At 73.2% G+C, this 56,702-nt stretch carries 48 protein-coding genes, 1 tRNA gene, 1 pseudogene and 2 riboswitches (2 of these 52 only partly in view); of the genes and pseudogenes, 20 read left to right on the top strand and 30 right to left on the bottom strand.

Going from position 1 to position 56,702, the window contains the following annotated elements; translation table 11 throughout:
• Positions 1-377, bottom strand: partial view of a MarR family winged helix-turn-helix transcriptional regulator gene (locus ACGFZP_RS11580; protein WP_392931124.1) — the start only. The gene continues 520 nt to the left of window position 1, outside the view; the window shows 377 of its 897 coding nt (coding positions 1-377); it begins with the start codon at positions 375-377; its stop codon lies off the left edge, out of view.
• Positions 378-735: 358 nt separating this feature from the next.
• Between ACGFZP_RS11580 and fabG the strand changes: the two genes are divergently transcribed.
• On the top strand, positions 736-1,503 hold the full coding sequence (gene fabG, locus ACGFZP_RS11585) for a 3-oxoacyl-ACP reductase FabG (protein ID WP_392931126.1): 768 nt from the start codon (positions 736-738) through the stop codon (positions 1,501-1,503).
• 263 nt (positions 1,504-1,766) lie between these two features.
• Here fabG and ACGFZP_RS11590 read toward each other — a convergent pair whose 3' ends face one another.
• On the bottom strand, positions 1,767-1,955 hold the full coding sequence (locus ACGFZP_RS11590; RefSeq protein WP_387946169.1) for an I78 family peptidase inhibitor: 189 nt from the start codon (positions 1,953-1,955) through the stop codon (positions 1,767-1,769).
• Positions 1,956-2,028: 73 nt separating this feature from the next.
• Here ACGFZP_RS11590 and ACGFZP_RS11595 point away from each other — a divergent pair, with 73 nt between their 5' ends.
• Entirely contained in the window at positions 2,029-2,301 is a 273-nt protein-coding gene (locus ACGFZP_RS11595) for a DUF6343 family protein (protein ID WP_392931129.1), read from the top strand.
• Between the two features lie 69 nt (positions 2,302-2,370).
• On the opposite strand, the gene ACGFZP_RS11600 is transcribed toward ACGFZP_RS11595, so the two are convergent.
• The 15 genes from ACGFZP_RS11600 to ACGFZP_RS11670 form a co-directional block, all read right to left on the bottom strand.
• Positions 2,371-3,777 carry an aspartate aminotransferase family protein gene (locus ACGFZP_RS11600; RefSeq protein WP_392931131.1) on the bottom strand — a complete coding sequence of 469 codons (1,407 nt, stop codon included), beginning with the start codon at positions 3,775-3,777 and terminating at the stop codon, positions 2,371-2,373.
• Positions 3,767-5,677, bottom strand: coding sequence for a 1-deoxy-D-xylulose-5-phosphate synthase (dxs, locus tag ACGFZP_RS11605; protein ID WP_392931133.1), 1,911 nt, complete (start codon positions 5,675-5,677; stop codon positions 3,767-3,769). The genes ACGFZP_RS11600 and dxs overlap by 11 nt, the downstream gene beginning before the upstream one ends.
• Positions 5,678-5,770: 93 nt before the next feature.
• Positions 5,771-6,796, bottom strand: coding sequence for an adenosyl-hopene transferase HpnH (hpnH, locus tag ACGFZP_RS11610; RefSeq protein WP_392931134.1), 1,026 nt, complete (start codon positions 6,794-6,796; stop codon positions 5,771-5,773).
• A 2-nt stretch (positions 6,797-6,798) separates the two neighbouring features.
• Positions 6,799-7,485, bottom strand: a complete 687-nt coding sequence (locus tag ACGFZP_RS11615) for a 1-hydroxy-2-methyl-2-butenyl 4-diphosphate reductase (protein WP_392931136.1) — start codon at positions 7,483-7,485, stop codon at positions 6,799-6,801.
• Entirely contained in the window at positions 7,482-9,572 is a 2,091-nt protein-coding gene (gene shc, locus ACGFZP_RS11620; RefSeq protein ID WP_392931138.1) for a squalene--hopene cyclase, read from the bottom strand. The genes ACGFZP_RS11615 and shc overlap by 4 nt, the downstream gene beginning before the upstream one ends.
• A 7-nt stretch (positions 9,573-9,579) precedes the next feature.
• Positions 9,580-10,668 carry a polyprenyl synthetase family protein gene (locus tag ACGFZP_RS11625; RefSeq protein ID WP_392931139.1) on the bottom strand — a complete coding sequence of 363 codons (1,089 nt, stop codon included), beginning with the start codon at positions 10,666-10,668 and terminating at the stop codon, positions 9,580-9,582.
• A 128-nt stretch (positions 10,669-10,796) separates the two neighbouring features.
• A complete protein-coding gene (gene hpnE / locus ACGFZP_RS11630) occupies positions 10,797-12,230 on the bottom strand; it encodes a hydroxysqualene dehydroxylase HpnE (protein ID WP_392931141.1) in 1,434 nt (477 codons plus the stop codon).
• Between the two features lie 148 nt (positions 12,231-12,378).
• Positions 12,379-13,236 carry a presqualene diphosphate synthase HpnD gene (gene hpnD, locus ACGFZP_RS11635; protein ID WP_392932212.1) on the bottom strand — a complete coding sequence of 286 codons (858 nt, stop codon included), beginning with the start codon at positions 13,234-13,236 and terminating at the stop codon, positions 12,379-12,381.
• Positions 13,237-13,277: 41 nt separating this feature from the next.
• Positions 13,278-14,267 carry a squalene synthase HpnC gene (gene hpnC / locus ACGFZP_RS11640; RefSeq protein ID WP_392932214.1) on the bottom strand — a complete coding sequence of 330 codons (990 nt, stop codon included), beginning with the start codon at positions 14,265-14,267 and terminating at the stop codon, positions 13,278-13,280.
• A gap of 472 nt (positions 14,268-14,739) precedes the next feature.
• A complete protein-coding gene (locus ACGFZP_RS11645) occupies positions 14,740-15,549 on the bottom strand; it encodes an ABC transporter ATP-binding protein (protein ID WP_392931143.1) in 810 nt (269 codons plus the stop codon).
• Complete coding sequence (locus ACGFZP_RS11650) at positions 15,542-16,483, bottom strand: ABC transporter permease (RefSeq protein WP_392931145.1); 942 nt, start codon at positions 16,481-16,483, stop codon at positions 15,542-15,544. The genes ACGFZP_RS11645 and ACGFZP_RS11650 overlap by 8 nt, the downstream gene beginning before the upstream one ends.
• A gap of 190 nt (positions 16,484-16,673) precedes the next feature.
• Entirely contained in the window at positions 16,674-17,519 is an 846-nt protein-coding gene (locus tag ACGFZP_RS11655; protein ID WP_392932216.1) for a glycosyltransferase family 2 protein, read from the bottom strand.
• Positions 17,520-17,584: 65 nt separating this feature from the next.
• Positions 17,585-18,322, bottom strand: coding sequence for a CDP-alcohol phosphatidyltransferase family protein (locus tag ACGFZP_RS11660; RefSeq protein WP_392932218.1), 738 nt, complete (start codon positions 18,320-18,322; stop codon positions 17,585-17,587).
• 100 nt (positions 18,323-18,422) lie between these two features.
• Entirely contained in the window at positions 18,423-19,484 is a 1,062-nt protein-coding gene (locus ACGFZP_RS11665) for an iron-containing alcohol dehydrogenase family protein (protein WP_392931147.1), read from the bottom strand.
• Complete coding sequence (locus ACGFZP_RS11670; RefSeq protein ID WP_392931149.1) at positions 19,472-20,227, bottom strand: sugar phosphate nucleotidyltransferase; 756 nt, start codon at positions 20,225-20,227, stop codon at positions 19,472-19,474. The genes ACGFZP_RS11665 and ACGFZP_RS11670 overlap by 13 nt, the downstream gene beginning before the upstream one ends.
• A gap of 479 nt (positions 20,228-20,706) precedes the next feature.
• Here ACGFZP_RS11670 and idi point away from each other — a divergent pair, with 479 nt between their 5' ends.
• The gene (idi, locus tag ACGFZP_RS11675) at positions 20,707-21,378 is read left to right on the top strand and encodes an isopentenyl-diphosphate Delta-isomerase (protein ID WP_392931151.1); all 672 of its coding nucleotides are present in this window, start codon (positions 20,707-20,709) and stop codon (positions 21,376-21,378) included.
• Between the two features lie 35 nt (positions 21,379-21,413).
• On the opposite strand, the gene ACGFZP_RS11680 is transcribed toward idi, so the two are convergent.
• Positions 21,414-21,899 (bottom strand): ATP-binding protein, encoded by a 486-nt coding sequence (locus tag ACGFZP_RS11680; RefSeq protein ID WP_392931153.1) that lies wholly within the window; start codon positions 21,897-21,899, stop codon positions 21,414-21,416.
• 348 nt (positions 21,900-22,247) lie between these two features.
• On the opposite strand from ACGFZP_RS11680, the gene ACGFZP_RS11685 reads away from it, so the two are divergent.
• Both ACGFZP_RS11685 and ACGFZP_RS11690 read left to right on the top strand, forming a co-directional pair.
• A tRNA-Leu gene (locus ACGFZP_RS11685) sits at positions 22,248-22,335 on the top strand.
• 189 nt (positions 22,336-22,524) lie between these two features.
• Entirely contained in the window at positions 22,525-24,204 is a 1,680-nt protein-coding gene (locus ACGFZP_RS11690) for an APC family permease (RefSeq protein ID WP_392931155.1), read from the top strand.
• 78 nt (positions 24,205-24,282) lie between these two features.
• On the opposite strand, the gene ACGFZP_RS11695 is transcribed toward ACGFZP_RS11690, so the two are convergent.
• Together ACGFZP_RS11695 and ACGFZP_RS11700 are read right to left on the bottom strand one after the other, a co-directional pair.
• On the bottom strand, positions 24,283-25,272 hold the full coding sequence (locus ACGFZP_RS11695; protein WP_392931157.1) for a class I SAM-dependent methyltransferase: 990 nt from the start codon (positions 25,270-25,272) through the stop codon (positions 24,283-24,285).
• 455 nt (positions 25,273-25,727) lie between these two features.
• Complete coding sequence (locus ACGFZP_RS11700) at positions 25,728-27,203, bottom strand: glycine hydroxymethyltransferase (protein ID WP_392932220.1); 1,476 nt, start codon at positions 27,201-27,203, stop codon at positions 25,728-25,730.
• A 26-nt stretch (positions 27,204-27,229) separates the two neighbouring features.
• A riboswitch (ZMP/ZTP riboswitch) is annotated at positions 27,230-27,325 on the bottom strand.
• Positions 27,326-27,629: 304 nt separating this feature from the next.
• Between ACGFZP_RS11700 and ACGFZP_RS11705 the strand changes: the two genes are divergently transcribed.
• The 4 genes from ACGFZP_RS11705 (at position 27,630) to ACGFZP_RS11720 (ending at position 33,272) form a co-directional block, all read left to right on the top strand.
• On the top strand, positions 27,630-28,610 hold the full coding sequence (locus ACGFZP_RS11705) for an ABC transporter permease (RefSeq protein ID WP_392931158.1): 981 nt from the start codon (positions 27,630-27,632) through the stop codon (positions 28,608-28,610).
• 83 nt (positions 28,611-28,693) lie between these two features.
• Positions 28,694-30,442: an ABC transporter substrate-binding protein gene (locus tag ACGFZP_RS11710; RefSeq protein WP_392931160.1), complete on the top strand. Its 1,749-nt coding sequence runs from the start codon at positions 28,694-28,696 to the stop codon at positions 30,440-30,442.
• Between the two features lie 41 nt (positions 30,443-30,483).
• Complete coding sequence (locus ACGFZP_RS11715) at positions 30,484-31,572, top strand: ABC transporter permease (RefSeq protein WP_392931162.1); 1,089 nt, start codon at positions 30,484-30,486, stop codon at positions 31,570-31,572.
• Positions 31,573-31,601: 29 nt separating this feature from the next.
• Complete coding sequence (locus ACGFZP_RS11720; protein WP_392931164.1) at positions 31,602-33,272, top strand: dipeptide ABC transporter ATP-binding protein; 1,671 nt, start codon at positions 31,602-31,604, stop codon at positions 33,270-33,272.
• A 33-nt stretch (positions 33,273-33,305) separates the two neighbouring features.
• Here the strand turns inward: ACGFZP_RS11720 and ACGFZP_RS11725 are convergent, their stop codons facing one another.
• Complete coding sequence (locus ACGFZP_RS11725) at positions 33,306-34,673, bottom strand: aspartate aminotransferase family protein (RefSeq protein WP_392931166.1); 1,368 nt, start codon at positions 34,671-34,673, stop codon at positions 33,306-33,308.
• A gap of 181 nt (positions 34,674-34,854) precedes the next feature.
• Between ACGFZP_RS11725 and ACGFZP_RS11730 the strand changes: the two genes are divergently transcribed.
• Positions 34,855-35,607, top strand: a complete 753-nt coding sequence (locus tag ACGFZP_RS11730; protein ID WP_392931168.1) for an SDR family oxidoreductase — start codon at positions 34,855-34,857, stop codon at positions 35,605-35,607.
• Here ACGFZP_RS11730 and ACGFZP_RS11735 read toward each other — a convergent pair.
• The 3 genes from ACGFZP_RS11735 to ACGFZP_RS11745 form a co-directional block, all read right to left on the bottom strand.
• On the bottom strand, positions 35,604-36,188 hold the full coding sequence (locus ACGFZP_RS11735) for a DUF6309 family protein (protein WP_392931170.1): 585 nt from the start codon (positions 36,186-36,188) through the stop codon (positions 35,604-35,606). The genes ACGFZP_RS11730 and ACGFZP_RS11735 overlap by 4 nt on opposite strands.
• Before the next feature lie 68 nt (positions 36,189-36,256).
• Positions 36,257-37,048: a phytanoyl-CoA dioxygenase family protein gene (locus ACGFZP_RS11740; protein WP_392931172.1), complete on the bottom strand. Its 792-nt coding sequence runs from the start codon at positions 37,046-37,048 to the stop codon at positions 36,257-36,259.
• 402 nt (positions 37,049-37,450) lie between these two features.
• Complete coding sequence (locus ACGFZP_RS11745; protein WP_392931174.1) at positions 37,451-38,389, bottom strand: EamA family transporter; 939 nt, start codon at positions 38,387-38,389, stop codon at positions 37,451-37,453.
• 137 nt (positions 38,390-38,526) lie between these two features.
• Here ACGFZP_RS11745 and ACGFZP_RS11750 point away from each other — a divergent pair, with 137 nt between their 5' ends.
• On the top strand, positions 38,527-38,991 hold the full coding sequence (locus tag ACGFZP_RS11750; RefSeq protein ID WP_392931176.1) for a gamma-glutamylcyclotransferase: 465 nt from the start codon (positions 38,527-38,529) through the stop codon (positions 38,989-38,991).
• A gap of 41 nt (positions 38,992-39,032) precedes the next feature.
• On the opposite strand, the gene ACGFZP_RS11755 is transcribed toward ACGFZP_RS11750, so the two are convergent.
• Positions 39,033-40,493 carry a catalase gene (locus tag ACGFZP_RS11755; RefSeq protein WP_392931178.1) on the bottom strand — a complete coding sequence of 487 codons (1,461 nt, stop codon included), beginning with the start codon at positions 40,491-40,493 and terminating at the stop codon, positions 39,033-39,035.
• 234 nt (positions 40,494-40,727) lie between these two features.
• Between ACGFZP_RS11755 and cbiE the strand changes: the two genes are divergently transcribed.
• From cbiE to ACGFZP_RS11780, 5 genes are read left to right on the top strand one after another with little or no spacing between them, the layout of a single operon-like run.
• Positions 40,728-41,966: a precorrin-6y C5,15-methyltransferase (decarboxylating) subunit CbiE gene (cbiE, locus tag ACGFZP_RS11760; protein WP_392931180.1), complete on the top strand. Its 1,239-nt coding sequence runs from the start codon at positions 40,728-40,730 to the stop codon at positions 41,964-41,966.
• Complete coding sequence (gene cobM / locus ACGFZP_RS11765; protein ID WP_392931181.1) at positions 41,963-42,724, top strand: precorrin-4 C(11)-methyltransferase; 762 nt, start codon at positions 41,963-41,965, stop codon at positions 42,722-42,724. Before cbiE ends, cobM begins: the two co-directional genes overlap by 4 nt.
• Positions 42,724-43,473 (top strand): cobalt-precorrin-6A reductase, encoded by a 750-nt coding sequence (locus ACGFZP_RS11770; RefSeq protein WP_392932222.1) that lies wholly within the window; start codon positions 42,724-42,726, stop codon positions 43,471-43,473. The genes cobM and ACGFZP_RS11770 overlap by 1 nt, the downstream gene beginning before the upstream one ends.
• 40 nt (positions 43,474-43,513) lie before the next feature.
• Complete coding sequence (locus ACGFZP_RS11775) at positions 43,514-44,017, top strand: DinB family protein (RefSeq protein ID WP_392931183.1); 504 nt, start codon at positions 43,514-43,516, stop codon at positions 44,015-44,017.
• 29 nt (positions 44,018-44,046) lie between these two features.
• Positions 44,047-44,556 carry a protein phosphatase gene (locus ACGFZP_RS11780; RefSeq protein WP_392931185.1) on the top strand — a complete coding sequence of 170 codons (510 nt, stop codon included), beginning with the start codon at positions 44,047-44,049 and terminating at the stop codon, positions 44,554-44,556.
• A gap of 19 nt (positions 44,557-44,575) precedes the next feature.
• Here the strand turns inward: ACGFZP_RS11780 and ACGFZP_RS11785 are convergent, their stop codons facing one another.
• Both ACGFZP_RS11785 and ACGFZP_RS11790 read right to left on the bottom strand, forming a co-directional pair.
• Complete coding sequence (locus tag ACGFZP_RS11785) at positions 44,576-46,105, bottom strand: UDP-N-acetylglucosamine 1-carboxyvinyltransferase (RefSeq protein ID WP_392931187.1); 1,530 nt, start codon at positions 46,103-46,105, stop codon at positions 44,576-44,578.
• 156 nt (positions 46,106-46,261) lie between these two features.
• Positions 46,262-47,380 carry a cobalt-precorrin-5B (C(1))-methyltransferase gene (locus ACGFZP_RS11790; RefSeq protein WP_392931189.1) on the bottom strand — a complete coding sequence of 373 codons (1,119 nt, stop codon included), beginning with the start codon at positions 47,378-47,380 and terminating at the stop codon, positions 46,262-46,264.
• A gap of 119 nt (positions 47,381-47,499) precedes the next feature.
• Here ACGFZP_RS11790 and ACGFZP_RS11795 point away from each other — a divergent pair.
• Positions 47,500-47,721, top strand: a pseudogene (locus tag ACGFZP_RS11795) (type II toxin-antitoxin system prevent-host-death family antitoxin); the annotation flags it as partial.
• Entirely contained in the window at positions 47,718-47,978 is a 261-nt protein-coding gene (locus ACGFZP_RS11800; protein ID WP_392931191.1) for a type II toxin-antitoxin system RelE/ParE family toxin, read from the top strand. The pseudogene ACGFZP_RS11795 and the gene ACGFZP_RS11800, both read left to right, overlap by 4 nt.
• A 92-nt stretch (positions 47,979-48,070) precedes the next feature.
• Here the strand turns inward: ACGFZP_RS11800 and ACGFZP_RS11805 are convergent, their stop codons facing one another.
• The 3 genes from ACGFZP_RS11805 to ACGFZP_RS11815 are packed head-to-tail and all read right to left on the bottom strand — an operon-like array spanning position 48,071 to position 51,422.
• Positions 48,071-49,588, bottom strand: a complete 1,518-nt coding sequence (locus ACGFZP_RS11805) for a precorrin-2 C(20)-methyltransferase (RefSeq protein ID WP_392931193.1) — start codon at positions 49,586-49,588, stop codon at positions 48,071-48,073.
• On the bottom strand, positions 49,585-50,211 hold the full coding sequence (locus ACGFZP_RS11810; protein WP_392931195.1) for a precorrin-8X methylmutase: 627 nt from the start codon (positions 50,209-50,211) through the stop codon (positions 49,585-49,587). Before ACGFZP_RS11810 ends, ACGFZP_RS11805 begins: the two co-directional genes overlap by 4 nt.
• Positions 50,208-51,422, bottom strand: a complete 1,215-nt coding sequence (locus ACGFZP_RS11815) for a cobalamin biosynthesis protein CobG (protein WP_392931197.1) — start codon at positions 51,420-51,422, stop codon at positions 50,208-50,210. Before ACGFZP_RS11815 ends, ACGFZP_RS11810 begins: the two co-directional genes overlap by 4 nt.
• 144 nt (positions 51,423-51,566) lie before the next feature.
• Positions 51,567-51,652, top strand: a riboswitch (cobalamin riboswitch).
• Between the two features lie 185 nt (positions 51,653-51,837).
• Here ACGFZP_RS11815 and cobN point away from each other — a divergent pair.
• Together cobN and lnt are read left to right on the top strand one after the other, a co-directional pair.
• A complete protein-coding gene (cobN, locus tag ACGFZP_RS11820; protein ID WP_392931199.1) occupies positions 51,838-55,458 on the top strand; it encodes a cobaltochelatase subunit CobN in 3,621 nt (1,206 codons plus the stop codon).
• Between the two features lie 214 nt (positions 55,459-55,672).
• On the top strand, positions 55,673-56,702 hold the 5' portion of the coding sequence (gene lnt, locus ACGFZP_RS11825; RefSeq protein WP_392931201.1) for an apolipoprotein N-acyltransferase. Its footprint extends 509 nt past the window's final position; 1,030 of the gene's 1,539 nt are visible here — the first part of the coding sequence; the start codon lies at positions 55,673-55,675; its stop codon lies beyond the right edge, outside the window.

Raw genomic sequence — 56,702 nt, forward strand, 5'->3', positions numbered from 1 at the left:
AGCGTGCGCTGCACGCGGACCACTCCGCCGGTGGCCTCGCGCACCGCCTGGGCGCCGTTCTGCGAAAGCGCGAGCAGCTTGCGCCGGCCGTCGGCCGGATCGCGCCTTCGCAGCACCAGGCCGCGGCGGACCAGCCGCGCGACCATCTCGGCCATCGTGGCCTTGTCCAGCGAGGCACGCTCGCCGACCGTCCGCTGGTCAGCACCCGGTTCCAGGGCGAGGACCAGCAGTACGGCGAACTGCGGAGCCGTGAGATCGGCTCCGACATGTTCGGACCACAGACGGGTGTGAACCTGCTGTGCAACGCGGATGAGGTGTCCGGGCGACTGCTGCAGTCGCGCAGACACGCGGGTCGTCGGGATCTCCCCCAGCACCATGTATCCGTCCCGATGTCACACCCGGTGTGTGTGGGACACCCGGGTGGGGCAGTAACGGCGAGTGGGCGTCCCGCTATGAGGGAGGGCGCTCCAGCCGTGCAGCCGGTGGCTGCTGGCGGACACTATACAAACGGCAGGCCCTCGCTGGCAGGCAGGGGCGGATAGTAGACGCAGGTTCGGCAACATTGGCATATTTACGCGCCGTGCCACACCGGCGGTAACCCGTTCGCAGGAGAAAGCCGACCGGTCGGTCCTTACCCACGGTCACCTGCGACTCTCTGCTCTGGCCGCGAACCCTACTCGCCGGTAGGGTATGGCACCCTCAGCCGTCCACCCTCCGAGAGAGACGAGAGCGAGCATGACCGAGCAGAGCACCGCCCAGAAGGTCGCGGTCGTCACCGGCGCCGCCCGCGGTATCGGCGCCGCCACCGCCCTGCGCCTCGCCGCCGACGGCTACGCCGTCGCCGTGGTCGACCTGGACGAGGCGGCCGGCCGGGACACCGTCGAGCAGATCACCGCGGCCGGCGGCCGGGCCCTCGCGGTCGGCGCCGACGTCTCCGACGCCGGACAGGTCCAGGCGGCCGTGGACCGGATCGCGGCCGAACTCGGCGCCCCGGTCGTCCTGGTCAACAACGCGGGCGTACTGCGCGACAACCTGCTCTTCAAGATGTCCGAGTCCGACTGGGACACGGTCATGAACGTTCACCTGCGCGGCGCCTTCCTGATGACCCGCGCGGTCCAGAAGCACATGGTGGACGCCGGCTTCGGCCGGGTGGTCAACCTGTCGTCCTCCTCCGCCCAGGGCAACCGCGGCCAGGCCAACTACTCCGCCGCCAAGGCCGGTCTGCAGGGCTTCACCAAGACCCTCGCCATCGAGCTGGGCAAGTTCGGCATCACCGCCAACGCCGTCGCACCGGGGTTCATCGCCACCGACATGACGGCCGCCACCGCCGCCCGGGTCGGCATGGACTTCGAGGACTTCAAGCTCGCCGCCGCCTCGCAGATCCCGGTGCAGCGGGTCGGGGTGCCCGAGGACATCGCGAACACCATCTCGTTCCTGGCCGGCGAGGGCGCCGGCTTCGTGTCCGGCCAGGTCATCTACGTCGCCGGCGGCCCGCTCGACTGAGCCCCCGCCCTACCCAGGGTTACCACGGAGTGGGAAGCCGGCCCGGCTGACTTCCCACTCCGTCCGCTTTCCGCACCCCGTCGAATCAGCGTGCGAAAACCACCGGAAAATTCGACCGGTGGATATCGGAAAACCGCCCCTGACCAGCCGACTTCCGACCGCCATGCCATTTCCCCGGCGAATGGGAATACCCCCCGAAACGGCACCGCCATGGCGGGTACCGCCATCACCGCGCAGGCGCCCAGCGGGCCGCCCCGGCGCGCTCACCCCTCCCAGCTGCGCTGCACCACCCCGTCGCGCACCGCGAGGTTGAGCCGCCCCTCCCGGTAGTCCATGGTCATCGCCGCCCCGGGCGGCAGCACCCGCACCGAGGCCCAGCCGTGCCGGCGGGCCAGCTCCTCGGCCCGTTCCACCCGAAGCCCCGCGTAGCCCTCGGCGTCGGCGTCCGTCATCGCCCCTCCAACTGGTCGCCCGGACGTACGCTGGAATCGTAGACCGCACCCCACGGGCGGGAGGTGGACACACGTGCGCACCACCACTCCGAGGCGCTGGCGCAGCGGCACCGAGCCCGCCACCGCCCGCAGCGACCTGAAGCTGCGCTATCTGCTGTCGCTCACCTTCACGCCGCTGTTCGCGATCGCCACCGCGGCCTTTGCGATCTGGGCCGCCGCCGCCCCCGAGAACGGCGCCCCCAGCCGGGGCACCCTCACCGGTTTCGCGGTGGCCTGCGGCATTCTCACCCTGTTCGCCGTGGTCGATCTCGCGGTCGTCATCCGCCGCCGCCGGACCGAGCTCTGACGCGGTGTCTCCCACGGGGTGGGAACCCGGCCCCGCCGGCCTCCCACCCCACCCGCACCACGGCGGGGCTCAGCGGTTGCCGACCGCCTGCTTGACCAGGGTCCGTCCGAAGTCCCACATCAGACCGCTCCCCCGGTGCGCGTCGTCCATGACGTCGACGAAGGCGTCCATGAACCGGTCCACGTCCCGCTCGGTGATGATCAGCGGGGGAATCAGTTTGATCACCTCCAGGTGGTCGCCGGACACCTGGGTGAGGATCCGGTGCCGCTGCAGCAGCGGCACCACCACCATCTGCGCGAACAGCCCCTTGCGGGCCGCCTGGAGCGCCGTCCAGCCGGTCCGCAGCTTCAGCGAGCGCGGCCGGCCGAACTCGATGCCGATCATCAGGCCGCTGCCGCGGACCTCGGCCAGCAGCTCGTACCCGTCGACCAGCGCGGCCAGCCGCTCCCGGAACAGGTCGCCGATCCGGCGGGCGTTCTCCACCACCTTCTCGTCCCGCAGCACCTCCAGGGTCGCCAGCCCGGCCGCCATCGCCTGGGCGTTGGCGCCGAAGCTGGCCGAGTGGACCAGCACCCGGTCCATCGAGGAGTACACCTTCTCGAAGATCCAGCCCTTGCCGAGGGTCGCCCCGACCGGCACGTAGCCGCCGGACAGCGCCTTGGCCACGCAGACCAGGTCGGGCAGCACGCCCTCCTCGTGCTGGTAGGCGAAGAACTCCCCGGTCCGCCCGATGCCGGTCTGCACCTCGTCGCAGATCAACAGCGCCTTGTGGTCGTGCAGCAGCTCCTGCGCCGCGCGCAGCCAGCCGGGCGGGGCGGCCTGCACGCCCTTGCCCTGGATCGGCTCCACGATCAGCGCCGCGACGTCGCCCTTCTTCAACTCCTTGGCCAGCGCACCGAGATCGCCCAGCGGGATGGCGGTGTCCGGCAGCAGCGGGTCGAACCCCTTGCGGAACCCGCTCTCGCCGTTGACCGAGAGCGACCCGGTGGTCAGCCCGTGGAAGGCGTGGTCGGCGTAGAGGATCCGCTTGCGCCCCGTCGCGTACCGGGCGAACTTGAGCGCCGTCTCGACCGCCTCCGTCCCGCTGTTCCCGAAGAACACCCGGTCCAGTCCGGGCGCGTAGGAGAGCAGCCGCTCGGCCAGCAGACCGGGCAGCGGGGAGCAGTCGAAGCGGACGAGGTCGGGCAGGTCGAGGTCCATCACCTGCTGGATCGCCGACCGCACCACCGGGTGGTGGCGGCCGAGCGCGAAGATGCCGAACCCGGCCAGCATGTCGAGGTACTCGTGCCCCTCGGCGTCGTAGAAGTACGGGCCCTCGGCGCGCTCGTAGTACCGGTCGAAGCCGATGGTGTGCAGCATCCGCGGCAGCTGCGGGTTGAGGTAGCGACTGTGCAACTCGTAACGCTCGGAGCCCCGTTCGGCGATCAGGGCGGCGAGGTCGAAGCGGGCTTCGGTGCTGTCGGGTTCAGCCGGCATGGCGCTGGTTCACTCCTCGGGTCGGCAGCAGGTGCTTGGCGAAGACCGCGGTCTGGGCGGCGACCCCCGTCCCGGTGAGGCCGGTCTCCTCCAGGATCTCTCCCCGGGAGCCGTGGCCCAGGAACTCCTGCGGCAGCCCGAGGACCCGCAGCGGGACGTCCACCCCGGCGTCGCGCAGCGCCTGGGCGATCGCCGCGCCGACGCCGCCGGTGCGGCCGTTGTCCTCCACGGTGACGACCAGCCGGTGCCCGGCGGCCAGCACGGGCAGCGCCGCGTCCACCGGCTTGACCCAGCGCGGGTCGACCACGGTCGCGGTGAACCCCTCGGCGAGCAGCAGCGCGGCCGCGTCCAGACAGGCGGCGGCGGTGGTGCCGACGGCGACCAGCAGGACCTCCGGCAGCTCCCCGGTGCGCAGCAGCACGTCCACCCCGCCGATCCGCTCGACGGCCGGGACGGCGGGCCCGATGTCGGCCTTGGGGAAGCGCACCACGGTGGGCGCGTCCGGCACGTCGACGGCCTCGCGCAGCTGGGCGCGGAGCTGGTCGGCGTCGCGCGGCGCGGCCAGCCGCAGGCCCGGGACGACCTGCAGGATCGACATGTCCCACATGCCGTTGTGCGAGGCGCCGTCCGGCCCGGTCACCCCGGAGCGGTCCAGCACGAAGGTGACGCCCAGGCGGTGCAGGGCGACGTCCATCAGGACCTGGTCGAACGCCCGGTTCAGGAAGGTCGCGTAGACCGCGACCACCGGGTGCAGCCCGCCGGTGGCCAGCCCGGCCGCACTGGTCACGGCGTGCTGCTCGGCGATGCCGACGTCGAAGGTCCGCTCCGGGTAGGCCTTGGCGAACTTGGCGAGCCCGACCGGTTGGAGCATGGCGGCGGTGATCGCGACCACGTCCGGCCGGTCGGCGCCGAGCGCCACCATCTCGTCGCCGAACACCGAGGTCCAGGAGACCCCGCCGCTGGGCGAGATGGGCAGGCAGGTGTACGGGTCGATCGGACCGACGGCGTGGAAGCGGTCCGCCTCGTCCTGCTCGGCCGGCCGGTAGCCGCGGCCCTTGACGGTCAGGCAGTGCACGATGACCGGGCCGCCGAAGCCGCGCGCCTGGCGCAGCGCCTGCTCGACGGCGGCGAGGTCGTGGCCGTCGATCGGGCCGAGGTACTTCAGCCCGAGGTCCTCGAACATGCCCTGCGGGGCGAAGGCGTCCTTGAAGCCCTTCTTGGCGCCGTGCAGTGCGTCGAAAATCGGCTGGCCGACCAGCGGGGTGCGCTGCAGGGCCCCCTTGCCGAGGGCGAGGAACCGCTCGTAGCCCTGGGTGGTGCGCAGCGTGGCGAGGTGGTTGGCGAGGCCGCCGACGGTCCTGGCGTAGGAGCGCTCGTTGTCGTTGACGACGATGACCAGGGGGCGTTCGCGGGCCTCGGCGATGTTGTTGAGGGCCTCCCAGGCGAGGCCGCCGGTGAGCGCGCCGTCGCCGATCACCGCGACGGTCTGCCGGTCGTGCTGGCCGAGCAGCTGGGCGGCCTTGGCGAGCCCGTCGGCGTAGGACAGGGCGGTCGAGGCGTGCGAGTTCTCGACCAGGTCGTGTTCGGACTCGGCGCGCGAGGGATAGCCGGAGAGGCCGCCCCTGACCCGCAGTTTCGAGAAGTCCTGGCGACCGGTGAGCAGTTTGTGGACGTAGCTCTGGTGGCCGGTGTCCCAGACGATGCGGTCATAGGGGGAGTCGAACACCCGGTGCAGTGCGATGGTCAGTTCGACCACGCCGAGGTTCGGGCCGAGGTGGCCGCCGGTCCTGGTGACCGCGTCGATCAGGAAGCCGCGGATCTCGTCGGCGAGGAGCGGGAGGTCGGCGGCCGGAATCTTCCGCAGGTCGGCCGGGGACTTGACGCTGGAGAGCAGTGACATGCGTTCACCTCACGACTCGGAGCAGTGCGATGGCCCCCCCTGTGGCGGGGTCGCCCGGCACGGGAGACGCCTCCCGTGCCGGGCGTGGTGCGGTCAGTGGCCGCGGTTGGAGCTGATCGTCTCGGTGACGGCGCGCAGCGACTCCTTGAGCGAGCCCATGGTGGCGAGGACGGCGGTCGGCTCGTAGCCGCAGTGCGCCATGCAGTTGGCGCAGCGCGGGTCCTTGCCGCGGCCGTACTTGTCCCAGTCGGTCTTCTCGATCAGCTCGCGGTAGGTGGGGACGTAGCCGTCGGACATCAGGTAGCAGGGGCGCTGCCAGCCGAACAGCGAGTAGTTGGGGATGCCCCAGGCGGTGCACTCGAAGTCGACCTTGCCCTCCAGGAAGTCCAGGAAGAGCGGGCTGTGGTTGAGCCGCCAGCGCCGCCGGTTGCCGCCGGCGAAGGTCTTGCGGAACAGCTCCCTGGTCTGTTCGACGCCGAGGAAGTGCTCCTGGTCGGGGGCCTTCTCGTAGGCGAACGCCGGGGAGATCATCATCTCCTCGACCTTCAGGTCGTCGTTGAGGTAGTCCAGCACGTCGATGATGGTCTGCGGGGTGTCGGTGTTGAAGAAGGTGCTGTTGGTGGTGACCCGGAAGCCCCGCCGCTGGGCCTCCTTGATCGCCGCCACGGCCTCGTCGAAGGTGCCCTCCTTGGCGACCGACTCGTCGTGCCGCTCGCGCAGCCCGTCGATGTGCACGGTGAAGGTGAAGTACGGCGAGGGCTTGAACCTGTCCAGCTTCTTGCGCAGCAGCAGCGCGTTGGTGCAGAGGAAGACGTACTTGCGGCGCTCGACCAGCTGCCGCACGATCTCGTCGATCTGCGGGTGCATCAGCGGTTCGCCGCCCGCGATCGAGACCATCGGGGCGCCCGACTCCAGTACCGCGCCGACCGCCTGCGCCACCGGCATCCGCTGCTTCAGCACCCCGGCCGGGTGCTGGATCTTGCCGCATCCCTCACAGGCGAGGTTGCAGGCGAACAGCGGTTCCAGCTCGACGATCAGCGGGAACTTGTCCCGCCGCTTGAGCTTCTGCTGCATGAGGTAGGTGCCGACCCGCACGGTTTGGCGCAACGGCATGGCCATGGCTAGCTCGCCTCCTGGGGGAGCGTCGAGGGTGTGGGGTGGTGGATGGTGTCCGGCTGCGGATCCGCCGGGCGGCTCTCCTGGTACCAGGCGACCAGGGCGGGCACGGTCGCCCGCAGGGTCCGCCAGGCGCGGACGCCGGCGGGCAGGGTGCCGGGGCGGAACAGCTCCCGCTCCGGGGTGTCGACGACCACCCGCAGGACGGCCGCGGGCAGCGCCGGGCGCAGCTCCTTCAGGGTCGCCAGCACGGCCGCGGCCTCCATGTCGACGGCCAGCGCGCCCTGCAGGTGCAGTGCGCGCCGCTCCAGGCCGCGCACCACGTGGTCGGCGGTGTGGTGCACTCCGGTGTGGACGGTCAGGCCGCGCACCTTGAGCGCCCGGGTGAGGTCCGGACCGGAGTCGATCGCGAAGAGGTGGCCTTCGGCATCGCGCACCCCGTTGGCGACGATCACGTCGCCGGGGGCCATGCCCGGCGCCACGGCGGCCCCGAAGCCGGCCACCACGACGGCGCCGTAGCCGCCGGGGGCCGAACCGAGCAGCCGTCTGACGGTGTGTGCGGCCCGCCGCCGGCCCACCCCGGTCCGGACCAGCACCGGCGGGCCGCCGACCGGGCCGCGCCAGTCCCCGCCGCGCAGGGCCCAGACCTCGGGGCCCAGCGCGCAGAGCACCAGGAGCGGGGCGGTGGTCACCGGGCCGCCCCGATCGCCGGGGTGCCGGTGGTCTCCCGGCCGGTGGCGGGGCTGCCGTGCAGGTACCGGCCGAGCGCGGTGACCGGGAAGACCAGGCGGTAGAGGTGGTAGTTGATGGAGAAGTCCCAGGGGAAGCCGGTGCCGGTGAACTGTGGTTCGTCCCAGGTGCCCTCCGGCAGCTGGGTGCGGACCAGCCAGTCGACGCCGCCCTCGACGGCCGGGTTGGCCCGGCCGTCCGGGCCCTCGCCGACCGAGAGCAGCGCCATCAGCGCCCAGGCGGTCTGCGAGGCGGTGGAGTCACCGCGCCCGGCCCAGCGGGCCGGGTCCTCGTAGGAGCGCATGTCCTCGCCCCAGCCGCCGTCGGCGTTCTGCCGGTCCTCCAGCCAGCGGACGGCGCGGCGGATCGCCGGATGCCCCTCCGGGACCCCGGCCGCGACCAGGGCGGGCAGCACCGAGCCGGTGCCGTAGATGTAGTTGGTGCCCCAGCGGCCGAACCAGGAGCCGTCGGCCTCCTGGTTGCGCAGCAGCCACTCCACGCCCCGCCTGGTCCGCGGGTCCCGGCCCTTGCCGACCTCGGCGAGCATCTCCACCACGTGGGCGGTGACATCGGCGGACGGCGGGTCGACCACCTCGCCGAAGTCGCAGAACGGCAGCTTGTTCGGCAGGGTGCTGGTGTTGTCGACGTCGAACGCGCCCCAGGCGCCGTTCTTGGACTGCATCCCGAGGTTCCAGCCGACGCCCCGGTCGACCGCGCCGGCCACCTTGGCCGGGTCGGGGTGGACGACCCGGCGCAGTGCGAGCACCACCTCGGCGGTGTCGTCGATGTCGGGGTAGGTGTCGTTCTCGAACTCGAAGGCCCAGCCGCCGGGGGCGAGCGAGGGGCGCTGGACGGACCAGTCGCCGCGCCGGGTGATCTCCTCGCCCAGCATCCAGTCGACGGCGGAGACCAGCGCCGGGTGGTCGGCCGGCAGACCGGCGTCGACCAGCGCGATGGTGGCCAGGCAGGTGTCCCAGACCGGGGACTGGCAGGCCTCCAGCCAGCGCCGGCCGTCCTCGGTGTGCACGGTGAAGCGGTCGAAGGCGGTCAGCCCGGCCTGCACGACCGGGTGCTCCAGCTCGTAGCCCTCCAGGTGCAGGGCGATCAGCGAGTAGACGGCGGGGGGCTGGATGCCGCCCCAGCAGCCGTCCGCCTCCTGCCGTTCGACGATCCAGCGGCAGGCCTGGGACACGGCCAGCCGGCGCAGCGGGCGCAGCGCGCGGCGGTGGTAGGCGTGCAGCACCTTGTCGAGGCGCTCGAAGATGCCGTCCCAGGTGGTGGCCGGCGCGAGCGGGCGCTCGGGGAAGGGGTTCTCCGGGTCGGTGTGCAGCTCGGTGAGCGGGAAGGGCGCGGGGCGGACGGGGCGGTGGGCCGAGACGACGGTCAGCGGCACGATGGTCTGCCGGGCCCAGCAGCCGAAGGCGTAGATGTTCAGCGGGAGCCACTTGGGCAGGAAGATGATCTCCGGTGGCATCTCGGGCAACCGCGCCCAGGGCCACCAGCCGAAGAGCGCGAGCCAGATCCGGGTGAACACCCGGGCGGCCGCGATCCCACCGGCGGACCGTACGTAGCGCGCGGCGGCGAGCATGTGCGGGGCGCCCGGGTCGTCGCCCGCGAGCTTGAGGGCGACGTACGCCTCGACGGTGGTGGACAGCTCGGGCGGTCCGCCGTGGAAGGTGGACCAGGTGCCGTCCTCGCGCTGCTGGGAGCGGATCCACTCGGCGGTGGCCTTGGTCTGCTCCTCCGTTCGGATCCCGAGGAACTGCCGCAGCAGGAGGTCCTCGGCGTCCATGGTGACGTTGGTCTCCAGGTCACCCTTCCACCAGCCCTCCGAGCTCTGTAGCGAGAGCAGATGGGTGGTGGCGCGGGCCAGCGCCTCCTCGGCGGAGGCGGGCCCGGACTGCTGTTGGTCCCGGCCGTCAGGCCGGAGCGGTTCGGACCCTTCGGGCTGCCACCGCCCGGCACTCGGCAGGGCCGGGGGGCGGTCGCCCACCGCGACCGGCTCGGAATCGTACTCAGGGTCGAGCCGGCCGTCCGCGGTTGCTGTCAACGTAACGTCACCTCTCTCGTACCACCACGAATTCGGCGAGTGCGACGAAGTGCTCGCGCACCCCGTCGGGCATGGGCACCTCGTCCAGGGCGGCGAGGGCAGTCCTGTGCTGGCGGCGGGCCTCCTCCTGGGTCCAGGCCCGGCCGCCGGCGTCCTCGATCAGGGCGGCGCGGGCGGCGAGCTCGGGCTCGCCCTCCTCGCCGCGCCCCTTCGGGTCGGCCAGCTGGTCGGCGAGCCGGCGCGAGGCCGCGCCGCCCTCGGCGAGCGCCGCGGCGACCGGCAGGGACTTCTTGCGCTGGCGCAGGTCCCCCCAGTGCGGCTTGCCGGTGACCTCGGTGGCACCCCAGATGCCGAGTAGGTCGTCGACCGCCTGGAAGGCCAGGCCGAGGTGGTGGCCGTAGCGCTGGAGGGCGTCGGACACCCGGTCGTCGGCGCCGGTCAGGACGGCGCCGACCGCCGAGGCGGCGGCGAGCAGCGCGCCGGTCTTGCCGCCCTCCATCTCCAGGCATTCGGCGACCGTCACGGTGTCGCGCTGTTCGAAGGCGACGTCCATGGCCTGGCCGTCGATGAGGCGCCGGGTGGCGGTGGTGAGCAGACGGACGGCCCGCGCGGCGTCGACGGCGCTCGCGCCACCGGTCACGGCAGCATCGAGCAGCACCTCCGTACCGAGCGTCGCCAGGGCGTCGCCGACCAGGATCGCCTGGGCCGGACCGAAGACCGTCCACGCGGTGGCCCGGTGGCGTCTGGTCTCGTCACCGTCCATCAGATCATCATGGAGCAGCGAGAAGTTGTGCACCAGTTCAACGGAGACCCCACCCGGCACCCCGGCCTCCGCCGGGGCACCAGTCACCTGGGCGGAGAGCAGCGCCAGAGCGGGCCGGACGGCCTTGCCGCCGTCCCCCGCGGACGGCGTGCCGTCCCGGTCGATCCAGCCGAAGTGGTAGGCGGCGACGGTGTCCATCGGTGCCGCCAAACGGGCGACGGTGGCCTTCAGCGGCGGGGTGCAGAGCGCGCGGCTACGGGCGAGCAGCTCCGGCACCGAGACCGGTTCGGCGTGTGCCGTGCCTCCGACGGCAGTGCCGGTGCGTGACTCCACGTACGTTCCCTCTCCCTGGTGGTGCCGGGCCGCACTCGGCGGCCGGGCGGTTGCGATATCGATGGGGCCGGCGGCGCGGCCACCGGATCTCGCGGGGTCGCCGGGGTCACCGGCGGCGGGGCCCTGCGTCACCTGGGCCACCTCCCGTCGCCCCGGTCCACCGGACGGCGGGTGCCGAGGCCGGCGAGGGCGGCGTCGGCGGCGGCGTGGCCACTGCGCACGGCGCCCTCCATGGTCGCGGGCCAGCCGGTGGCGGTCCACGAGCCGGCCAGCAGCAGGCCGGGGACCTTCGTACGGGCCTGCGGACGCAGCGCGGCCGAGCCGGGGGCCGGATCGAAGGTGGCGGTGCGCTCGCGGGTGACGAAGAAGTCCAGCACCTCGGCGCCGCCGGCAGCCGGGAGCAGGCGGGCCAGCTCCGGCAGGTAGCGGCGGCGCAGCTCGGCGACCGGGAGTTCGATCTCGCTCTCCACGGCGGACTGGGACAGCGCCAGGTACTGGGCGCCGGGGTGGGACCGGCCGAGGTCCGTCCCGGCCAGCCCGGAGTGCCCGGTGCGGTCGAAGACCCACTGCACCGGCGAGCCGAGTGCGGCGAAGAACGGGCGGCGCAGCACCTTGCGGTCGTAGACCACGTGGACGTTGAGGATCGGCGCGGTGCCGAACTCCGTGAGCCGGTGCTGTCCGTCGATGGCCTCGGGCGGCAGCAGCGCGGCGGCGGCGTCCTGGGCGCCGGCCAGCACCACGGTGTCGGCGCTGAGCAGCTCGCCGCCCTCCAGGCGGACGGCGTGCTGCGGCGCGCCGGGCTTGAGCTCCGCCGCCCGGGCCCGCAGCCGTACCTTGACGCCGGCGCGCTCCAGCTCGGCGAGCGCGGCGTCGTGGTGGATCGCCCCGAGCGGGACGGCGGCCATGCCGATGTCGGAGGCGCCCGCGTCGGAGAGCAGTCCGGTCTTGAAGACCATCGCGGCCAGCGCCAGCGACACCTGGTCGGCCCGGGCGTTCAGGGTGGCGACGCCGACGAGGTCCCACATGGCGGCGAGGGTCCGCTCGTTCTGGCCGTTGCGGCGCAGCCAGTCACCGAACGAGACGGCGTCCAGCGCCGGGTCGGCGAGGTCCAGGCCCTGCAGGGCGAGGGCGCCGCGCACCACCCGGGCCCGGTCGGCCGGGCCGAGGTGCGGGTAGCGGGCCAGGCTGCCGGCCAGGTGCAGCGGGACGGGCAGGGCGGCCCTGCGCAGCCGGCCCAAGGTGCGCACGGGGGCGCCCGAGGGTCCGGAGACGCCGAGCACGGGGACGTCCAGCCGGTCCTGGAGGTGGACCAGGCGGTTCGCGCCGAGCCGCTCGATCAGGCCCCGGTAGGCGGTGCAGCAGCGCAGGTAGACGTGCTGGCCGTTGTCGACGGTCAGCTCGCCGCGCTGGAAGGAGAACGCCAGCCCGCCCAGTCGCGGGCGGCCCTCGACCAGGGTGACCCGGTGGTCGGCCTCGGCCAGCCGCAGCGCGGCGGTGATCCCGGCCAGGCCGCCGCCGACCACGACGGCGGCCGGGCGCGCGGCATCGGCTCGCCCGGTCATCGGCCCTCCCCCTCGCATCCGGCGCCGGGCCCGCTCGGGGCCGGCGCACTCGTGGTCGGCAGGGTCGTGGTCCCCACCGGCGTGGTCGACACGGCCCCACCCATCAGTGATTCCCCGCTGACACAGCGTGACAGAACTGCGGCGAGAATCAAGAACGCCCCCCGGCGAGCCCGGAAAGCGCGACATACGCCTTCTCCCAGCCCGGCAGCGAGACCCGGCCGCGCAGGACCGACTCCGGGTCGGCGGCGATCCGGCCGAGCAGCCGGTGGTAGATGCCGGCCATCGCCGCGGTGCAGGCCCGGCTGCGCCGGTCGAGCATCGGCAGCAGCCGCAGGCCCTCCTCGAAGGCGGCCTGGGCCCGGGCGGCCTCGAAGGACACCAGTCCGGTGAAGTCCGCGCCGACCGGCGGCCTGGGCAGCGCGAAGCCCTGCTCGCAGCCGAACCGGACCAGGTCCTCGGTGGGCAGGTAGGTGCGGCCGTTCAGGGCGTCCTCACGCAGGTCGCGCAGGATGTTGGTGAGCTGCAGCGCCAGGCCCAGGGTGTCGGCGTACTGCGCGCCGCGCTCCGGGTCGTCGCAGCCGTACACGCCGAGCGAGAGGCGGCCGATCGCGCCCGCCACGCAGCGGCAGTAGACCTTGAGCTCCTCGTACGTCTGGTACTCGGCGCCCTTGAGGTCCATCTCGACGCCGTCGATCAGCTCGTCGAAGCCGCCGAGCGGGATCGGGAAGCGCCGGGCGGCGTCCGCCAGGGCGACCTTGATCGGGTCGGTGTCGTCCTCGGCGACCACGCCCCTGCGGATCTCGTCGAGGAGTTCGCGGGTGCGCAGCAGGGCCTCGGCCTTGCGGTCGGCGGGGAGCTCGCCGTCGCCGATGTCGTCGACCCGGCGGGCCAGGGCGTACAGGGCCGACATGGCCAGCCGCTTCGGCTCGGGCAGCAGACGGATGCCGTAGCTGAAGTTGCGGGCCTGCAGGCCGGTCACTGCCTCGCAGTACCGGTACGCCGCCATGACCTGCGCCGACGCCAGTGGTGATGCCGCCACTCGGGCGTTCACCTTCCCTTCGCGAAGATGGCCGCCGCCTTCGCTGCGAGGCGGCGCTTGTCAGGCTTCGTCTGCTGGGCGAGCACGTCGTACCCGGCGGCCTCGATGGCCGCCAGGGCCGCGTAGCCGCCTGCGGTGAATCCCGCCAGGAGCAGTCGAAGCCTCCCCCGAACCGTACCTACCAATGGCGCACCCCGGTCGAGCAGGGTGCGGGCCCGGGCGACCTCGAAGGCGACCAGCTCGCGCACGGCGGCGCCGGCGACGGGGGCGGCGAGGTCCTCCTCGGTGACGCCGAAGCGGGCCAGGTCCTCGGCCGGGAGGTAGATCCGGCCGCAGGCCAGGTCCTCGGCGACGTCCTGGAGGTGTTCCACCACCTGGAGGGCGCTGCAGACGGCGTCGGAGAGCTCGATCCGCTCGGGGGTGGAGACGCCGGCGATGGACAGCACCAGGCGGCCGACCGGGTCGGCGGAGAGCGTGCAGTAGCCGATCAGGTCCTCGTAGCGGGCGTACCGGGTGGTGGTCTGGTCCACCCGGTTGGCCTCGATCAGTCGGCGGAACGGCTCCGGGGTCAGCCCGTGCCGGTCGACCAGCGGGACGAGGGCGCGCATCAGCGGGTGGCGGGGGGCCTCGGCGGCGGCGGGGTGCAGGGCCGACTCGAAGACGCGGTCGAGGTCCTGTTCCAGCCCGTCGAGCAGCGCGAGCCGGAACGCGACCTCCGCCGGACCGGGCGGGCCCGGCTGGGCCGAAGGGGTGGCGGCGGGCGTCGGGGGCGCCGTCTCGACGCCGAGCAGGCGGGCGGTGCCGGCCGGGTCGGCGAGGTCGCCGTCGCCGGAGTCGTCCACCAGCCGGGCGAAGCCGTAGACCGCCATCAGGTCGCCGCGCCAGGCGGCGGGCAGGAAGAACGGGGCGACCGGGAAGTTCTCCGCGTCCGCCTTGTGCAGCGTCCCATCCGCCGAACGCTCTGCTGACTCACTACTGGGCTGGGCCGAAGCCGACACTGCTGTCACTCCCCCGTTCTACACCGCTCTGAGCCGCCGACCCCACTCGGACACGCGTCCGATTCGGCCGCCACGCCCGGCACACCACTCCCCCGCATACAGCCTGACACCACCGGGCTCGCCCGAGAAGGGCGCCCCGCCCGGCGCACGGGGCGCTCACCCGCACAGCCGACGGCCGACCGGGCACCCCCGCTCGCCGGGGGCGCACGCCGCCCGGCCGCGGCAGCCCGGGCAGAGCACTTTGCAAACAGTTGGAAACTTTGCAAAGTTCCCGAGGGGGGTGCCACGAGGGTGCGGCGGTGCCCCCGGGCACTTTGCAAAGTGCCCGAAGTGCCCAAAGCACCCGGGAGGCCAGGGCGCCCCGGGCGGCACCGCCGTGCGTCCGGCACTTTGCAAAGTGTCGGACGCACGACAAGGGGCCGGTGCCGGGCGGATTCCCCGGCGCCGGCCCCTCGGTACGGGCCTGTTCGCGCTACGGGCGCTCGCCGCGCTCGTAGCGGCTCACGACCTCCTCGGTCGGGCCGTCCATCACCAGCTCGCCGGCCTCGATCCAGATGGTCCGCTCGCAGACCTCGCGGATCGAGCTGTTGTCGTGGCTGACCAGGAAGACCGTACCGGCGGAGCCGCGCAGCTCGTCGATCCGCTTCTTGCTGCGCTGCTGGAACGCCTGGTCGCCGGTGGCCAGCGCCTCGTCGATCAGCAGCACGTCGTGGGTCTTCGCCGCCGCGATGGAGAACCGCAGGCGGGCGCCCATCCCGGAGGAGTAGGTGCGCATCGGCAGGGAGATGAAGTCGCCCTTGTCGTTGATGCCCGAGAACTCGACGATGTCCTGGTAGCGCTCCCGCACCTGGGCCGGGGTCATCCCCATCGCCAGGCAGCCGAGGACGACGTTGCGCTCGCCGGTGAGCTCGTTCATCAGCGCCGCGTTGACGCCCAGCAGCGAGGGCTGGCCGTTGGTGTAGATGCCGCCCTTCTCGGTCGGCAGCAGGCCCGCGATGGCGGCCAGCATGGTCGACTTGCCGGAGCCGTTGGAGCCGATCAGACCGATCGCCTCGCCCTTGTACGCGGTGAAGCTGATCCCGCGCACCGCGTGCACCTCGCGGACGCCCGCGGAGCGCTTGCGGCTGAGGATGCGGCTGACGGCGGAGGTGGCGCTGCCCTTCCCGGAGCCGGCGCCGTGCACCCGGTAGACGATGTGCACGTCGTCGACGACGACGGTGGGCTCGCGGGCGACGTCGGCGTCCTGCACGGTCAGGCCCTTTCGCAGGTCGGTGTCAGCCACGGCCGTACTCCTCCTCGGCCTTCCAGAAGAAGACGTATCCGATCACGAACATCCCGACCGCCCAGGCGATGCCGTACGTCCACTGGTGCGGCGGGAACACCTGGTGCTGGGGGACGTGCTTGTTGTAGATGACCGGCGCGAAGGCGTGCCGGAGCAGGTCCATGTAGACCGAGGCCGGGTTGAACTGCATCACCTTCTGCCAGAACTCCGGCCAGGTGCTGATCTTGTCCTGGATGCTGAACATCACGCCGGAGAGGAACATCCAGGCGCGCATCGCGAACGGGATCAGCTGGGAGATGTCGCTGGTCTTGGCACCGACCCGCGCCATCACCAGGGCCACACCGGTGTTGAACAGCGACTGCAGGAGCAGCGCCGGGACCACCGCGAGCCAGGTCCGGCCCGGCTCGATACCGCTGGCCAGCACGACACCGACCAGCACGACCATCGAGATCAGCAGCTGCTGGAGCTGGATCACCGTGAAGGCGATCGGCAGCGAGGCCCGGGGGAAGTGCAGCGCGCGGATCAGCCCGAGGTTGTCGGAGATCGCCCGGGTGCCGGACTGCACCGCGTTCTGGGTGAACTGGAAGACGAAGACACCGATGCAGAGCCACGCGGTGTAGGTGCCGTCCGGGAACCCGTCCTTGCTCTTCAGGATCACACCGAAGACCAGGTAGAACACCGCGCAGTTCAGCAGCGGGGTCACGACCTGCCAGAGCTGGCCGAGCTTGGCGTCGGTGTACTGGGCCACCAGGCGGGCGGTGGCGAAGGCCCAGATGAAGTGCCGGCGGGCCCACAGCTGCTTGGAGTAGGCGACGAGGCCCGGTCGTCTGCCGCTGACCGCCAGACCGTACTTGTCCGCAAGCTGCTTGGGGGTCAGGCCCGCGTCCGCCCCCCTCGGGGCTGAGAGGCTGACGGGTTCACTCACTGTCGACACATTCGTCCTTCGCGCGGGATCGGGTCGGGGCGGCCGGTCGGCGGGGGTCCGCCGGCCTTGCGCCGAGGGGGATCCACTCGGATCACGGGGGAGTCCGGCCGGTGTGTGGTCACCGGCCGCTGCGATCGGACGACCGTACGACGTTTGAACCGCGCGGTTCAAATCACCGCATAGCCGCCCGACCATACGGTCAGATGACCGGCGGTCGGCCCAGCCTGGTCAGTCGCCAAACGGTACGCCATCGCATGGGCCGCCGCGTACCGCAGGGTTCGCGCCAGCCCGCCCGGAACCCGCCCCACCAGGCCTTCAGCGCCTCCGGAGAGGGGCGGCGGGCCAGGGTCAGCAGAAACCAGGTTCCCAGGTAGAGAGGCACCAACAGGGCCGGAAGGTTCCGCCTTGCGAGCCAAACCCTGTTCCGGGCCACGTTGTGGAAGTACGAGGCGTGCCGCGCGGGGGACGTGGTCGGGTGGTGCAGCACCACGTCCGCCCGGTAGTCGATGGCCCAGCCGGCATCCAGCGCGCGCCAGGCGAGGTCGGTCTCCTCGTGCGCGTAGAAGAACTCGGCGGGCAGCTGGCCGGCCTGCTCGAACACCGTGCAGCGCACGGCGCTGGCGCCGCCCAGGAAGGTGGTCACCCGGGAGGAGCGCAGCGGGTCGCTGGCGCGCAGCCGGGGGACGTGCCGGCGCTGGGTGACGCCGGTGTCGGGGTCGGCGATCCGGAAGCTGACGATGCCCAGCTCCGGGTCGGCGGCGAAGGCCTCGCGCAGCAGCCGAGCCGAGTCGGTGCCCGGCAGCCGGCCGTCGTCGTCCAGGAAGAGGACGGCGTCGACGTCCCGGCCGTCCTTGCCGAACAGCTCGATGCCGACGTTGCGCCCGCCGGGGATGCCGAGGTTCTCCGGCAGCTCGACGCCGCGCACGTCCGCCGGGAGCGGCGGCAGCGGGGCGCCGTTGCCGACCACGGCCAGCTCGACGGCCGGGCCCTCCTGGGCGCGGACGGACTCGATCAGGGCGTTCAGCTCGGCCGGGCGGTTGCCCATGGTGATGATGACCGCGCCGAGCCGGAAGTCGGCGGCGCCGGTCCGGGGGTGTTGCGTCACGGCGCTCACCGGAGCCTGCTGGACAGGACGATGCTCAGCAGGTGCAGCACGGTCTGCAGCATGGCGATCGCGGCCAGCACGACCACCGCGACGCGGGTGAAGAACAGACCGCCGTGGACGGCGTCGGCGATGCCGGCGGCGAGGATGAACAGCGAGGCCTCGACGGCGCCCACCAGGCGGTGGAACTTGAACAGGGAGGCCGCCCGGCGGGCCTTGGCCACTCCGGCCGAGCGCGGCACCGAGGCGCTGTCCTCGACCGCCGTCAGTCCGCTGCGGGCGCGGGCCACGTCGACCAGGTCCGTCTCGGACTTGATCAGGATGGCGCCGAGCGCGGCGAGGGTGCCGAGGAAGGCCCATTCCCAGTGCGAGGCGTCGCCGGCCTTGTGGAACAGGTCGCAGCCGCGCAGGCCGAGGCCGGTGAGCAGGGCCGCCTCGGACATGTAGTGGCCGACCCGGTCCAGGTAGACGCCGGTCAGCGAGGTCTGCCGGCGCCAGCGGGCGACCTCGCCGTCCACGCAGTCGAGCAGCAGGTAGACCTGGATGAGCAGGGCGCCGAGGACGGCGCCGGTGATGCCGGGGACGACCAGGGCGGCACCGGCCAGGATGCCGGTGAACATCATCAGGTAGGTCAGGCCGTTGGGCGTGATCGCCGTGACGGTGGAGAGCACGCGCGTGATCCGCAGCGAGATCTTCCGCATGTACAGGCGGCCCGCCCAGTGCTCGGCGCTTCGGCGCTGGAGCATGCCCTCCGGGTGGATGACCGAGCGGAGCTCCTCGATGGAGGGCCGACGGGTCAGGTCCACGGGGGGCGGGGTGGCGGTCTGGGTGCCCGTGGTGGAGGGGTCAGCTGTTGACGGCTTGGACATAGTCGGCGTACGCGTCCCTGATTGCTGATGGGGAGAGGTCGAGGTGCTCAAGGATGGTGAAGCGGCCCGGGCGGGTGTTCGGAGCGTAGTGCACCGCTTCGGTGAACTCCGCCTCGGTGAAGCCGATCTGAGCCGCGGTCACCGGCAGTCCGTGGCGCGCCAGGCGCTCCACGATCAGACCGGTCAGCTCGCGCTCGCCCCGCAGGAAGCTGGCGAAGGCGGCCCCGAGGCCGACCTGTTCGCCGTGCTGGGCGGACCGCTTGGGATACAGCACGTCCAGGGCATGCGAGATCTCGTGGCAGGCGCCCGACGAGGGCCGGGTGCTGCCCGCGATGTTCATCGCGATGCCGGACAGTACCAGGGCTTCCGCGAGGGCCGTGAGGAGGTCCTGATCCTGAAGGTTTCCTGGGTGTCGCAGCAGGTTCTCGCCCGCCGAGCGGGCCATCGCGACGGCCAGTCCGTCCACCGGCTCGCCGGTCTCGGCGTGGGAGAGTTCCCAGTCCGCGCAGGCCGAGATGTTGGAGACGACGTCGCCGATGCCGGCCGCGACGAAGCGGGGCGGGGCCTGGCGGATGACGTCGAGGTCGACGACGATCCCGATCGGGCCGGGCACGCCGTAGGAGCCCCGTCCGGCGTCGTTGTCCAGGGTGGAGACCGGGGAGCAGATGCCGTCGTGGGCGAGGTTGGTGGCGACCGCGACCAGCGGCAGGCCGACCCGGGCGGCGGCGTACTTGGCGGCGTCGATGATCTTGCCGCCGCCGAGGCCCACGATGGCGTCGTAGTGGCCGCCGCGCATCTCGTCGGCCAGCCGCACCGCGCTGTCCAGGCTGCCGTCCTGGACGTTGTACCAGTCGGCGCCGGGCAGGGCCGGCTCCAGGCGCTCGCGCAGCACCGTGCCCGAGCCGTTGCTGATCGCCACCGCGATCCGGCCGGAGGCGGACAGCCGCTGGTCGGCGAGGATGCCGGCCAGCGCGTCCAGCGCCCCGGCGCGGATCTCGACGAAGACCGGCGACGGAACCAGCCGGGTCAGTACTGGCACGCGATCTCCCGCGCCTTCGCCAGGTCGTCGTGGTTGTCGACCTCGACCCAGGAGACCTCGCCGATCGGCTGCACGGCGATCCGCAGGCCGCGGTCGACCATCTCCTGGTAGCCGTCCTCGTAGTAGAGCTGCGGGTCGCGCTCGTAGGTGGCGCGCAGGGCGTCGGTGAGGTCGGCGGCCGCGGAGGGGTTGATCACGGTGAGGCCGATGTACTCGCCGGTGGCCTCGGCCGGGTCCATCAGCTTGGTGATCCGCCGCATGCCGGTGGCCGGGTCGACGACGACCTTCATCTCCTCGTCGGCGAGCTTCTTCACCGTGTCGAGGGCGAGCAGGATGCCGGGGGTCTCGCCGGCCTCGACGAGGCGGCGGTTGCCCTCCAGCATGGTGGTCTGGACGGAGGCGGGGTGGACGGTGTCGCCGTTGGCCAGCAGCAGGCCCTCGGCGAAGAGCTCGCGGGCGCACCAGAGGGAGTAGGCGTTGTTCCACTCCTCGGCCTTGTCGTTCTCGACGAGGGTGAGCTTGACGCCGTACTTCCGCTCCAGGGCCGCCTTGCGGTCGTACACGGCCTCCTTGCGGTAGCCGACCACGATCGCCGCGTCGCGCAGGCCGACCTCGGCGAAGTTGGCGAGCGTGAGGTCCAGGATGGTCCGCTCCCCGTCGACCGGCACCAGCGCCTTGGGAAGGGTGTCGGTGTACGGGCGCAGCCGGCGGCCGGCGCCGGCTGCCAGAACGAGGCCGATCATGCGGTGTCTCCTGATCCGTCGTGCTGTGCGCTGGTGTGCCCGGCGTCCACGGGGTCGAGCCCTTCGGGTGGCGCGCCGGTCCCGCCGCAGATGCGGGCACCGTGTCGTATGTGATGGTAGGCGACCGTGGCGACCAGCCGGAACGCGGCCGGGGGGCTGTGCGCGGGGGCTGGGGGCCGGGGGGTCGCGCGGCGGGGCGAAGCGGTGTGGAGCGGCGCGGAGTGGTGTGGGTCGCCGTGATCGCCGTGGAGGAGGGGTGTCGCCGGGGTGGTCGTTCGGCCGGCGTCGGGCCGCTTTCCGGCCCCTGACCGAACGGACTCCGAACGCGTACCGAACTCTCCTGCTATTCCCATGGCCGGAATCGGCCCTGAAGCGCCATGATCCGCCCCGTTGTGCGTCGGACCCGTACGCACCGCCACCCATACGGCAGACTGGAGCCCGACGCCACCGGTGCTCCGACCGCCCCCGAAAGAGGCCTCATGCCCCAGAGTCCGCCGACCAACCCGACGCACTTCAGCGCGGAGATCGACACCGGTCTCGACGTGGAGACCGACCTCCCGGCCGCTGCGGCCGCCGCCGACTCCGCCGTCGGCTCGGGTCCGGGCTCCGTCTCCACCGAGATCCTGCTGGAGCTGGTCGACGACGAGGGTGCGACCATCGGCACCGCCGAGAAGCACTGGGCCCACCAGCAGCCCGGCCGGCTGCACCGGGCGTTCTCGGTGTTCCTCTTCGACCGGCAGGGCCGGCTGCTGCTCCAGCGCCGCGCGCTCGGCAAGTACCACTCCCCCGGTGTCTGGTCGAACACCTGCTGCGGCCACCCGTACCCGGACGAGCGCCCCTTCGTGGCGGCCGCCCGGCGCACCGCCGAGGAGCTGGGCGTCGCCCCGGCGCTGCTCTGCGAGGCCGGGACGGTGCGCTACGACCTCCCCGACGAGGCCTCCGGCCTGATCGAGCGGGAGTGGAACCACCTGTTCGTCGGCCTGGTCACCGCCCCGGTGGTGCCCGAACCGGACGAGGTCGACGACTACGCCTTCGTCAGCGCGCAGGAGCTGCGCGAGCTGCAGGCGGAGCGGCCGTTCTCGGTCTGGTTCCAGACCGTCTTCGAGGCGGCCCTGCCGGGGATCCGCGAGATCGCCGGCCACGACTGGTAGCAGAAGGCCCGCGGACGCGGGTTTGAGGACGGGCCCTAGGCGTCCGTCGCCGGGGGGACGGGCAGCGAGGCCCAGATCACCTTGCCGCCCTCCCCGGTCCGCTCCACGTCGCAGACCCCGCCGGCCTGCAGGGTCACGCTCTTCACCAGCAGCAGTCCGCGTCCGCCGGTCCGTCCGGTGTCGCTCTCCAGCGCCTTGGGCCGGTACGGGTCGCCGTCCTCGACCGACACCCGTACCCAGCCGCGCTGCACCAGCAGCTCCGTGGTCACCTCGGGGGACAGCTCCGCCGCATGGGTCACCGCGTTGCTCACCAGCTCCGAGACGATCAGCAGCAGGTCGTCCACCAGCTCCTGGTAGCGCACCCCGGCCATCCCCTGGGCCAGCAGCCGGTCCCGCACCGCGTGCCTGGTCCGCGGCACCGAGGCCGCCACGGCCGGCACCCGGAACCGCCACACCCCCTCGGCCGGTCCGGCCGCCCCCCGTCTCGGCTCGGCCTTCGCCGCCCCGCTGATCTGCTCCACGTCCAGCCGCCCTTCGTCCGCGACCCCGGGAATCAGGCGTTCCGCTCATGGCGCCCTTGGTCCACAGAGGCTAGGAGAGCGACCCCCGGCGCCGCGGCAGCGTCGACAACTTGCCCGTGTCGGACCACTCCTGTCGGATCCTGACCGCTCCCCGCGCCCAACCCGACCGCTTCCTTCCTCTTCCTTCCCTCCACGGCCCCGTCGGGCCCGGATCCCCCCGGCGGTCGGGCGGCGCTCCCACCGCCTCCCCACCGCCAAGAAACGCAGGTGAGAAGCACTCCAGAACCCTGGTAATGTTCTCTCTGTCGCCAAGGGGGCGCCGAGAGAAACCCCCGAAGCACACACCCTGTCCGGGTGGCGGAATGGCAGACGCGCTAGCTTGAGGTGCTAGTGCCCTTTATCGGGCGTGGGGGTTCAAGTCCCCCCTCGGACACCAAAGGAATTCCCCGTGAGGCTCTTGGAGCCCACGGGGAATTTCTGTTTTCCCTGTCCACAGTTGTCCGATATCCGGACACGAGACAGCAACGATCGGTGTGGTCTGAGCTCGATCTGAGGCTTTCGCCCGTTTCTTCCTCATAGGGTGTTTCCCGTTTGCCCGGAATTTACCCAGATGGAGGACTGATAGTTGAGCGCGCCTGAGTCGACGACGGCATCCCACCAGAACTACCGCCGCTCGCTCGGAACCATCAGCCTCACCGCTGTCGGTCTGGGCTCGATCATCGGGTCGGGCTGGCTCTTCGGGGCCGAGCGGGCCGCCCGGCTGGCCGGGCCGGCGTCGATCGTCGCGTGGGTGATCGGCGCCGTGGTGGCACTGACCATCGCCCTGACCTACAGCGAGCTGGGGTCGATGTTCCCCAAGGCCGGCGGGATGGTGCGGTACGGGCAGTACTCGCACGGGTCGCTGGCGGGGTACCTGGCCGCCTGGGCGAACTGGATCGCCATCGTCTCGGTGATCCCGGGTGAGGCCACCGCCTCGGTGCAGTACATGAGCTCCTGGCACTTCGGGTGGGCGCAGGGGCTGTTCGACGGCGAGGAGCTGACGATCACGGGGGTGGCGCTGGCCAGTGTGCTGCTGGTCGGGTACTTCCTGCTGAACTGGTTCGCGATCACGCTGTTCGCGAAGACCAACACCGCGATCACCGTGTTCAAGGTGGTCGTACCCGCGCTGACCGCCGGCAGCCTGCTGCTGGCGCACTTCGACACCGCCCACTTCCAGGACCACGGCGGCTTCGCGCCGAACGGCTGGAGCGCGGTGTTCACGGCGGTGGCCGTCTCCGGCATCGTCTGGGCGTTCAACGGGTTCCAGTCCCCGCTCAACCTGGCCGGAGAGGCCCGCAACCCCGGCAGGTCGCTGCCCAAGGCCGTGATCGGGTCGATCCTGATCGCCCTGGTGATCTACGTCGCGCTGCAGGTCGCGTTCCTGGGCGCGGTGCCGACGGCCGACCTGGCCAACGGGTGGAGCGGCCTCGGGTACACCTCGCCGCTGGCCGACCTGTCCATCGCCTGGGGCCTCAACTGGCTCGCCCTGCTGCTCTACGCGGACGCCTTCGTCTCCCCCAGCGGCACCGGCATGATCTACGCCGCCACCACCTCGCGCATGATCCACGGGGTGCAGGAGAACGGGCACCTGCCGGCGGTCTTCGGCCGGGTGGACCGCAAGACCGGCATCCCGCGGCCGGCCCTGCTGCTCAACCTGCTGATCGCCTTCCTGTTCCTGGCGGTCTTCCGCGGCTGGGGCTCGCTCGCCGAGATCGTCTCGGTCGCGACCGTCATCTCCTACATCACCGGCCCGGTCGCCGTGATGGCGCTGCGCCGGCTCGCGCCGGACCTGCCGCGCCCGGTGAAGCTGCGGGCGATGCCGGTGATCGCCCCGGTCGCGATGGTGTTCGGCTCGCTGGTGCTCTACTGGGCGCGCTGGCCGCTGACCGGCAAGGTCATCCTGCTGATGGCCGCCGGTCTGCCGATCTGGGCCTGGTACGAGCTGCGCAGGCCGTGGGCGGAGCTCAAGCCGCACCTGCTGGCCGGCGTCTGGGTGATCGCCTACCTGTTCGTCATGGCCGGCGTGTCCTGGGCCGGCGGCACGGAGTTCGGCGGGCGCGGCTACCTGGCGCCGGGCTGGGACCTGCTGACCGTCGCCGTCATCGCGTTGGCGTTCTACCGGTGGGGGGTGCGCAGCGCCTGGCAGAACCCCTCGCTGGCGCAGGTGCGCCAGGAGCTCACCGCCCCGGCGGAGGTTGCGGGTGCGGGTGCGGCGGGCGACGACGCGCAGCGGCCGGCCGGCGAGCCGGAGGCCGCACGGGTCTGATGCGGCCCGGGTGCGGGGCATTCACGCATGCGCCGACCGGGCCCGCCCGGTCGGCGCATGCGGTGTGTCCGGCCGGGTTCAGCCCCGGCGGGCGCGGCGGATCGCGGAGGTGACCACCGGCGGCAGCAGGTCCCCGGCGACGCGCTTGGCGACGTTGGTCGGGCGGCGGCGCTCGGCGGCCCGGGCGCGGCGCTCCGCGAGGTCCACGGCGGCCTGCTCCTGGGCCCGCTCGACCTCGCGGCGGGCCTCGACCGCCTCACGACGGGCGGCCTCGGCGCTCAGCCGGTCGTAGTGGCGGGAGGCGCGGAACGGCTCGATGCCCTCCGAGGTGCCGGTGATCCGCAGGACGCGCCGCCCGTTCAGGGTCTCCACGCTGAGCTGACAGCCCTCGGCCAGGTCGACCCCGTGCAGCAGGTCCAGCTGGGCCTGGTCCGGGTCCCCCCAGGTGCCGTAGAACTTGCACTCGGTCAGCACGATCGGCTTGAGGCCGTGGTTGAAGACCGCCTCCCAGGTCGCGGCGGCGACCCCGGGCGTGTGCGCGGAGCGGTAGTCGTCCAGGACCACCACGCCCTGCGGGTCCAGTGCCACCCGGGCGACCTGGAGGTCGCCCACCACGTGCTCGTACAGGTGCGAGGCGTCGATGTGGATGAAGCGGAACGAGCCGGCCGCCACCCGGCCGCCGGCCAGGGTCGAGGTCGGCGCCTGGATGATCTCCGGCAGCCGCTCGTGGAAGGAGAGGTAGTTGGACTCGAACGCGGACCGGGTGAGCGTCTTGCGGTAGGACATGTCCATCTCGGCGGCGTTCTCGTCGTCCGGCGCGTCCGAGTCGAAGAGGTCGCAGACCGTGAAGGTCTCGCCGTCCTGCAGGTGCTCGCCGATCACGATGGCGCTGCGGCCCAGGTAGGCGCCCATCTCCAGCAGGTCGCCGGTGAGCTCGGCCTTCTCCTGCCGGCTCAGGAACCATTCGAAGAGATGGCGGTCGTGGTCCCAGAACCAACCGGGTACATCGTCCAGCACGGCGGGCTCGACAAGCCGTGGCTGCTCACCGGTCAACGCGGTGTCGGTCACTGGGATGCTCCTTACGCGGTACGGAGGACCTGCGGGAACGGTCTCGGACTCTCTTCGACGACTCTTTCCGGCGGCGGGAACACCTCGTCCGCGGTCCGGGTGGCCTGCCGTTCTGAGGGAGTCCACGCCACTTCAACCCAACGGCAACAGTAGTCCCACGCGCCCGAGTTCGCTGCAATCTACAGCTCTGCGATCGGCTGTGCGGCGGTTTTCGGCGAGAGAGTTTCGTGGACCGTCACTTCACGACCGGACGGTGAACACGGCAACGCGAACGCAGTTCTCCATCCTGCCGCCTAGCGCCCGGTTTGTCACCATCCGCCGGAATGATCTCCCCCGCTCACGGGGCCCCGCGGCCCAGGGCGCCGCGGCGCCGAGCACAACGGGGGTGCGGGCCGACCGGCCCACACCCCCGCGTACCCGACCGTGCGGCCGTCCGGCCGCACGTGGTCCCACCGTCAGACCAGGTCGACGCCCGGGTAGAGCGGGAAGCCCGCGAGCAGGTCCGCGGCCCGCTTGGCGACGCCGTCGCGCAGCGCCTCGTCCAGCGCGTACTGGGCCTTGGAGGGCGCACCGCCGGGGCCGGCCGCCGGGGTGGTGCCGCGCAGCACGGTGTCGATCAGGCCGGCGATCTCGTCCATCTCCGCGACGCCCAGGCCCCGGGTGGTCAGCGCGGGCGTGCCGATCCGGACGCCGGAGGTGTACCAGGCGCCGTTCGGGTCCTGCGGGACGGAGTTGCGGTTGGTGACGATGCCCGAGTCCAGGAGGGCGGACTCGGCCTGACGGCCCGTCAGGCCGTAGCCGGAGACGTCGGCGAGCACCAGGTGGTTGTCGGTGCCGCCGGTCACCAGGCGGCCGCCGCGGCGCAGCAGCCCCTCGGCGAGCGCCTGCGCGTTGTCGACGACCCGGCGGGCGTAGTCCTGGAACTCCGGGCGGCGGGCCTCGGCGAAGGCGACGGCCTTGGCGGCCATCACGTGCGAGAGCGGGCCGCCGAGGACGAGCGGGCAGCCCCGGTCCACGTGCTCGGCCAGCTCCGAGGTGCAGAGGACCATGCCGCCGCGCGGGCCGCGCAGCGACTTGTGGGTGGTGGTGGTGACGATGTGGGCGTGCGGGACGGGGTCGTGGTCGCCGGTGAGGACCTTGCCCGCGACCAGGCCGGCGAAGTGCGCCATGTCGACCATCAGGGTCGCGCCGACCTCGTCGGCGATCTCGCGCATGAGGCGGAAGTTGACCCGGCGCGGGTAGGCCGAGTAGCCGGCCACCAGGATCAGCGGACGGAACTCCCGGGCGGTGGCGCGCAGGGCGTCGTAGTCGATCAGGCCGGTGGCCGGGTCGGTGCCGTAGCTGCGCTGGTCGAACATCTTGCCGGAGATGTTGGGGCGGAAGCCGTGGGTGAGGTGGCCGCCGGTGTCCAGGGACATGCCGAGCATCCGCTGGTTGCCGAGCTCGCGGCGCAGCTCGGCCCAGTCCTCCTCGGTGAGGTCGTTGACGTTGCGGACCTCGGCGCGCTTGAGGGCGGGGCTCTCCACGCGCTGGGAGAGCACGGCCCAGAAGGCGGTGAGGTTGGCGTCGATGCCGGAGTGCGGCTGGACGTAGGCGTGGTCGGCGCCGAACAGGGCGCGGGCGTGCTCGGCGGCGAGGGACTCGACGGTGTCGACGTTGCGGCAGCCGGCGTAGAAGCGGCGGCCGACGGTGCCCTCGGCGTACTTGTCGCTGAGCCAGTTGCCCATGGCGAGCAGGACGGCGGGGGAGGCGTAGTTCTCGCTGGCGATCAGCTTGAGCGAGGAGCGCTGGTCCTCGATCTCCTGGCCGATGGCGGCGGCGATGCGGGGTTCGACCTCGCGGACGACGTCGAGGGCGCTGCGGAAGGCGGTGTTGGCGGTGGCGCTCGCGGCGGTGTGCGGCTGCCGTGCGGCGTCGGGGGTGCCGGGGATGGCCAAGGCTGTCTCCTCATCGGGATGCGGACGGCCCAGGCGCACGGCAACTGACGTGAGGATTCACGGAGCCGCTTCCCGATGGTTGATTCCATCCCTGCGCGCCAGTCGCGGCTCACCGGGATCGTACCAACGCCCGGCGCGCTGTGGTGGAGATCTCAACATACGGGACAGGGCCCGCCCAGGCGCACCCTTTGCCACTGAATGTCCGTTCTATTGCGACGGCAGTATTGCGGCGGAATGAAGCCGTCATAATCCCCGCAACATTGCCGGAGAGTTCGGGTCGGAATGATTTGCGAAACGCCCGGCGCATCCGATCTGATGGCGTTCGACGGGCCGCCGGGAAACCCCCGGCACCCGTCCGGAAATGCACACCAGCGCACCCTCACCCACGGGGCGGCGGAGAATTCGGGGAGTACGCCTCTCATGGCAGTGGTCGAGACAGTCGCAGAGCCGGCCGCCCAGGCGCCGGCCGCCGCACCGGCCCCGCAGGGCCTGCTGCGCCGGATCCTCCGCACCCGGACCGGCACCGCCGCCCTCACCGTCGTCCTGCTCTTCCTGCTGCTCGCCCTGGCCGCCCCGCTGATCGCCGCGCTGTACGGGCGCAACCCGGTCGAGCACTACGGCCAGAACACTCCCGGCCTGCTCAGCGATGGTGGACTGCCGGTCCTGCCGAACGGCGGGATCTCCGGGGACTTCTGGTTCGGCCTGGAGCCGGGGCTCGGCCGCGACGTGTTCACCCAGCTGCTCCACGGCATGCGCACCTCGCTGCTGATCGCCTTCGCCGCGGCGGCCGTCACCACCGCGCTCGGTGTGCTGGCCGGGGTCGCGGTGGGCTACCTCGGCGGGATCACGGACCGGCTCTTCGGTTTCCTCTCGAATGTGCTGCTGGCTTTTCCGACGCTTCTGCTGCTGCTCTCACTCAGTCCGGTCATCCAGTCCCGGCTGGTCGATCCGGGCGCCGCGGAACCGGAGTGGATGCAGTTCCTGATCCTGATCCTGGTGTTCTCCGCGTTCGGCTGGATTCCGCTCGCGCTTTCCCTGCGCGCCTCCGTGCGGTCGCTTAGGGAAAGGGATTTCGTGCAGTCCGCCCGGGCCCAGGGGGCGAGCGGATTCCATATCGTCTTCCGTGAACTGCTGCCGAACGTCCGGGCGCAGCTGCTGGTGCACGCCACGATGGCGGTGCCGACGTTCGTCGCCACCGAGGCGGTGCTCTCGTTCCTCGGGGTCGGCATCAACGAGCCGGTCCCGGACTGGGGCCGGATGATCGCCCGCGGGTCCGAGGTCTTCCAGGCCGACCCGACGTACATGTTCTTCCCCGGTGTGGCGCTGCTGCTGTTCGTGCTCGCCTTCAACCTGCTCGGGGACGCGGTGCGCGATGCGCTCGATCCGCGGGCCGGCCGCTGACGGCCCTCCCCTCCTCCTTCTTTTTCGCCCGGCTCCCCATTTCACCTAGCCGCCCCGGATCCCGGGGCAAGGAGAGATTCGCCATGCGCTGGATCAAACCGTCCCTTGCCGTCCTCGCCACCGCGCTGCTGGCGACCTCCTGCTCGGCCGGCGCGGGCTCCAGCACCGGCGGGAGCACCGCCGCCAAGGGCACCTCCCCGCTGACCGCCGCGCTCGGCACCGAGAAGGAGAGCGCCGGCCCCGCCCCCGCCGTGCCGGGGGCCCGCGCGGGCGGCACGGTCAACGTCTACAACGCCACCGACTTCCGCCACCTCGACCCGCAGAAGGTGTACGCCGGCGCCGCGTACAACACCTCGCTGCTCTGGGGCCGGCAGCTGACCCAGTACCAGGTGGTGGACGGCACGGCCAGGCTGGTCGGCGACCTCGCCACCGACACCGGGCAGTCCGCCGACGGCGGCCGCACCTGGACGTACCGGCTCAAGGAGGGCGTGGCCTGGGAGGACGGCCAGCCGATCACCTCCCAGCAGGTCCGGTACGGCATCGAGCGCAGCTTCGGCAAGGGCTACGAGGTCGGCCCGCCGTACTGGCCGCAGTGGCTGACCGGCGAGGCCAGCTACGAGGACGCCCGCAAGAAGTACGCCGGCCCGCAGGACGGCGACCTCGCCGCGATCGAGACCCCGGACGACCGCACCCTCGTCTTCCACTTCCCGCAGCCGCAGGCCGACGTGCCGTACATGGCGGCGCAGTCCTCCTCCTCGCCGGTGCGCAAGGACAAGGACACCGGGACGGACTACGACCGGCTGCCGTTCTCCAGCGGTCCCTACCGGATCGCCGAGCACGTCCAGAACACCCGGATGGTGCTGGAGCGCAACCCGCACTGGAAGCCGGAGACCGACCCGATCCGCACCCAGTACCCGGAGAGGTTCGTCTTCAGCTTCGGCAAGGAGGCGCTCAACATCAACCAGGAGATCCTCTCCGGCCGCGACGGCGGCGCCGATGCCACCACCGTCTCCACCGTGCTCTCCCCCGAGCTGTACCAGACCGTCGACACCGACCCGAAGGCCAGGGAGCTGGTGGCCTCCGGTCGGCAGGGCGCCTTCGTCACCCAGCTCGTGGTCAACAACGAGCGGGTGCCGGACGTCGAGGTCCGCCGGGCCCTGCACCTCGCCTACCCGCGCCAGCAGGCCCGGCAGGTCCAGGGCGGCAGCCGGGTCGGCGAGCTGGCCACCACGCTGAGCTCGCCCGCGCTGGTCGACTGGCAGAAGTACGACCTGTACCCGGCCAAGCCGGAGGGCGACCCGGAGGCCGCCAGGCAGGCCCTGGCCAAGGCCGGGCAGGCGCCGGCCGGCCTCACCTACGCGTACGCCAACACCCCCAACGGGCAGCGGGTCGCCCAGGTGCTGGTGGAGGGCTTCGCCAAGGCCGGCATCACCATCGTGCCCAAGCCGGTCGACCCGAAGGCCCTGCTGGACGAGGCGCACCGCCCCGACTCCCCGTACGACCTGTTCGAGGAGACCAGTTCGGTGGACTGGCCGACGCCCTCCACGCTGATCCCGTTCTCCTTCGACGGCCGCGCCAACAGCGACCTCAACTCCGCCCGGTACCACAACGCCGAGGTGGACAAGGAGATCGACCGGATCAACCAGATCGGCGAGCCCCGGCAGAAGGCCAAGGAGCTGTACGCGCTGGAGCAGACCGTGATGAAGGACCTGCCGGTGCTGCCGTTCGCCTACCCGAACATCAACCAGCTGCACGGGAGCAACCTCGGCGGGGCGTTCATCCACCCGATCTACGGGACGGTCGGCCTGGGCTGGGTGTACCTGAAGTCCTGATCGCCCTGATCACCCGGGCCCTGCCAGGCCCGATCCCCTTGGTGGCCCCGGCCGTTGACGCGGCCCGGGCCGCCACCACCCCCGCGCAGCACCGCCTCCCCCGCCTCCTCCCCCGCCCCGACGACCCCGGACCGGCCATGCTCTCCTTCGCCCTGCGGCGGACCCTCCAGGCCCTCGCCGTCCTGGTCGCGGTCTCCGCCGCCGCCTTCGCCCTCTTCTACGCCGCCCCCGCCGACCCGGCCCGCGCCGCCTGCGGCCCGCGCTGCGACTCCGGCCAGGTCGCGGCGGTCCGCCAGAGCATGGGCCTGGACCAGCCGCTGCTCGCCCAGTACACCGACTACCTCACCGGGGTGGTCGCCGGCCGGGACATCAGCGACGTCGACGGCTCGGTCATCCACTGCGGCGCGCCCTGCCTCGGCTACTCCTACCGGCTGCACCAGCCGGTCACCGAGGCGCTGGTCGACCACCTGCCGGTCACCTTCTCGCTCACCGCGGGCGCCCTGGCCGTCCTGCTCGTGCTCGGCCTCGGCACCGGGTTCGTCTCCGCGCTGCGCCACGGCACCCGCACCGACCGGCTGCTGTCCGGCTTCACCCTGGTCGGCGCGAGCGTGCAGATCTACTTCCTCGGGTACGTCGCCCAGTGGGCGCTGGTGTACTCGACCGGCCTGCTTCCGCTGCCCTCGTACACCCCGCCGGCCGACGACCCGGCCGCCTGGGCGGGCGGGATGCTGCTGCCCTGGCTGGTCCTCGGCTTCGTCAACTCGGCCGTGTTCGCGCGGCTCTCCCGCTCCCAGCTGCTGGAGACGATGAACGAGGAGTACGTCCGCACCGCACGCGGCAAGGGCCTCGGCCGGCTGCGCGCCCACCTCAAGTACACCTCGCGGGGCGCCGCCGGACCGCTGGTGCAGCTGCTCGGCCTGGAGGCCGGTGCGCTGCTGGGCGGCGCGGTGATCACCGAGACGGTGTTCGGGCTGAACGGCGTCGGCACCTTCGCGGCCGAGGCGGTCGCGGGCCAGGACCTGCCGGCCGTGGTCGGCGCCGTCCTGCTGGCGGCCTGCTTCGTGGTGCTGTTCGTCGCGCTGGCCGACCTCGCGGTCGCCTGGCTCGACCCGCGCATCCGCCTCAGCTGACCTCGCCTCCCCGCTTCGGAGCCCCCGCCATGACTGCCGTCCCCAGCGCCCCCGGCGCCCCCCTCTCCGACGCTCCCGTCCTCAGCGTCCGCGACCTGTCCGTCACCTTCGCCGACCCGCGCGGCGGCGCCCCCGTCGCCGCCGTCCGCGGCCTCTCCTTCGACCTCGCCCGGGGCGAGGTCCTCGGCCTGGTCGGCGAGTCCGGCTCCGGCAAGTCCGCGACCGGGCTGGCCGTGCTCGGCCTGCACGACCCGCGGACCACCACCGTCACCGGCTCGATCCGGCTCGGCGGCCGGGAACTCGTCGGCGCGCCCGAGTCCGTGCTGCGCGGCGTGCGCGGCGGCCGGGTGGCCCTGGTCTTCCAGGACGCGCTCACCTCGCTCAGCCCGTTCCACGGCGTCGGCGCCCAACTCGCCGAGATGTACCGGCTGCACCACCCGGGCGCGGGCCGGGCCGAGGCCCGCGGGCGGGCGGCCGCGATGCTCGACCGGGTCGGCATCCCGACCGCCCGGATCCGCGACTACCCGCACCAGTTCTCCGGGGGGATGCGCCAGCGGGTGATGATCGCGATGGCGCTGATGAACGACCCGGACGTGCTGATCGCCGACGAGCCGACCACCGCGCTGGACGCCCGGGTGCAGCGCCAGGTCCTCGACCTGCTCGGGGAGTTGCAGCGCGAGCACGGTACGGCCGTCCTGCTGGTCAGCCACGACCTGGGCGTGGTCGCGGGCACCACGGACCGCACGCTGGTGCTGCGCGACGGCGGGCAGGTCGAGTCGGCGCCGACCGCCGAGCTGCTCTCGGCGCCGCAACAGCCCTACACCCGGGCCCTGGTGGGCGCCGCGCTGACCCTGGAGACGGTGCCGGGCACCCCGCTGCCGACGGTTGACGAGCCGTCCCCCTCGTTCTCCTTCGCCGAACGCCCGACGGCCCCGCCGCAGCGCTGGCTGGTCGAGGCGGAGGGGCTCTCGGTGCACTTCCCCGGCCGGCGCGGCGCGCCCGTCCGGGCGGTGGAGGACGTCAGCCTGCGGATCGCGCCCGGCGAGACGCTCGGCCTGGTCGGCGAGTCCGGCTCCGGCAAGTCCACCACCTCCCGGGTGCTGGCCGGGCTGCAGACCCCCACCGCCGGGCGGCTGCGGTACGACGGCGTGGACGCCACCCGCCCCGACCGGGCGCTGCGCAGGCGGCTCAGCCGGGAGATCCAGCTGGTGTTCCAGGACCCGTACGCCTCGCTCAACCCGCGCCGCACCGTCGCCCGGACCCTGGACACCCCGCTGCGGCTGCACACGGCCCTGAGCGCACCCGAGCGGCGGGAGCGCTCCGCCGAGCTGCTGGAGCAGGTCGGCCTGACCGCCGCCCACCTGGACCGCTACCCGCACGAGTTCTCCGGCGGCCAGCGCCAGCGGATCGGCATCGCCCGGGCCCTCGCACCCGAACCGCGCCTGATCATCGCCGACGAGCCGGTCTCCGCGCTGGACGTCTCGGTGCAGGCCCAGGTGCTCAACCTGCTGATGGAGCTGCGCGACCGGCTGGGCGTCGCCTTCCTGTTCGTCTCCCACGACCTCGCGGTGGTCCGGCACTTCTGCGACCGCGTGGCCGTGATGCGCCACGGCCGCCTGGTCGAGAGCACCGACCGCGACCGGCTGTTCACCGCCCCGCACACCGACTACACCAGGGAGCTGCTCGCCGCCGCGCACTGAGGTCGGCCCCCGGCGGCCGGGGGCCGACCGCGCTCAGCGGATCGTCGCGAAGGCCTCGTCGATCGCCGCACAGGCCGCCTCCACGTCGTCCGCGGTCACCGCGGCCGAGACGAACCAGCAGGCCAGCCCGTAGGCGTTCACATGGATGCCGCGTTCCAACAGGGCGTGCCGGAAGGCGTCGTAGCGCCGCTGGTCCAGGGTGAGGGTGTCGCGGTACTGCCGGGTCGGGGCGCCGTCGGCGGAGAACACCACCTGGAACATCGCGCCGACGCCCTGGACCGCGCACGGGACCCCGTGGTCGCGGGAGGCCCGGCGGACGGCGGTCATGACGCGTCGGCCGGCCTCGTCGATCCACCCGGTGACCGCCGGATCGGCGAGCCGGGTGAGCGTCACCAGGGCGGCGGTGGCGCACAGCGGGGAGCCGTTGTAGGTGCCGCCGTGCTTGACCCGGTTGGCGGCGACCTCGCCCATGATGTCGGCCCGGCCGGCGAAGGCCGCGATGGGCAGGCCGCCACCGAGCGCCTTGGAGTAGACCGCCAGGTCGGGGACGACTCCGAACAGCGACTGCGCGCCGCCCGGTCCGGTCCGGAAGCCGGTGCAGACCTCGTCGAAGACCAGCACCACCCCCCGCCTGGTGCACTCCTCGCGCAGCAGCTCCAGGAAACCCGGATCCGGCATGGTACAGGCGTTGTTGGCCACGATCGGCTCGCAGATCACCGCCGCGAGCTCACCACGATGGGCGTCCAGCGCAGTACGGAAGGCGTCCTGGTCGTTCCACGGGCAGACCACCACGTCGTCCACCACCCCCGCCGGAATGCCCGGCGAGTGCGGCACCGCGGCCGGCGCCTCGTACGGGCCCACCTCGGCGGCGGTGGGCCGGTTGGAGATCGCCAGCGCGTCCACCCAACCGTGGTAGTGCCCTTCGAACTTGAGAATCCTGGACCGGCCGGTGAAACCGCGGGCCGCCCGGACCGCGCCCTGGATCGCCTCCGAGCCGGAGTTGGCGTAACGCACCAGATCGGCGCAGGGCACCATCTTCTGGATCTGCTCGGCCAGTTCGACCTCCGGCAGGTTGCAGGTGCCGAACATCGTGCCGGTCCGCAGGACCTCGCCCAGGGCCCGGGTGATCTCCGGGTCGGCGTGGCCGACCACCGCGCTGCCGTAGGAGATCAGGAAGTCCACGTACTCGTTTCCGTCGGCGTCCCAGATGTGCGCCCCGGAGCCGCGTTCAATGTACAGCGGGTACGGGTGCGGGCCGGTGGAGGTGATCCGGGAGGACGAACTGACACCTCCGGCAAGGGACTTCTTCGCCCGATCAAACAGGGCCCGGCTGGTCTCGGTCCGCGGCCCCACCGGCGTCCCGGAGTCGGGGCCGGCGCCGAAGGTCTGCTGAGTGGTCATCTGCTCTTCCTGTCCCAGTAGTTCGGATCCCATGGCGCGGATCCCGTGGTCCGGGCCGCTTGCCGGTCCGGCCGCCGCGCGGCGCCCGCCCCCTGACCGGATCGGCACTCTTGACGGCGGCCGCCGTCATCCAAAAACTGATCTCTCGTCATGTCCCCGTAATGTCAGAGGAGTTGCATCGATGGCTGCGAAGGTCTCCGTGGTGACCGGGGCGGGCAGCAATGTCGGCCGGGCCTGCGCCCTGGCGCTGGCGGCGGACGGCTGGACGGTCGTCCTGGTCGGTCGCCGCAAGGAGGCACTGGAGGAGACCGCCCGGCTCGCCGGGGCCCCGTTCGCCGACCGGCTGGTGCCGATCCCGGCCGACATCACCGACCCGGGGGCCGTGACCGACCTGTTCGCCCAGGTCGCCCTGCGCTTCGGCCGGCTCGACCTGCTGTTCAACAACGCGGCCGACACCATGCCCTACCTCCCCACCGAGGACGTCGCCGTCGAGGACTGGAACCGGGTGCTCGGCTCCATCGCCACCGGCGGCTTCCTCTGCGCCCAGGCCGCGTACCGGATGATGAAGGAGCAGTCGCCGCGCGGCGGGCGGATCATCAACAACGGCGCACCGTCGGCCCACGTCCCCCGCCCCGACTCGATCGCGTTCACCGCCGCCAAGCACGCGGTGGCCGGACTGACCAAGTCGCTCTCCCTGGACGGCCGCCGGTACGACATCGCCTGCGGGCAGATCGACATCGGCAACGTGACGCCCCAGGACCGGGAGCAGCCCGCCGCTCGGCAGGCCGACGGCAGCCTCAGGGTCGAGCCGACCATGGACGTCCGCCATGTGGCGCAGCTGGTGGTGGCGATGGCGGCCCTCCCCCCGGGGGTCAACATCCCGTCGGTCACGGTGATGCCGAGCGCCATGCCGTACAACGCCGGCCGGGGCTAGGTGTCTGACGGTTCCCGCCTGCGGTCCGGCGCCGGGGCGTGTGCCGGCGCCGGGGCGGCGGGGTCGGGAAGGCCCGCGACATACGCCTCGATCTCGACGCCCGGACCGAGCCTGCCGTACAGCTCCCAGGCGATCATGCGGTGCAGGCCGTCGAGATGGGTCAGCCCGTCCGCCCGCAGCAGCCCTTGGTAGTCGGTGCTGCCGATGGCCGGGACGCTCAGGAAGACCGGGGTGAAGGGGGCCTCGGCCTGGCGGCGCAGCTTGCGGGCGCAGGAGGGGTTCAGCCCGTTGTAGCCGCCGCCGATCCCACGCAGCCGGACCACTGCTTCGGCAACGGTCATCCCGGTCGCGGGGACGAGCTCCAGCTCGCCGCCCTCGCCGAGGTGCCAGGGCAGCACGGTGTCCAGCACGTCCGCGCGGTCGAGCAGGACCCGCCCCCAGCCGCCGAACATCCCCTCGGCGGTGAGCAGATGCGCGTCGCCGTCGCTGTTGGAGTTGTCCTCGTGCTCCCTGTCCACCGGGTGGTCCCGCCGGTAGCGGCCGAGTACGGTATCGAAATCGATCCGGTCGAGAATTCTCATCGGGCGGCAGATCCATTCGTTGTCGGGCGGGTCGGGTGCGGATACGGGTGCGGCGTTTCGGATTTCCTTCAGCTCGGCCGAACGTATTCCGTGAAGTGTCGCTCGGCGAACAGCTCGGGCCACCGGCCGCCGTCCAGTCCGAGCTCCCGGCCGCGGGCCAGCAGGTGCCGCCAGTAGGGCTTCACCGGCGGCCAGCTGACGCCGCACTGACAGTACGAGCTGTCCACCATGTACCGCTCGCGGCGCTGACCTGCGGGTGAGGGGCGCCGGGCGTGGAAGAGCGCCGAGTGGAGGAGGACGGTGGAGCCGGCCGGAAGTTCCTCGATCACCACCTCGCCGGGGAGTTCGACGGTGCCGAGATGGGCTCTCGCGCGCTTTCCGGCCACCTCCCGGTGTGAGCCGGGCAGGACGGCGAGCGCACCCACCGTCCGGTCGAGTCCGCCGAGATAGTGCAGGGCGTGGATCATGATTTTCGAGCGGTCGGCCAGCGGGCCCTGTTCGTAGTCGTGGTGCCATTCCTTGCCGGCCGCCCCCGGAGCCTGGCGATTGCTGTGCATGTGGTGGAAGACGAACTCCGGACCGACCAGCCGGGATATTATCGATAGCAGTGGCGGGTATCCGGCCAGTTCACCGTGGGCGGTCAGCTCTATCTCCAGGAGGCCTGGGGTCCCGGACGGCTCCGGGTCGAGGCAGGCCGCGATCGAGCGGTCCCGAAGGCCGGAGTCCACCCATCGGTCGACCTCCGGCTCCAGCCGTCCGACCAGTTCCGCCGGAAGAAATCCGGGAAGTACCAGAAAGCCGAGCTCGAAAAAGTCCGCGACCTGATCGGATTCGAGCGCAAGGGTGCCTTGGTTGTCCATTCTCCGGGCTCCCGCAGGGTTGTCTGTACCGTCGGCCTCCCTGGTCAGCGGCCATGGCGGCGGCCGAGCAGGAAAGCCCTGGGAACGTCTTGCGATGAGCGGTTGCGCGCTCGCGTTACCCGGCGCGCCACCTGAATTCCACCGAACAGATACTAGGAATATCCCGGAATCCCCGGACCCATGCGGCACGCCGGGACAATGACCGGATGTCTTCGCTCTGGCCGGGATCCATCCGGATCCGTTTGGACATCCGAATGTCCGGGCGGATCCGGGGACAACGGATTCACCCGAACGGCTCCGCGAAAACGGAACCCGCCCGGCGCAATTGACGAGCGCCCCCGACCGGCCCTCCCGCCGGGCGGGCGGGGGATTCGGGGGCGCTCGGACCCGGCGGGGCCGGGCTCAGCGGCGCGCGGCCGCCTTGGCCGGGCGGCGGCTGACGCTCACCACCAGGCAGACGCCGGCGACCACGATCGCCCCGCCCGCCAGGGTGGGGCCGGTCAGCGGCTCGGCCAGGACCAGCCACCCGAGCAGGACCGCGACCACCGGGTTGACGTACGCGTAGGTGGCGACCAGGGTCAGCGGCGCGGACTTCAGCAGCCAGGCGTAGGCGGTGTACCCGACCAGCGAGCCGGCCAGCACCAGGTAGCCGAGCGCCATCCAGGACCGGCCGGACACCTCGGCGAGGTCCAGCCCGTGCTCCTCGCCGCGCGCCAGCCCGATCAGCACATTGCCCAGCCCGCCCGCGAGCATCTGGTAGGCGCTGGCCGCGAGCACACTGGCCGGCATCGGGATCCGCTTGGCGGCGAACGACCCGGCCGACCAGGTCAGCGTGGCGCAGATCACCGCGATCACCCCGACCGGGGCGATGTCCCCGCCGATCGCGGGCGCGGAGAGCACCACCAGCCCGGCCAGCCCGAGCAGCACACCGGCCAGCTCGACGGGCCTCGGGCGCTCGCCGACGGTGGCCGTCAGCAGCACCATCCACAGCGGCACCGCGGCCACCAGCAGTGCGGCCAGCCCGGACGGGATGGAGTTCTCCCCGAGCACCACCAGCCCGTTGCCGCCGGTCAGCAGCAGTCCGCCGACCAGCGCCGAGGATCCCAACTGCGGCAGGGTCACCCGGAGTTCGGCCGGCCCTCGGCGGACGGCGACGAAGCCGGCCAGCAGCAGTCCGGCACACAGGAACCGCGCCCCGGCGGACAGGAACGAGGGCATCGTCTCCAGCGCGATCCGGATCGCCAGATAGGTCGACCCCCACACCACGTACACCAGCGCCAGCGCCACCCACACCGCCCCGCCAAGCCTGGCGGGCGCCGGAACGGCATCGCGGGGGGCCACCCCGGAACGAGGTGAGGCTGGTGCTGTCATGTGTGTCCCCCTAGAACGGTACTGGCATGCTACCGCCATGACAGCGCATCAACGGCCCGGGGGCCACCGGGTATCACCAGGCGGTACGGCGGACGTACCGTGGGCGCATGCCCGCCGAGCCGCCCGAGAGCCTGCCGATCTTCGTCTACGGGACGCTGCGCACCGGCGGGCACAACCACGCCGCCCACCTGGCCGGACACTGTGCGGCGGTCCGTCCCGCGGTGCTGGAGGGGGCGGCGCTGCACGAGGGCCCGGGCTTCCCGTACGCGGTGCCGGACCGGGAGCGCCGGATCACGGGTGAGCTGATCACCGTGCACCCCGGCGCCTACGCCGGCGTGCTGGCCGCGCTCGACCGGCTGGAGGAGTGCCTGGCGGACGGCACCGGGCTGTACGTCCGGCGGCGGATGGCCGTCCGGCCCGTCGCGCGGCCGGGCGAGGGCCGGGTGGACGCCTGGGCCGACCCGGGCGCAGGCCCGGTGGACGCCTGGGTCTACCTGGCCGGCCCGGCCGCCGCCGCCCGGCTGCGCACCCGCCCGGCGCTCATCCGCTCCGGGGACTGGACCCGTCGCTGAGGCCCGCGGCAGGGCGCCCGGTCAGGCTTGCCGACGCCCGGTCAGGGTTTGCCGACGCCCACGGCGATCCGGTCGCCGAGCGCCCGGTCGACGTTGCGCCAGTACTGCACCGCCCGCTCCAGCACCGGATCGCCGACCCCGGCCTTCAGGTGGCCCACCACGTTGGAGACCAGCCGGTCGCGGGCCGCGTCGTCCAGCACCTGCCGGACCATCGTGCCCGCCTGCCCCCAGTCGTCGTCCTCGGCGTGCAGCGAGTACGCCTCGCGCACCATCTCGCCGGAGCTCTGCCACCCGGCGGCCGGGTCGTCGTAGCTCTGCGCGCGCGCCGCCGGCCCGCCCTTGGAGTTGGGCGCGTACGGCGCCGCGGTACGCGCCGGGTCGAACCGCATCGGGCCGTCCTTGGCGTACGAGTGCACCGGGACGTGCGGCCGGTTCGGCGGCAGCTGGGCGTAGTTGGGCCCGATCCGGTACCGGTGGGTGTCGGGGTAGGAGAAGATCCGGCCGAGCAGCATCTTGTCCGGCGAGACGCTGATCCCGGGCACCAGAGAGGCCGGCTCGAAGGCGGCCTGCTCGATGTGGACGAAGTAGTCCTCGGGGTTGCGGTTGAGGGTCATCCGCCCGACCCTGATCAGCGGGAAGTCCCCGTGCGGCCACACCTTGGTCAGGTCGAAGGGGTTGAACCGGTAGCCGGGCGCCTGGTCGAACGGCATCACCTGGACGTACAGCGTCCAGGACGGGTGGTCGCCGCCCTCGATGGCGTTCCAGAGGTCCTGCCGGTGCAGGTCCGGGTCGGAGCCGGCCAGCCGGTCCGCGTCGGCCTGGGTGAGGTGGTCGACGCCCTGGTCGGCCTTGAAGTGGTACTTGACCCAGAACCGCTCGCCGCTCCCGTTGATCCACAGATAGGTGTGCGAGCCGTAGCCGTTCATATGGCGGTAGGACTTCGGGATGCCGCGGTCGCCCATCAGCCAGGTGACCATGTGCGCGGACTCCGGCGAGAGCGTCCAGAAGTCCCACTGCATGTCGTGGTCGCGCAGGCCGTTGTCGGTGCGGCGCTTCTGCGAGCGGATGAAGTCCTGGAACTTGATCGTGTCGCGGACGAAGAAGACCGGCGTGTTGTTGCCGACCAGGTCGTAGTTGCCGTCCTCGGTGTAGAACTTCAGCGCGAACCCGCGCGGGTCGCGCCAGGTGTCCGGGCTGCCCTGCTCACCGGCCACGGTCGAGAAGCGGGCCAGCATCTCGCTGCGCCGGCCCGGCTGGAAGAGCGTCGCCCTGGTGTACCGGCTGACGTCCTCGGTGGTCTCGAAGACCCCGTACGCACCGGCCCCCTTGGCGTGCACCACCCGCTCGGGAATCCGTTCGCGGTTGAACTGGGCCATCTTCTCGATCAGGTAGTGGTCGTGGAGCAGGATCGGGCCGTCCCGGCCCACCGTGAGCGAGTGCTCGTCGCTCGCCACCGGGACGCCGGCGTTGTTGGTGGTGGGCGGGACCGCTGACTCGGACATGCTGTCCTCCGTTGCGTGCCGACTCCCCCTGGTTCCCCCGGACTCCCCTGGACTCCCCCGGACGACGCTAACCCCGCTCGCCGGGGCATGCACCCTGGCCAGGGGGGTTCCGCGGACCGCCAGGTAGGCTGCCCCGGCCACGCCTTCGCCGGCCGGGACACCGACCGGCACACCGGCCGGGCGCCGGCCAGGTGCCCGCCGAAGACCGACCGCCCACCGACCGAGGAGCCCCCGGTGCCCGAGCTGCCACCGCCGATCACCGTCGTCGGGATCGGCGCCGACGGCTGGCCCGGCCTCGCCGGCACCGCGCGGGCGGCGCTGCGGGCGGCCGAGGTGGTGATCGGCGGACCGCGCCAGCTGGCCCTGCTCCCCGCCGACGAGGTCGCCGCCGAACGGGTGCCCTGGCCGTCCCCGCTGCGCCCGGCCGTCCCCGGGCTGCTCGCCGGACACGCCGACCGCCGGGTGGCGGTGATGGCCAGCGGCGACCCGATGTTCTACGGCATCGGCCGCACCCTCGCCGAGACCGTCGGCCCCGACAGGCTGCGGGTCCTGCCGCACCCCTCCTCCGTCTCCTACGCCTGCGCCCGGCTCGGCTGGCCGCTGGACGCCGCCGAGGTGGTCAGCCTGGTCGGCCGGCCGCTGGACACCCTGGCGCTCGCCCTGCACCCCGGCCGCCGGCTGCTCGTCCTCGGCGCCGACGCGCAGACCCCCGCCGCCGTCGCCGCGCTGCTCACCGCGCGCGGCTTCGGCACCGCCCGGCTGCACGTGCTGGAACAGCTCGGCGGCCCCGCCGAGCGGCGGCTGGACGGCCCGGCGGACGGCTGGCCGCACCCGGCGGGCGACCCGCTGAGCGTCATCGCCGTCGAGCTCGGCGAGGGCCCGCGGACCTCCCTCGTCCCCGGCCTGCCCGACACCGCCTACGAGAGCGACGGCCAGCTGACCAAGCGGCACGTCCGCGCCGCCACCCTGGCCACCCTCGCCCCCTCCCCCGGCGAGCTGCTCTGGGACGTCGGCGGCGGCTCCGGCTCGATCGCCGTCGAGTGGCTGCGCGCCCACCGCGACTGCCGGGCGGTCACCGTCGAGCGGGACGCCGTCCGCGCCGGGCGGATCACCCGCAACGCGGCCGCACTCGGCGTGCCCCGGCTGCAGGTGGTCACCGGGGCCGCCCCCGCCGCGCTGGCCGGCCTGCCCACCCCCGACGCGGTGTTCATCGGCGGCGGGCTCACCGCGCCCGGCCTGCTGGACACCTGCTGGGCGGCGCTGCCGCCGGGCGGCCGACTGGTCGCCAACACCGTGACCCTGGAGTCCGAGGCGCTGCTCACCGAGTGGTACCGGCGGCACGGCGGTGAGCTGCTGCGGCTCGCCGTCGCCCACGCCGTCCCGGTCGGCGGCTTCACCGGCTGGCGCCAGGCGATGCCGGTCACCCAGTGGTCCGCCGTCAAACCTTCGACCGATCCAGGAGCGAGCTCGTGACCGTCCACTTCATCGGAGCCGGCCCGGGCGCCGCCGACCTGATCACCCTGCGCGGCCAGCGGATCCTCGCCCGCGCCGAGGTCTGCCTGTACGCGGGCAGCCTGGTGCCGCGCGAGCTGCTGGACGAGTGCCCGCCCGGCGCCCGGCTGATCGACACCGCGCAGCTCAACCTGGACCAGATCGTCGCCGAGCTGGTCGCCGCCCACGAGGCCGGGCAGGACGTGGCCCGGCTGCACTCCGGCGACCCGTCCGTGTTCAGCGCCGTCGCCGAGCAGATGCGCCGCCTCGACGCGGCCGGCGTCCCGTACGAGGTGGTCCCCGGCGTGCCGGCCTTCGCCGCCGCCGCGGCCGCGCTCAAGCGCGAGCTGACCGTGCCGACCGTCGGCCAGACCGTCATCCTGACCCGGATCGCCAAGCGGGCCACCCCGATGCCCGAGGGCGAGGACCTGGCCACCCTCGGCCGCAGCGGCGCCCTGCTGGTGCTGCACCTGGCCGCCGGGTACGTGGACGACGTGGTCGAGCAGCTGCTGCCGCACTACGGCGCCGACTGCCCGGCCGCCGTGGTCGCGATGGCCAGCCGCCCGGACGAGCTGGTGCTGCGCGGCACCCTCGCCGACATCGCCGGGCAGCTGAAGGCCAGCGGCGTGGTCCGCACCGCGGTGATCATCGTCGGACGCACGCTCGCCGCCGAGCAGTTCCGCGACAGCCACCTCTACTCGGCGGACCGCGAGCGCCCGCACGAGCCCTGCGGGGCGTGATGCGCCACCTGCTCGTCCTCGGCGGCACCACGGAGGCGCGGGCGCTGGCCGCGGCGCTGGCCGCCGCACCGCTGCGGGTCACCAGCTCGCTCGCCGGGCGGGTGGCCGAGCCCCGGCTGCCCGTCGGCGAGGTCCGGATCGGCGGCTTCGGCGGACCGGACGGGCTCGCCGCCTGGCTGCGCGCCGAGCGGGTGGACGCCGTCGTGGACGCCACCCACCCGTTCGCCGCCGCCATGTCGCACAACGCCGCCCTGGCCGCCGAGGCGACCGGCGTCCCGCTGCTGGCCCTGCGCCGCCCCGGCTGGACGCCGGTGGACGGCGACCGCTGGCACCGGGTCGGCTCGCTCGACGAGGCGGCCGCACTGCTGCCCGCCCTCGGCCGGCGGGTCTTCCTGACCAGCGGCCGCCAGGGCATCGGGGCCTTCGCCCACCTCGACGGCCTGCACTTCCTGGCCCGTTCGGTGGACGCACCCGAGCCGCCGATGCCCGCCGCCACCGAAGTCCTGCTGGACCGGGGGCCGTTCACCCTGGACGGCGAGCGGGCCCTGCTGCGCGGACACCGGATCGACGTCCTGGTCACCAAGGACAGCGGCGGCGCCGCCACCGCCCCCAAGCTCACCGCCGCACGCGAACTCGGCCTGCCCGTGGTGATCGTGGAACGCCCGCCGGTGCCGCCCGGCGTCCCGGTCGCCGAGGACGTGGCGGCCGCGGTGGACTGGCTCGCCGCACGCGGTCCCACCCTCCGATAAACCGGACGACGGCCCGGCCCGGCGCTGCCATCATGGCCCGATGAGAGACGAGCAGCGCACCCGCACCGAGCAGACCGCCGACGAACGCGCCACCCTGGTGAGCTTCCTGGACTTCCAGCGCGACACGCTCGCCATGAAGTGCACCGGGCTGACCACCGAACAGCTCCGCGAGCGGGTCCTCCAGCCGTCCGCGCTCTCCCTGCTCGGCATCGTCCGCCACCTCGCCGAGGTCGAACGCGGCTGGTTCCGCAACGTCTTCGCCCACGAGGACCGGCCCGCGTTCTGGAAGCACCCGGACGACTCCTTCGCCGAGTTCGACGTCGCCGAGGCCGACCCCGACGAGGCCTTCGCCGTCTGGCGCGGCGAGTGCGACCACGCCCGGGAACTCGTCGCCGCCGCCGAGTCGTTGGACGTCCTCGGACACCACCGGGACGAGGCCTTCTCGCTCCGCTGGATCCTCACCCACATGATCGAGGAGTACGCCCGCCACAACGGCCACGCCGATCTGCTCCGCGAGCACCTCGACGGCGTGACCGGGGAGTAGCCAGGCCCGCACCCAACAAGGGAGAGCCGATGCACACCCGTCAGAAGGACCACGAAACCCCCGGGCCCGTGGAGCCGTGGAACGAGATCACGCCCGGGCTGTGGATGGGCGGGCACTACACCACCCCGCCCGGCCGCGCCCTCGAACCGGTCGTGGTGGACCGGGAGTTCGACCTGGTGGTCAGCCTCTTCACACGCTCCGGGCACGGGCCGGCACGCGAGGTGGAGCACCTGGTCCAGGAGATCCCCGACGGGCCCCTCGACCCCGAGCAGCTGCGGACCGCGTGGGAGGCGGCGACGCACACCGCCGAGGCCGTCCGCCAGGGGCGCAGCGTCCTGGTGCGCTGCCACTCCGGGTACAACCGCTCCGGGCTCGTGGTCGCCCGGGCCCTCGTGGAGCTCGGCCACCGGGCCGACCGGGCCGTCGCGCTGGTGCGCGAACGGCGCTCGCCGTGGGCGCTGAACAACTCGCTGTTCGTGGACTACCTGACCGCCGGGCTGGAGGTCGTCGAGCCGCCGCCGGCCGGCCTCGACGGGTGAGGCCGGCCGGCGGGGGCTGTCAGATGTCGCGGAAGGTCTCGATCTGGGCGCCGATCGAGTTGAGGCGCTCGGCGAGGTCCTCGTAACCGCGGTTGATGACGTACACGTTGCGCAGCACCGAGGTGCCCTTGGCGGCGAGCATCGCGAGCAGGATCACCACGGCCGGGCGCAGCGCGGGCGGGCAGACCATCTCGGCGGCGCGCCAGCGGGTGGGGCCCTGGACGAGCACCCGGTGCGGGTCGAGCAGCTTGATGTCCGCGCCGAGGCGGGTGAGTTCGGTCAGGTAGATGGCGCGGTTGTCGTACACCCAGTCGTGGATCATCGTGGTGCCGTGTGCGGCCGCGGCGATCGCGGCGAAGAACGGCACGTTGTCGATGTTGATGCCGGGGAAGGGCATCGGGTGGATGGTGTCGATCGGGGCGGTCAGCTTGGAGGGCCGCACGGTGAGGTCGACGAGCCGGGTGTAGCCGTTGTGGGCGCGGTACTCGGGGGTGCGGTCGTAGTCGAGGCCCATCCCCTCCAGCACGGCGAGCTCGATCTCCAGGAACTCGATCGGCACCCGGCGGATCGTCAGCTCGGAGGAGGTGACGACGGCGGCGGCGAGCAGGCTCATCGCCTCCACCGGGTCCTCGGCGGGGGTGTAGTCGACGTCGCAGGTGATCTGGGGGACACCGTGCACGGTGAGGGTGGTGGTGCCGATGCCCTCGATCCGCACCCCCAGCCGCTCCAGGAAGAAGCAGAGGTCCTGGACCATGTAGTTCGGGGAGGCGTTGCGGATGACGCTGACGCCGTCGTGCCGGGCGGCGGCGAGCAGGGCGTTCTCGGTCACGGTGTCGCCGCGCTCGGTCAGCACGATCGGCCGGTCCATCGGGGCGCCGGGCTGGACGGAGGCGTGGTAGGCGCCGGCGGTGGTGGCGACCTCCAGGCCGAAGCGGCGCAGCGCGGTCAGGTGCGGCTGGACGGTGCGGGTGCCGAGGTCGCAGCCGCCGGCGTAGGGGATGGCGAAGCGCTCGGCGCGGTGCATCAGCGGGCCGAGGAACATCAGCACGCTGCGGGTGCGGCGGGCGGCCTCGACGTCCATGGCGGCGATGTCGAGCTCGGCGGGCGGGGTGAGTTCGAGGTCGCGGCCGTCGTTGGTCCAGCGGCTCTTCACCCCGATGCTGGTGAGCACCTCGAGGATCCGGTAGACCTCCTCGATCCGGGCGACCTGGCGGATCGTGGTGCGGCCGGTGGTGAGCAGCGAGGCGCAGAGGATGGCGACGCAGGCGTTCTTGCTGCTGCGGACGTCGATGGCGCCGGAGAGGCGGGTGCCGCCGGCGACCCGCAGGTGCATCGGTCCGGCGTAGCCGAGGGAGACGATCTCGCTGTCAAGGGCCTCGCCGATCCTTGCGATCATCTCAAGGCTGACATTCTGCTTGCCCTGTTCGATCCGGTTGACCGCGCTCTGGCTGGTGCCGAGGGCTTCGCCGAGCTGGGCCTGGGACCAGCCGCGGTGCTGACGCGCGGTACGGATGAGGGTGCCGATACGGGTGAGGTAGTCGCCTGTCACCCGGCAGACCATATCTCATGCTTGAGATAGCGCCAGAACCCAGGGGTGATATTGCACCGCATTTGTCCGTTTCTGCTCCCGATTGACGAGCCATCGGCACATCACCGCCACACTCCCGTTACGGTCCACGCGGGTACCGGGCACGCCCTGCGGCCCCTACGGCCCCAGCGGCTCCGCCCGGCCGACGATCGTGCCCGCCCGGTCGATGCAGATGACGTCCACGGTGACCGGCGAGCCGACCAGCACCCCGAGGGCGGTGGCGCGGGCGGCCTCGGCGACGAGGTCGCCGAGCGGGACCGAGGCGGCGCGGCAGCGCTGGATCGCCTCCAGAGCGGTGTTGGCCGCCGCGACCGCCGCGACCAGCTCCGGCCCGGCGCCCCCGGTGCGGGCCAGTTCGGCCAGGTGGCCCGGGTCGACCTGGGAGCGGGCCGAGTGCAGGTCCAGGTGGCCGGCGGCGAGTTTGGAGAGCTTGGCGAAGCCGCCCGCGATGGTCAGGCGCGGCACCGGATGGCGCTTCAGGTACTTGAGCACCGCCCCCGCGAAGTCGCCCATGTCGAGCAGCGCGTCCTCGGGCAGGCCGTGCACGGCGACGGCCGTCCTCTCCGAGGTCGATCCGGTGCAGCCGGCGACATGGGTGCGCCCGGCGGCTCTGGCCACGTCGATGCCGCGCCGGATGGAGTCGATCCAGGCGGAGCAGGAGTAGGGGACGACGATCCCGGTGGTGCCGAGGATGGACAGGCCGCCGAGGATGCCGAGGCGCGGGTTCCAGGTGGACCGGGCGATCTCCTCGCCGTGGTCGACGGAGACCTCCACGACGACGTCCCCGCCGTCGCCGAACTCCGCCGCCACCTCGGCGACCGCGTCCCGGATCATCTGCCGGGGCACCGGGTTGACGGCCGGCTCGCCGACGGCCAGCGGCAGCCCGGCCTTGGTGACCGTCCCGACCCCCGGCCCGGCCCGGAACACCACCCCGCTGCCCGGCTCGCCCGCCCACACCGTGGAGCGGATCAGCGCGCCGTGCGTCACGTCGGGATCGTCCCCGGCGTCCTTCACCACGCCGGCCATCGCCCGGCCGTCGGACCGCTCCTCCGTGGCCAGTGCGAACCCGGGCCGCTGCCCCTTCGGCAGGGTGATCACCACCGGATCGGGGAAGGCGCCGGTCAGCAGCGCCTGGTACGCGGCCTTGGTCGCGGCCGTCGCGCAGGCGCCGGTCGTCCAGCCGTGCCGCAGCCCGCTACTCCTCAGCTGTCCGGCCCGCCCACCGACCTCGCCCATCACCGCACCGCTTCCCGTCGCACCGACACCTGACACCTGAATTCCGACGCCGGACACCTCCCCGGCGCCCCCATGCTCCCCCGCGGCCCCGCCCGCCGCGGAACCGGGGCGCTCCGCGCCGCGAGCGCTTCGCCGACGTGGTCGACCGCGCGGAGCGGGACGAGCCGACGGTCATCACCCGGCGCGGCCGCGAGGTCGCCGCCGTCGTGCCGATAGCGCTGCTGCGCGAGTACCGCCAGTGGGAGGAGCGCGAGCTGGTGCGCCTCGTCGAGGAGCGCCGCGACGAGCCCACCTACTCGCTGGAAGAGGTCATGCGCGAGACCCTGGCCAGGCCCGAGTGAAGTACAGCACCCGCTTCACCGAGTCCGCCCGCGGCGAACTCCGCAAACTGCCCAGGTCCACGGCCGTTCTCGTCCTGCGCAAACTGGCCGAGCTGGAGCAGGACCCGTACGGCTTCCACACCACGGCTCCGGTCGGCTCGCCCGAGCACCGGCGGCTTCGGGTCGGCGACCACCGGGTGGTCCACACCGTCGACGGCGGGCGGCTCGTCGTCCTGGTGATCCGCGTCGGGCACCGGTCCGAGGTCTACCGCGGCTGAGGGCTACCGCGGCTGAGGCCTTCCGCGCTCGGGGTGGCGGGCCCGGGAGGACCGGTCGGTCGGCCTCCCGGGCGCTCGGCCGCGCGCCGGGGTCAGGCCTGCGGGTAGCGGCGGGGGGTCCAGACGACCTGGGTGCCGTTGCCGCGTTCGACGGCCTGGGTCTGCGAGGAGCCGATCAGCAGGATGGTCCGCATGTCGACCTCGGCGGGGTCGAGCTCCCCGAGGCGGACAGTGCGGACCCGCTCGGTCGGGCCGCCGACGTCGCGGGCCATCACCACCGGGGTCGCCTCGTCCCGGTACTCCAGCAGGAGGTCGCGGGCGCGGCCGACCTGGGTGGTGCGGGACTTCGAGCCGGGGTTGTAGAGCGCGAGCACGAGGTCGGCCTCGGCGGCGGCGCGCAGCCGCTTGGCGACGGCCTCCCAGGGCTTGAGCCGGTCGGAGAGCGAGACCACCGCGTAGTCGTGGCCGAGCGGGGCGCCCGCCCGGGACGCGGCCGCGTGGGCCGCCGTCATGCCCGGGACGATCCGCACCGGGACGTCCCGGTAGCCGTCCTCGCAGGCGACCTCCAGGACGGCGGTGGCCATCGCGAAGACGCCCGGGTCGCCGGAGGAGACCACCGCGACCCGGTGGCCGCGGCGGGCCAGGTCGAGCGCGAACTCGGCGCGCTCGGACTCGACCTTGTTGTCCGAGCCGTGCCGCTGCTGGCCCGGCCGGACCGGCACCCGGTCCAGGTAGGTGGTGTAGCCGACCAGGTCGGTGGCGGCGGCGAGGGCGCCGCGCGCCTCGGGGGTGAGCCAGAGCGGGCCGGCCGGGCCGGTGCCGATGACGGTGACGCTGCCGGGGCCGTCCGGGTCCGGCTCCGGGGTGTGCAGCGGCGCGACCTTGCTGGGCAGCACGACGACCGAGAAGTAGGGGACGGTCCCGGCCTCGACGGAGGCCAGCGGCACGACGCGCTCGCCCTCCATGAAGGCCCGCTCGACGTACTGGGCGTCGGCCAGCCGCCCGGCCCGCTCCAGGGCGCGGCGGACGGCCGGGAAGGTACGGCCGAGCTTCATGATCACGGCGGAGTCGGCGGAGGCGATCCGGGCGGTCAGCTCCTCCTCGGGCAGGGTCCCGGGGATGACGGTGAGCGTCTCCTCGGCCTCGGTGAGCGGCTGCCCGAGCCGGGCGGCGGCGGCGCTGACGGACGTCACGCCGGGGACCACCTCGGTCGGGTACCGGTGCGCGAGGCGCTTGTGCATGTGCTGGTAGGAGCCGTAGAAGAGCGGATCCCCCTCCGCCAGCACGACGACGTCGCGGCCGGCGTCCAGGTGGGCCGCCAGCCGGGCGGCGGCCTCCTCGTAGAAGTCGTCCAGCGCGCCCCGGTAGCCACCGGGGTGGTCGGTGGTCTCGACCGTGATCGGGTAGACCAGCTTCTCCTCGACCTGACCGCCCGTCAGGTACCGCTCGGCGATGGACCGGGCGATCGAGCGACCGTGCCGCGCACTGTGGTAGGCCACCACGTCGGCCTTGCCGATGAGTTCGGCGGCGCGGACGGTGACCAGCGACGGGTCGCCGGGGCCGAGTCCGACCCCGTACAGCCGACCCGTGGCCGTCTGGTTCTCCGTCACTCTTCCTCACTCGCAATCGCGTTGACGGCGGCGGCGGCCATCGCGCTGCCCCCGCGCCGGCCGCGCACCACCAGGTGCTCCAGACCGGACGGGTGCACGGCCAGGGCCTCCTTGGACTCGGCGGCGCCGATGAAGCCCACCGGGACGCCGATCACCGCGGCCGGGCGCGGGGCGCCCGCCTCGATCATCTCCAGCAGCCGGAACAGCGAGGTCGGCGCGTTGCCGACGGCGACCACCGCGCCCTCCAGCCGGGGCAGCCACAGCTCCATCGCGGCGGCGCTGCGGGTGTTGCCCATCTTGCGGGCGAGCTCCGGCACCGACGGGTCGGTGAGGGTGCAGACCACCTCGTTGTCGGCGGGCAGCCGCTTGCGGGTGACGCCGCTGGCGACCATGTTCACGTCGCAGAGGATCGGCGCCCCGGCGTGCAGCGCCGCACGGGCGGAGGCGACCACGCCCGGCGAGTACACCAGGTCCTCGACCAGGTCGGTCATGCCGCAGGCGTGGATCATCCGCACCGCGACCTGGGCGACGTCCGCGGGCAGCGCGGCCAGGTCGGCCTCGGCGCGGATGGTGGCAAAGGACTGGCGGTAGATGGACGCGCCGTCCCTCTCGTACTCGATCACTTCGTGGTCCTCCTGGCCTCGGCGACCGCCTCGGCCATCTCCTCGTTCGTCACGTCCAGGGCGGTGCCCCGCCCCGGTTGGGCGGACTGCACCGCCACCCGGTATCCCTGCCCGGTCGCCAGCACGTCGACCCACCGCCCGGCCGGGTGGCCGCAGCGGCGCTCGCAGCCCGACCAGTGCACCGGCAGGCCGCCGGTCCCGGCCGCCTCCAGCGCCCGGGCCGCGTCGGCCCGGACGTCGGCCAGGGAGGACCCGCAGCCGGGCAGCCCGGTGCAGGCGGTGGCCCGCTCCCACGCGGCCCCGGGCGCGGTCCGGAAGCCGGCCGCCGCCAGGTCCGCGAGCCGCTCGGCACGGGCGCCGGGCAGCACCACCCCGCGCCACGGGGTGAGCCGCAGCTCCCCCTCGGCGGCGTCGACCAGCACCCGCCACTGCGCGGCCGGGGCCGCGCCGAAGCGCTGGGCGACCGACAGGCCGCCGGGTACCGCGCCGAGCGCCGGCGGCGCACCGGCGAACGCCGGCAGCTCCACCGGGCCGGGCGCCAGCAGGTCGGGGACCTCCCGCAGGTGCCACGCCTGCCGGCCGCTGGTGCGCAGCGCGTCCAGGAAGTCCCGGGCGGCTGCGAGTGCGGCGTCCACGGCCTGTTCGGCGGGGACGGGCCGGGCGGTGGCGGACCGGCCGAGGCGCAGCAGGGCGGCGCCGTCCGGGCCTGCGATCAATGTCACATCGGCGTTCAGCGCGGCCACGTCGCCGCGTCCGTCGTCCAGTGCGAACAGGAACTTGCCGGAGAGGGCGGCCGCCCACGGGCTCGCGCACAGCTTCGCGTCCAGCTCGCGCGCCCAGGCCTGGACGTCGGCGAGGCCGCCGGCGGGGCCGGGTGAGGCGACGATGTTGCGGACCCGCTCGTGGGTGTCCGAGGGCAGCAGTCCGACCGCCCGCAGCCGCTCGCCGAGTTCGGCGCCGCAGTGCGAAGCGAGGCCGCGCAGCTGGACGTTGCCGCGCGAGGTGATCTCCAGGCCGCCGTCGCCGAGCGCCTGCGCGGCGTCGGCCAGCGCCAGCGCCTGACGTGTCGTCAGCAGCCCGCCGGGCAGCCGGACCCGGGCCAGTGCGCCGTCGTCGGCCTGGTGCAGGCGCAGGGCGCCTGGGCAGGCGTCGGCGCGCCCCCGGTCGGGCACGGCGGCGCCCGGCGCGGTGGCGTCGGGTGTCGGTGGCATGGCCGCGAGCATACAGATGATCCGATCGGTTGCCGCCGTACCCCGGATCACACTCCCGACCGCTCTCCCCCAGGTCAGCCGTACCCCGTACGATGCTGCCGGGCGGCCCCCGCGGGCCGCCCGCACGCCAGCGACGGCGCAGGGGAGGAAGCCGGTGCAAACCCGGTGCGGTCCCGCCACTGTGACCGCGGTTCACCGGAGCTCCGGGGAGCCGCGGGAGCCAGGAACTCCTGCCGTCCTCCACCGGCCCGGGGCGCGGACCCCGAGGAAGGCTTGACGCCATGCGCCGCCGCATGCCCGCGACCCCGCTGTCGCAGGTGCCCCCACCTGTGACCCCGCCGTCGCACGTGCCCACACCCGCGACCCCGCCGTCGCTCGTGCCCATGCCCGCCATCGAGGCCGGGAGGGCCTTCGCATGATCCTGCTGCTGTCGACGTCCGACACCGACCTGCTCAGTGCCCGCGCCGCCGAGGGGCCGGTCCGCTACCGCCTCGGCAACCCGGCCCGGCTGACCCCCGAGGACCTGCCCGCCCTGCTGGAGGGCACCGAGCTGGTCGTGGTCCGGCTGCTCGGCGGCCGCCGCGCCTGGCAGGAGGGCCTGGACGCGCTGCTGGCCGGCCCCCGCCCGGTCATCGTGCTGACCGGCGAGCAGGCCCCCGACGCCCAGCTGATGGAGCTGTCCACCGTCCCGGCCGGCATCGCCGCCGAGGCGCACGCCTACCTCGCCCACGGCGGCGCGGCCAACCTGGCCGAGCTGGGCGCCTTCCTCTCCGACACCGTGCTGCTCACCGGCCACGGCTTCGCCCCGCCGGCCTCCGCCCCCGCCTGGGGCCCGCTGGTCCGCGAGGCCCGGACGGCCGGGGGCCCGACCGTCGCGGTGCTCTACTACCGCGCCCACCACATGAGCGGCAACACCGCCTTCGTCGAGACCCTCTGCCGGGCGATCGAGGACCAGGGCGCGCAGGCGAAGGCCTACTACTGCGCCTCGCTGCGCGGCGCCGAGCCGGAGCTGTTGGCCGAGCTCGGCGCGGCCGACGCCCTGGTCACCACCGTGCTGGCGGCCGGCGGCACCCGCCCGGCCGACGCGCAGGCCGGCGGCGACGAGGAGGCCTGGGACGCGGGCGCGCTGGCCGCGCTGGACCGGCCGATCCTGCAGGCGCTCTGCCTCACCTGGTCGCGCGCCCAGTGGGAGGCCAGCGACGACGGCCTCTCCCCGCTGGACACCGCCACCCAGATCGCCGTGCCCGAGTTCGACGGCCGCCTGATCACCGTCCCGTTCTCCTTCAAGGAGCTGGACGAGGACGGCCTGACCGTCTACGCCGCCGACCCCGAGCGGGCCGCCCGGGTCGCCGGCACCGCCGTGCGGCACGCCCGGCTGCGCCACATCCCGGCCGCCGAGCGCCGGCTCGCGCTGGTGCTGTCCGCGTACCCGACCAAGCACGCCCGGGTCGGCAACGCGGTGGGCCTGGACACCCCGGCCAGCGCGATGCGCCTGCTGGAGCGCCTGCGCGCGGAGGGCATGGACCTCGGCTCGGACCTGCCGGGGCTGGACTCCGTGCCGGAGGGCAAGGACCTGCACGAGGGCGACGCGCTGATCCACGCGCTGATCGCGGCCGGCGGCTACGACCAGGACTGGCTCACCGAGGACCAGCTGGCCCGCAACCCGGTCCGGATCCCGGCCGCCGACTACCGCCGCTGGTACGCCACCCTCCCCGAGGCCCTGCGCACCCACGTCGAGGAGCACTGGGGCCCGGCACCCGGCGAGCTGTACGTGGACCGCTCGCAGAACCCGGACGGCGACATCGTGCTGGCCGCGATCCGTTCCGGGAACCTGCTGGTCCTGATCCAGCCCCCGCGCGGCTTCGGCGAGAACCCGGTCGCGATCTACCACGACCCGGACCTGCCGCCCTCCCACCACTACCTGGCCGCCTACCGCTGGATCGCGGCCGAGCAGGCCGACGGCGGCTTCGGCGCCGACGCGGTGATCCACCTCGGCAAGCACGGCAACCTGGAGTGGCTGCCCGGAAAGACCGCCGCGCTCTCGGCCGAGTGCGGCCCGGACGCCGTCCTCGGCGACCTGCCGCTGATCTACCCGTTCCTGGTCAACGACCCGGGCGAGGGCACCCAGGCCAAGCGCCGCGCCCACGCCACGCTGGTCGACCACCTCGTCCCGCCGATGGCCCGCGCCGACTCCTACGGGGACATCGCGCGCCTGGAGCAGCTGCTCGACGAGCACTCCAACATCGCCGCGATGGACCCGGCCAAGCTGCCCGCGATCCGCGCCCAGATCTGGACGCTGATCCAGGCCGCCAAGCTCGACCACGACCTCGGCCTGGACGAGCGCCCCGAGGACGACGGCTTCGACGACTTCCTGCTGCACGTCGACGGCTGGCTCTGCGAGATCAAGGACGCCCAGATCCGCGACGGCCTGCACGTCCTGGGCCAGGCCCCGGCCGGCACCGACCGGGTCAACATCGTGCTCGCCATCCTGCGCGCCCGGCAGATCTGGGGCGGCGTCAGCGCCCTGCCCGGCCTGCGCGAGGCACTCGGCCTGGACGAGGCCGCGCTGACCCTGGGCGCCACCGACGCCGCCGAGGCACAGGCCCGCGCCCTGGTCGAGGCGATGGAGGCCGAGGACTGGGCTCCGTCGGCGGTCGAGAAGGTCGCCGCCGGGCTGGCCCCGGCCGTCGCCGAGGTGCTCTCCTTCGCCGCCACCCAGGTCGTCCCGCGGCTGGCCGCCACCACCGACGAGCTGGACGCCGTGCTGCACGCGCTCGGCGGCGGTTTCGTCCCGGCCGGCCCGTCGGGCTCGCCGCTGCGCGGGCTGGTCAACGTGCTGCCGACCGGCCGCAACTTCTACTCCGTCGACCCGAAGGCCGTGCCGAGCAAGCTCGCCTGGGAGACCGGGCAGGCCCTTGCGGCGTCCCTGGTCGAGCGCTACCAGGCGGACAACGACGGCGCCTTCCCGCCCTCGGTCGGCCTCTCGCTCTGGGGCACCAGCGCGATGCGCACCGCCGGCGACGACATCGCCGAGGCCTTCGCCCTGCTGGGCGTGCGCCCGGTCTGGGACGAGGCCTCGCGCCGGGTCACCGGCCTGGAGGCGATCGGCCTGGAGGAGCTGGGCCGCCCGCGGATCGACGTCACGCTGCGCATCTCCGGCTTCTTCCGGGACGCCTTCCCGCACGTGGTCGCCCTGCTGGACGACGCGGTGCGCCTGGCCGCCGCCCAGGAGGAGCCCGCCGAGCGGAACTTCGTCCGGGCCCACGTCCAGGCCGACCTCGCCGTCCACGGCGACGAGCGCAAGGCCACCGTCCGGGTCTTCGGCTCCCGCCCGGGCACCTACGGCGCCGGCCTGCTCCAGCTGATCGACAGCCGCGACTGGCGCACCGACGCCGACCTCGCCGAGGTGTACACGGTCTGGGGCGGCTACGCCTACGGGCGCGGCCTGGACGGGCGCCCGGCGCGCGAGGAGATGGAGACCGCGTACAAGCGGATCACCGTGGCCGCGAAGAACACCGACACCCGCGAGCACGACATCGCGGACTCGGACGACTACTTCCAGTACCACGGCGGCATGGTCGCCACCGTCCGCGCGCTCACCGGCAAGGCCCCGACCGCCTACATCGGCGACTCGACCCGCCCGGAGACCGTCCGCACCCGCACCCTGACCGAGGAGGCGGCCCGGGTCTTCCGCGCCCGGGTGGTCAACCCGCGCTGGATCGAGGCGATGCGCCGCCACGGCTACAAGGGCGCCTTCGAGATGGCCGCGACCGTCGACTACCTGTTCGGCTACGACGCCACCACCGGCGTGGTCGCCGACTGGATGTACGAGAGGCTGACCCAGGAGTACGTCCTCGACCCGGTCAACCGCGAGTTCCTGGCCGGTGCCAACCCCTGGGCGCTGCACGGCATCAGCGAGCGGCTGCTGGAGGCGGCGAGCCGGGGACTGTGGGAGCAGCCGGACCCGGCCCTGATCGAGCAGCTCCAGGCCGCGTTCCTGGAGACCGAGGGCGACCTGGAGGGCGAGGAGGGCTGACGCCGGGGCCACGGGTCGACGCCCGGCCGCCCGGCCCGGTCCGCCCCGGCGAGGTCCGGACGGACCGGGCGGACCGGGCGGACCGGGCGGACCGGGCGGACCGGGCGGACCGGGCGGACCGGGCGGACCGGGCGGACCGGGCTGGACACGGCATCGCCCGTTCGGGTGACGCGGCAGCTGGTGGCATTCCCCGCCCAAGCGGACAATACGGGGCATGCCGCTGCGCCCCGCGCCTCCCCTCAGCACCTCCAGCCGGCCCGCGTCCCCGGCCGCCGCGCGCCGCTACCCCGCCCGGGTGGCGGCGCTCGCCGCCGGGGCGGTGCCGGTGCTCGCCTTCCCGGCCCCCGGGCTGGCCGCCCTGGCCTGGGTCGCCCTCGTCCCCGGACTGGTCCTGATGCAGCGGGCGCCCGGCGCACGGGAGGCGGCGGTCCGCGGCTGGTGGTTCGGCGCGGGCTTCATCCTGACCGCGATGTACTGGCTGATCCCGTCCATCGGACCGGCCCTGCCGGTGCTCGCCGTGCTCGTCGGCGCACTGCAGGCGGGGGTCGGGCTGGCGGTGTGGCGGCTGCTGCACCCGCCGCTGACCACCGGCCGGGCACTGGCGGCCCTGGTCGTCGTCCCCGCCGTCTGGCTGACCACCGAGTACGCCCGCTCCTGGCACGCCCTGGGCGGCCCGTGGGCACTGCTCGGCGCCACCCAGTGGCAGCACCCGGCCGTGCTCGCGCTGGCCTCGGCGGGCGGGATCTGGCTGGTCAGCGCCGCCGTCGTGGCCGTCAACACGGGTGTGCTGATCATGCTGACCGCCGCCGGCCGCCGCCCCCGTGCGCTCGCCGCCCTCGCCACCGTGCTGGTGCTGGCGGCCGGGCCGCTGCTGTTCGCCCTGCGGGCGGCCCCCGCACCCGCCGGGACGGCCGTCGTCGCCCTCGTCCAGCCCGGCGTCGTGGACGAGCCGCAGACCCGCTTCGACGCCAGTGCCGAGGCGACCGCCGCGCTGGCCGGCCGGCCGGTCGACCTGGTCGTCTGGGGCGAGAGCAGCACCACCGCGGACCTCGACCGCGACCCGGCGGCCCTGGCCCGGCTGAGCCGGCTGTCCGCCGCCACCGGCGCGATGGTCCTGGCCGGCGAGGACGCCCGCAAGGCCGACGGGCGGATCTCCAAGGACGCGGTGCTCGTCTCCCCGGCCGGCATCGTCGACCGCTACCGCAAGATCCGCCTGGTCCCGTTCGGCGAGTACATCCCGCTGC

The sequence above is a fragment of the Kitasatospora sp. NPDC048239 genome (assembly GCF_043202015.1).
In the GTDB taxonomy this organism is placed as follows: domain Bacteria; phylum Actinomycetota; class Actinomycetes; order Streptomycetales; family Streptomycetaceae; genus Kitasatospora.

Coding starts and splice junctions, on each gene's coding strand:
- ACGFZP_RS11755 (WP_392931178.1), bottom strand. CDS start 40,493: ATGTCCGAGTCAGCGGTCCCGCCCACCACCAACAACGCCGGCGTCCCG.
- hpnD (WP_392932212.1), bottom strand. CDS start 13,236: ATGGCGGCGTACCGGTACTGCGAGGCAGTGACCGGCCTGCAGGCCCGC.
- ACGFZP_RS11725 (WP_392931166.1), bottom strand. CDS start 34,673: ATGACCACTCAGCAGACCTTCGGCGCCGGCCCCGACTCCGGGACGCCG.
- idi (WP_392931151.1), top strand. CDS start 20,707: ATGCCCCAGAGTCCGCCGACCAACCCGACGCACTTCAGCGCGGAGATC.
- ACGFZP_RS11730 (WP_392931168.1), top strand. CDS start 34,855: ATGGCTGCGAAGGTCTCCGTGGTGACCGGGGCGGGCAGCAATGTCGGC.
- ACGFZP_RS11740 (WP_392931172.1), bottom strand. CDS start 37,048: ATGGACAACCAAGGCACCCTTGCGCTCGAATCCGATCAGGTCGCGGAC.
- fabG (WP_392931126.1), top strand. CDS start 736: ATGACCGAGCAGAGCACCGCCCAGAAGGTCGCGGTCGTCACCGGCGCC.
- ACGFZP_RS11670 (WP_392931149.1), bottom strand. CDS start 20,227: ATGATCGGCCTCGTTCTGGCAGCCGGCGCCGGCCGCCGGCTGCGCCCG.
- ACGFZP_RS11720 (WP_392931164.1), top strand. CDS start 31,602: ATGACTGCCGTCCCCAGCGCCCCCGGCGCCCCCCTCTCCGACGCTCCC.
- ACGFZP_RS11735 (WP_392931170.1), bottom strand. CDS start 36,188: ATGAGAATTCTCGACCGGATCGATTTCGATACCGTACTCGGCCGCTAC.
- ACGFZP_RS11770 (WP_392932222.1), top strand. CDS start 42,724: ATGCGCCACCTGCTCGTCCTCGGCGGCACCACGGAGGCGCGGGCGCTG.
- ACGFZP_RS11780 (WP_392931185.1), top strand. CDS start 44,047: ATGCACACCCGTCAGAAGGACCACGAAACCCCCGGGCCCGTGGAGCCG.
- ACGFZP_RS11590 (WP_387946169.1), bottom strand. CDS start 1,955: ATGACGGACGCCGACGCCGAGGGCTACGCGGGGCTTCGGGTGGAACGG.
- ACGFZP_RS11790 (WP_392931189.1), bottom strand. CDS start 47,380: ATGGGCGAGGTCGGTGGGCGGGCCGGACAGCTGAGGAGTAGCGGGCTG.
- ACGFZP_RS11750 (WP_392931176.1), top strand. CDS start 38,527: ATGCCCGCCGAGCCGCCCGAGAGCCTGCCGATCTTCGTCTACGGGACG.
- cobN (WP_392931199.1), top strand. CDS start 51,838: ATGATCCTGCTGCTGTCGACGTCCGACACCGACCTGCTCAGTGCCCGC.
- hpnH (WP_392931134.1), bottom strand. CDS start 6,796: ATGGCCATGCCGTTGCGCCAAACCGTGCGGGTCGGCACCTACCTCATG.
- ACGFZP_RS11600 (WP_392931131.1), bottom strand. CDS start 3,777: ATGCCGGCTGAACCCGACAGCACCGAAGCCCGCTTCGACCTCGCCGCC.
- ACGFZP_RS11710 (WP_392931160.1), top strand. CDS start 28,694: ATGCGCTGGATCAAACCGTCCCTTGCCGTCCTCGCCACCGCGCTGCTG.
- ACGFZP_RS11655 (WP_392932216.1), bottom strand. CDS start 17,519: ATGGGCAACCGCCCGGCCGAGCTGAACGCCCTGATCGAGTCCGTCCGC.
- ACGFZP_RS11705 (WP_392931158.1), top strand. CDS start 27,630: ATGGCAGTGGTCGAGACAGTCGCAGAGCCGGCCGCCCAGGCGCCGGCC.
- ACGFZP_RS11815 (WP_392931197.1), bottom strand. CDS start 51,422: ATGCCACCGACACCCGACGCCACCGCGCCGGGCGCCGCCGTGCCCGAC.
- dxs (WP_392931133.1), bottom strand. CDS start 5,677: ATGTCACTGCTCTCCAGCGTCAAGTCCCCGGCCGACCTGCGGAAGATT.
- ACGFZP_RS11660 (WP_392932218.1), bottom strand. CDS start 18,322: ATGCTCCAGCGCCGAAGCGCCGAGCACTGGGCGGGCCGCCTGTACATG.
- ACGFZP_RS11775 (WP_392931183.1), top strand. CDS start 43,514: ATGAGAGACGAGCAGCGCACCCGCACCGAGCAGACCGCCGACGAACGC.
- hpnE (WP_392931141.1), bottom strand. CDS start 12,230: ATGACCGGGCGAGCCGATGCCGCGCGCCCGGCCGCCGTCGTGGTCGGC.